Source organism: Afipia sp. GW821-FHT14H12, from assembly GCF_058803465.1.
In genome coordinates, this window is record NZ_JBXAOZ010000001.1 from 2,211,407 (window position 1) to 2,266,616 (window position 55,210).

54 protein-coding genes, 2 tRNA genes and 1 pseudogene (1 of these 57 only partly in view) are annotated in these 55,210 nt (G+C 62.4%); 36 read left to right on the forward strand and 21 right to left on the reverse strand.

Annotation, left to right across the window (positions count from 1 at the left end):
- From plsY to AC1RNA_RS11195, 4 genes are all read right to left on the reverse strand, one after another.
- A protein-coding gene (plsY, locus tag AC1RNA_RS11180) for a glycerol-3-phosphate 1-O-acyltransferase PlsY (RefSeq protein WP_048755890.1) crosses the window boundary here: on the reverse strand, positions 1-9 show its beginning. It extends 594 nt beyond the left edge of the window; the window shows 9 of its 603 coding nt (coding positions 1-9); it begins with the start codon at positions 7-9; its stop codon lies off the left edge, out of view.
- A gap of 4 nt (positions 10-13) precedes the next feature.
- On the reverse strand, positions 14-1,315 hold the full coding sequence (locus AC1RNA_RS11185; protein WP_009340930.1) for a dihydroorotase: 1,302 nt from the start codon (positions 1,313-1,315) through the stop codon (positions 14-16).
- A 3-nt stretch (positions 1,316-1,318) separates the two neighbouring features.
- Positions 1,319-2,272, reverse strand: coding sequence for an aspartate carbamoyltransferase catalytic subunit (locus AC1RNA_RS11190; RefSeq protein WP_009340929.1), 954 nt, complete (start codon positions 2,270-2,272; stop codon positions 1,319-1,321).
- A gap of 180 nt (positions 2,273-2,452) precedes the next feature.
- On the reverse strand, positions 2,453-2,737 hold the full coding sequence (locus tag AC1RNA_RS11195) for a hypothetical protein (protein WP_009340928.1): 285 nt from the start codon (positions 2,735-2,737) through the stop codon (positions 2,453-2,455).
- A gap of 167 nt (positions 2,738-2,904) precedes the next feature.
- Here AC1RNA_RS11195 and AC1RNA_RS11200 point away from each other — a divergent pair, with 167 nt between their 5' ends.
- Positions 2,905-4,536 carry an acyl-CoA dehydrogenase family protein gene (locus AC1RNA_RS11200; RefSeq protein ID WP_492951102.1) on the forward strand — a complete coding sequence of 544 codons (1,632 nt, stop codon included), beginning with the start codon at positions 2,905-2,907 and terminating at the stop codon, positions 4,534-4,536.
- Between the two features lie 27 nt (positions 4,537-4,563).
- Entirely contained in the window at positions 4,564-5,349 is a 786-nt protein-coding gene (locus AC1RNA_RS11205) for a CPBP family intramembrane glutamic endopeptidase (RefSeq protein WP_492951103.1), read from the forward strand.
- A 6-nt stretch (positions 5,350-5,355) separates the two neighbouring features.
- On the opposite strand, the gene ruvX is transcribed toward AC1RNA_RS11205, so the two are convergent.
- Together ruvX and AC1RNA_RS11215 are read right to left on the reverse strand one after the other, a co-directional pair.
- Positions 5,356-5,838 carry a Holliday junction resolvase RuvX gene (gene ruvX / locus AC1RNA_RS11210; RefSeq protein ID WP_492951104.1) on the reverse strand — a complete coding sequence of 161 codons (483 nt, stop codon included), beginning with the start codon at positions 5,836-5,838 and terminating at the stop codon, positions 5,356-5,358.
- A gap of 38 nt (positions 5,839-5,876) precedes the next feature.
- Positions 5,877-6,797 (reverse strand): LysR substrate-binding domain-containing protein, encoded by a 921-nt coding sequence (locus AC1RNA_RS11215; RefSeq protein WP_492951105.1) that lies wholly within the window; start codon positions 6,795-6,797, stop codon positions 5,877-5,879.
- Positions 6,798-6,910: 113 nt separating this feature from the next.
- Between AC1RNA_RS11215 and AC1RNA_RS11220 the strand changes: the two genes are divergently transcribed.
- From AC1RNA_RS11220 to AC1RNA_RS11270, 11 genes are all read left to right on the forward strand, one after another.
- On the forward strand, positions 6,911-8,086 hold the full coding sequence (locus AC1RNA_RS11220) for a YbfB/YjiJ family MFS transporter (protein ID WP_492951106.1): 1,176 nt from the start codon (positions 6,911-6,913) through the stop codon (positions 8,084-8,086).
- A 17-nt stretch (positions 8,087-8,103) separates the two neighbouring features.
- Positions 8,104-8,679 (forward strand): carboxymuconolactone decarboxylase family protein, encoded by a 576-nt coding sequence (locus tag AC1RNA_RS11225; RefSeq protein ID WP_492951107.1) that lies wholly within the window; start codon positions 8,104-8,106, stop codon positions 8,677-8,679.
- A 71-nt stretch (positions 8,680-8,750) separates the two neighbouring features.
- Complete coding sequence (locus AC1RNA_RS11230; protein WP_492951108.1) at positions 8,751-8,930, forward strand: hypothetical protein; 180 nt, start codon at positions 8,751-8,753, stop codon at positions 8,928-8,930.
- Between the two features lie 171 nt (positions 8,931-9,101).
- Positions 9,102-9,389 (forward strand): Asp-tRNA(Asn)/Glu-tRNA(Gln) amidotransferase subunit GatC, encoded by a 288-nt coding sequence (gene gatC, locus AC1RNA_RS11235; protein WP_009340920.1) that lies wholly within the window; start codon positions 9,102-9,104, stop codon positions 9,387-9,389.
- Positions 9,390-9,406: 17 nt separating this feature from the next.
- On the forward strand, positions 9,407-9,592 hold the full coding sequence (locus AC1RNA_RS11240) for a hypothetical protein (RefSeq protein ID WP_009340919.1): 186 nt from the start codon (positions 9,407-9,409) through the stop codon (positions 9,590-9,592).
- Positions 9,585-11,060 carry an Asp-tRNA(Asn)/Glu-tRNA(Gln) amidotransferase subunit GatA gene (gene gatA / locus AC1RNA_RS11245; protein ID WP_009340918.1) on the forward strand — a complete coding sequence of 492 codons (1,476 nt, stop codon included), beginning with the start codon at positions 9,585-9,587 and terminating at the stop codon, positions 11,058-11,060. The genes AC1RNA_RS11240 and gatA overlap by 8 nt, the downstream gene beginning before the upstream one ends.
- Positions 11,060-11,356, forward strand: a complete 297-nt coding sequence (locus AC1RNA_RS11250) for a hypothetical protein (protein WP_048755900.1) — start codon at positions 11,060-11,062, stop codon at positions 11,354-11,356. Before gatA ends, AC1RNA_RS11250 begins: the two co-directional genes overlap by 1 nt.
- Positions 11,356-11,652, forward strand: a complete 297-nt coding sequence (locus tag AC1RNA_RS11255; RefSeq protein WP_009340916.1) for a chorismate mutase — start codon at positions 11,356-11,358, stop codon at positions 11,650-11,652. The genes AC1RNA_RS11250 and AC1RNA_RS11255 overlap by 1 nt, the downstream gene beginning before the upstream one ends.
- A gap of 98 nt (positions 11,653-11,750) precedes the next feature.
- Positions 11,751-13,142, forward strand: a complete 1,392-nt coding sequence (locus tag AC1RNA_RS11260; protein WP_492951109.1) for a patatin-like phospholipase family protein — start codon at positions 11,751-11,753, stop codon at positions 13,140-13,142.
- A gap of 52 nt (positions 13,143-13,194) precedes the next feature.
- On the forward strand, positions 13,195-14,679 hold the full coding sequence (gene gatB / locus AC1RNA_RS11265) for an Asp-tRNA(Asn)/Glu-tRNA(Gln) amidotransferase subunit GatB (RefSeq protein ID WP_009340914.1): 1,485 nt from the start codon (positions 13,195-13,197) through the stop codon (positions 14,677-14,679).
- 1,294 nt (positions 14,680-15,973) lie between these two features.
- Positions 15,974-16,240 (forward strand): hypothetical protein, encoded by a 267-nt coding sequence (locus AC1RNA_RS11270; RefSeq protein ID WP_009340912.1) that lies wholly within the window; start codon positions 15,974-15,976, stop codon positions 16,238-16,240.
- 12 nt (positions 16,241-16,252) lie between these two features.
- Here AC1RNA_RS11270 and AC1RNA_RS11275 read toward each other — a convergent pair whose 3' ends face one another.
- Positions 16,253-16,465, reverse strand: a complete 213-nt coding sequence (locus AC1RNA_RS11275) for a hypothetical protein (protein ID WP_009340911.1) — start codon at positions 16,463-16,465, stop codon at positions 16,253-16,255.
- Positions 16,466-16,681: 216 nt separating this feature from the next.
- Here AC1RNA_RS11275 and AC1RNA_RS11280 point away from each other — a divergent pair.
- Both AC1RNA_RS11280 and selB read left to right on the forward strand, forming a co-directional pair.
- Positions 16,682-16,777 (forward strand) — tRNA-OTHER (locus tag AC1RNA_RS11280).
- A gap of 52 nt (positions 16,778-16,829) precedes the next feature.
- Positions 16,830-18,629, forward strand: coding sequence for a selenocysteine-specific translation elongation factor (gene selB / locus AC1RNA_RS11285; protein WP_492951110.1), 1,800 nt, complete (start codon positions 16,830-16,832; stop codon positions 18,627-18,629).
- A gap of 86 nt (positions 18,630-18,715) precedes the next feature.
- Here the strand turns inward: selB and AC1RNA_RS11290 are convergent, their stop codons facing one another.
- The 5 genes and pseudogenes from AC1RNA_RS11290 to AC1RNA_RS11310 all read right to left on the reverse strand — a co-directional run bounded on the left by AC1RNA_RS11290 (position 18,716) and on the right by AC1RNA_RS11310 (position 26,099).
- Positions 18,716-19,642 carry a 2Fe-2S iron-sulfur cluster-binding protein gene (locus AC1RNA_RS11290; RefSeq protein WP_009340909.1) on the reverse strand — a complete coding sequence of 309 codons (927 nt, stop codon included), beginning with the start codon at positions 19,640-19,642 and terminating at the stop codon, positions 18,716-18,718.
- Positions 19,639-21,489: an NAD(P)H-dependent oxidoreductase subunit E gene (locus AC1RNA_RS11295; RefSeq protein ID WP_492951111.1), complete on the reverse strand. Its 1,851-nt coding sequence runs from the start codon at positions 21,487-21,489 to the stop codon at positions 19,639-19,641. Before AC1RNA_RS11295 ends, AC1RNA_RS11290 begins: the two co-directional genes overlap by 4 nt.
- Before the next feature lie 16 nt (positions 21,490-21,505).
- A pseudogene (locus tag AC1RNA_RS11300) lies at positions 21,506-23,562 on the reverse strand (molybdopterin oxidoreductase family protein).
- A gap of 191 nt (positions 23,563-23,753) precedes the next feature.
- On the reverse strand, positions 23,754-25,952 hold the full coding sequence (locus AC1RNA_RS11305) for a tetratricopeptide repeat protein (protein ID WP_492951112.1): 2,199 nt from the start codon (positions 25,950-25,952) through the stop codon (positions 23,754-23,756).
- A 55-nt stretch (positions 25,953-26,007) separates the two neighbouring features.
- Positions 26,008-26,099: transfer RNA gene (locus tag AC1RNA_RS11310), tRNA-Ser, on the reverse strand.
- A gap of 607 nt (positions 26,100-26,706) precedes the next feature.
- Here AC1RNA_RS11310 and AC1RNA_RS11315 point away from each other — a divergent pair.
- The gene (locus AC1RNA_RS11315) at positions 26,707-28,128 is read left to right on the forward strand and encodes a porin (RefSeq protein ID WP_492951113.1); all 1,422 of its coding nucleotides are present in this window, start codon (positions 26,707-26,709) and stop codon (positions 28,126-28,128) included.
- 155 nt (positions 28,129-28,283) lie between these two features.
- On the opposite strand, the gene AC1RNA_RS11320 is transcribed toward AC1RNA_RS11315, so the two are convergent.
- Together AC1RNA_RS11320 and AC1RNA_RS11325 are read right to left on the reverse strand one after the other, a co-directional pair.
- Entirely contained in the window at positions 28,284-29,174 is an 891-nt protein-coding gene (locus AC1RNA_RS11320; protein ID WP_492951114.1) for an alpha/beta fold hydrolase, read from the reverse strand.
- A 68-nt stretch (positions 29,175-29,242) separates the two neighbouring features.
- Positions 29,243-31,432: a lytic transglycosylase domain-containing protein gene (locus tag AC1RNA_RS11325; RefSeq protein WP_492951115.1), complete on the reverse strand. Its 2,190-nt coding sequence runs from the start codon at positions 31,430-31,432 to the stop codon at positions 29,243-29,245.
- Between the two features lie 298 nt (positions 31,433-31,730).
- Between AC1RNA_RS11325 and dapA the strand changes: the two genes are divergently transcribed.
- Genes dapA through AC1RNA_RS11345 form a run of 4 tightly spaced genes read left to right on the forward strand, consistent with a single transcriptional unit; the run spans position 31,731 to position 34,154 of the window.
- Positions 31,731-32,621 (forward strand): 4-hydroxy-tetrahydrodipicolinate synthase, encoded by an 891-nt coding sequence (dapA, locus tag AC1RNA_RS11330; RefSeq protein ID WP_009340901.1) that lies wholly within the window; start codon positions 31,731-31,733, stop codon positions 32,619-32,621.
- 40 nt (positions 32,622-32,661) lie between these two features.
- Entirely contained in the window at positions 32,662-33,075 is a 414-nt protein-coding gene (gene mscL, locus AC1RNA_RS11335) for a large conductance mechanosensitive channel protein MscL (RefSeq protein ID WP_009340900.1), read from the forward strand.
- Positions 33,076-33,099: 24 nt separating this feature from the next.
- The gene (gene smpB, locus AC1RNA_RS11340) at positions 33,100-33,573 is read left to right on the forward strand and encodes an SsrA-binding protein SmpB (protein WP_009340899.1); all 474 of its coding nucleotides are present in this window, start codon (positions 33,100-33,102) and stop codon (positions 33,571-33,573) included.
- A gap of 5 nt (positions 33,574-33,578) precedes the next feature.
- The gene (locus AC1RNA_RS11345; RefSeq protein ID WP_492951116.1) at positions 33,579-34,154 is read left to right on the forward strand and encodes a peroxiredoxin; all 576 of its coding nucleotides are present in this window, start codon (positions 33,579-33,581) and stop codon (positions 34,152-34,154) included.
- Here the strand turns inward: AC1RNA_RS11345 and AC1RNA_RS11350 are convergent.
- Together AC1RNA_RS11350 and AC1RNA_RS11355 are read right to left on the reverse strand one after the other, a co-directional pair.
- Entirely contained in the window at positions 34,151-34,855 is a 705-nt protein-coding gene (locus tag AC1RNA_RS11350; RefSeq protein ID WP_492951117.1) for a uracil-DNA glycosylase, read from the reverse strand. The genes AC1RNA_RS11345 and AC1RNA_RS11350 overlap by 4 nt on opposite strands.
- A complete protein-coding gene (locus tag AC1RNA_RS11355) occupies positions 34,833-35,471 on the reverse strand; it encodes a LabA-like NYN domain-containing protein (RefSeq protein WP_009340895.1) in 639 nt (212 codons plus the stop codon). Before AC1RNA_RS11355 ends, AC1RNA_RS11350 begins: the two co-directional genes overlap by 23 nt.
- A gap of 301 nt (positions 35,472-35,772) precedes the next feature.
- Here AC1RNA_RS11355 and rpoZ point away from each other — a divergent pair, with 301 nt between their 5' ends.
- From rpoZ to recO, 9 genes are all read left to right on the forward strand, one after another.
- Positions 35,773-36,165 (forward strand): DNA-directed RNA polymerase subunit omega, encoded by a 393-nt coding sequence (rpoZ, locus tag AC1RNA_RS11360; protein ID WP_009340892.1) that lies wholly within the window; start codon positions 35,773-35,775, stop codon positions 36,163-36,165.
- A 185-nt stretch (positions 36,166-36,350) separates the two neighbouring features.
- Positions 36,351-38,618 (forward strand): RelA/SpoT family protein, encoded by a 2,268-nt coding sequence (locus AC1RNA_RS11365; protein WP_492951118.1) that lies wholly within the window; start codon positions 36,351-36,353, stop codon positions 38,616-38,618.
- A gap of 18 nt (positions 38,619-38,636) precedes the next feature.
- Positions 38,637-39,395, forward strand: coding sequence for a pyridoxine 5'-phosphate synthase (locus AC1RNA_RS11370; RefSeq protein ID WP_492951119.1), 759 nt, complete (start codon positions 38,637-38,639; stop codon positions 39,393-39,395).
- Positions 39,392-39,805 carry a holo-ACP synthase gene (acpS, locus tag AC1RNA_RS11375; protein ID WP_492951120.1) on the forward strand — a complete coding sequence of 138 codons (414 nt, stop codon included), beginning with the start codon at positions 39,392-39,394 and terminating at the stop codon, positions 39,803-39,805. The genes AC1RNA_RS11370 and acpS overlap by 4 nt, the downstream gene beginning before the upstream one ends.
- A 192-nt stretch (positions 39,806-39,997) precedes the next feature.
- Entirely contained in the window at positions 39,998-40,759 is a 762-nt protein-coding gene (gene lepB, locus AC1RNA_RS11380; protein WP_009340886.1) for a signal peptidase I, read from the forward strand.
- The gene (gene rnc, locus AC1RNA_RS11385; RefSeq protein ID WP_009340884.1) at positions 40,756-41,604 is read left to right on the forward strand and encodes a ribonuclease III; all 849 of its coding nucleotides are present in this window, start codon (positions 40,756-40,758) and stop codon (positions 41,602-41,604) included. Before lepB ends, rnc begins: the two co-directional genes overlap by 4 nt.
- Entirely contained in the window at positions 41,597-42,517 is a 921-nt protein-coding gene (gene era, locus AC1RNA_RS11390) for a GTPase Era (RefSeq protein ID WP_492951121.1), read from the forward strand. The genes rnc and era overlap by 8 nt, the downstream gene beginning before the upstream one ends.
- On the forward strand, positions 42,514-42,903 hold the full coding sequence (locus AC1RNA_RS11395; protein WP_009340882.1) for a hypothetical protein: 390 nt from the start codon (positions 42,514-42,516) through the stop codon (positions 42,901-42,903). The genes era and AC1RNA_RS11395 overlap by 4 nt, the downstream gene beginning before the upstream one ends.
- 89 nt (positions 42,904-42,992) lie before the next feature.
- Positions 42,993-43,742: a DNA repair protein RecO gene (gene recO, locus AC1RNA_RS11400; protein ID WP_009340880.1), complete on the forward strand. Its 750-nt coding sequence runs from the start codon at positions 42,993-42,995 to the stop codon at positions 43,740-43,742.
- A 68-nt stretch (positions 43,743-43,810) separates the two neighbouring features.
- Here recO and AC1RNA_RS11405 read toward each other — a convergent pair whose 3' ends face one another.
- Entirely contained in the window at positions 43,811-44,065 is a 255-nt protein-coding gene (locus AC1RNA_RS11405) for a hypothetical protein (protein WP_009340878.1), read from the reverse strand.
- A 204-nt stretch (positions 44,066-44,269) separates the two neighbouring features.
- Between AC1RNA_RS11405 and parC the strand changes: the two genes are divergently transcribed.
- From parC to AC1RNA_RS11420, 3 genes are all read left to right on the forward strand, one after another.
- The gene (parC, locus tag AC1RNA_RS11410; protein WP_492951122.1) at positions 44,270-46,525 is read left to right on the forward strand and encodes a DNA topoisomerase IV subunit A; all 2,256 of its coding nucleotides are present in this window, start codon (positions 44,270-44,272) and stop codon (positions 46,523-46,525) included.
- Positions 46,526-46,783: 258 nt separating this feature from the next.
- The gene (gene tsaA, locus AC1RNA_RS11415; RefSeq protein ID WP_492951213.1) at positions 46,784-47,278 is read left to right on the forward strand and encodes a tRNA (N6-threonylcarbamoyladenosine(37)-N6)-methyltransferase TrmO; all 495 of its coding nucleotides are present in this window, start codon (positions 46,784-46,786) and stop codon (positions 47,276-47,278) included.
- 45 nt (positions 47,279-47,323) lie between these two features.
- Positions 47,324-48,694: an Nramp family divalent metal transporter gene (locus AC1RNA_RS11420; RefSeq protein WP_492951214.1), complete on the forward strand. Its 1,371-nt coding sequence runs from the start codon at positions 47,324-47,326 to the stop codon at positions 48,692-48,694.
- 42 nt (positions 48,695-48,736) lie between these two features.
- Here the strand turns inward: AC1RNA_RS11420 and AC1RNA_RS11425 are convergent, their stop codons facing one another.
- From AC1RNA_RS11425 to hemB, 4 genes are all read right to left on the reverse strand, one after another.
- Positions 48,737-49,729 (reverse strand): hypothetical protein, encoded by a 993-nt coding sequence (locus AC1RNA_RS11425; protein ID WP_492951123.1) that lies wholly within the window; start codon positions 49,727-49,729, stop codon positions 48,737-48,739.
- A 193-nt stretch (positions 49,730-49,922) separates the two neighbouring features.
- Positions 49,923-50,699: an arginyltransferase gene (locus AC1RNA_RS11430; protein ID WP_492951124.1), complete on the reverse strand. Its 777-nt coding sequence runs from the start codon at positions 50,697-50,699 to the stop codon at positions 49,923-49,925.
- 95 nt (positions 50,700-50,794) lie between these two features.
- The gene (locus AC1RNA_RS11435) at positions 50,795-51,334 is read right to left on the reverse strand and encodes an RDD family protein (RefSeq protein ID WP_048755918.1); all 540 of its coding nucleotides are present in this window, start codon (positions 51,332-51,334) and stop codon (positions 50,795-50,797) included.
- A gap of 107 nt (positions 51,335-51,441) precedes the next feature.
- Complete coding sequence (gene hemB / locus AC1RNA_RS11440) at positions 51,442-52,509, reverse strand: porphobilinogen synthase (RefSeq protein WP_009340865.1); 1,068 nt, start codon at positions 52,507-52,509, stop codon at positions 51,442-51,444.
- 108 nt (positions 52,510-52,617) lie between these two features.
- Here hemB and AC1RNA_RS11445 point away from each other — a divergent pair, with 108 nt between their 5' ends.
- From AC1RNA_RS11445 to AC1RNA_RS11460, 4 genes are all read left to right on the forward strand, one after another.
- Positions 52,618-53,112 carry a DUF6163 family protein gene (locus tag AC1RNA_RS11445; RefSeq protein WP_009340863.1) on the forward strand — a complete coding sequence of 165 codons (495 nt, stop codon included), beginning with the start codon at positions 52,618-52,620 and terminating at the stop codon, positions 53,110-53,112.
- Positions 53,113-53,454: 342 nt separating this feature from the next.
- Complete coding sequence (gene ldtR, locus AC1RNA_RS11450; protein WP_009340862.1) at positions 53,455-53,967, forward strand: transcriptional regulator LdtR; 513 nt, start codon at positions 53,455-53,457, stop codon at positions 53,965-53,967.
- A 197-nt stretch (positions 53,968-54,164) separates the two neighbouring features.
- Positions 54,165-54,668, forward strand: a complete 504-nt coding sequence (locus tag AC1RNA_RS11455; protein WP_009340860.1) for a hypothetical protein — start codon at positions 54,165-54,167, stop codon at positions 54,666-54,668.
- 47 nt (positions 54,669-54,715) lie between these two features.
- Positions 54,716-54,916 carry a hypothetical protein gene (locus tag AC1RNA_RS11460; RefSeq protein ID WP_009340857.1) on the forward strand — a complete coding sequence of 67 codons (201 nt, stop codon included), beginning with the start codon at positions 54,716-54,718 and terminating at the stop codon, positions 54,914-54,916.
- Positions 54,917-55,210: the final 294 nt, after the last annotated feature.

The window sequence follows — 55,210 nt, forward strand, 5'->3', positions numbered from 1 at the left end:
GAGGTCCATGCGCTCACACCTGTTCGAACACGGTGCGGCCGCCGACAATGGTGCGCACCGCGCGCCCGGTGAAGCGGGCCTCATCAAATGGCGTGTTCTTGCACTTCGATTTCAGGTCGGCGGGGTCGAGGATCCACGGCGTATCGAGATCGATCACGACGATATCGGCGGGGCGACCCCTGCGCAGTGTGCCGCCCGGAAGCCCGAGCAGTTCGGCGGGCCGCGTGGACATCGCGCGGATGAGGCGGGTTAGTTCAATCTCGCCATTGTGGACGAGACGCAGGCCGGCAGAGAGCATGGTTTCCAGCCCGATCGCGCCGGAAGCCGCTTCCGCGAACGGCAGGCGCTTCACCTCGACGTCCTGCGGATTGTGATCCGACATGATGACGTCGATGAGCCCGGATGCGACGGCGGCCACCAGTTCCTTGCGGTCGTCCTCGGTGCGCAGCGGCGGCGACAGCTTGAGGAAGGTCTTGTAGGGGCCGATATCGTTCTCGTTCAGGGTCAGATGATTGATCGAGGCGGAGGCGCTGACGGCAAGACCGGCTTCGCGCGCGCGCCGCAGGATGTCGAGCGACTCGGTGCAACTCACGGAGGCGGCGTGATAGCGCCCGCCGGTCAGCGCGACGAGGCGCATGTCACGCTCCAGCATCACCGCTTCGGCGGCGCTCGGCGCGCCGATCAAGCCGAGGCGGGAGGCCAACTCGCCTTCGTTCATCACTCCTTCGCCTGCGAGGTTGGGATCTTCGGTGTGGTGGACGATCAGCACGCCGAAATCGCGTGCGTAGGTCAGCGCGCGGCGCATCACCTGCGCGTTCGTCACGCTGCGCGCGCCGTCGGTGAAGGCGACCGCGCCCGCGGCCTTGAGAAGGCCGAACTCGGTCATCTCCTCGCCCGCAAAGCCCTTGGTCAACGCGGCCATCGGATGGATGTTGACCACGGCGGTGTCGCGGGCGCGGCGCAGCACGAAGTCGACCGTCGCCGAATTGTCGGTGACGGGCTTGGTGTCCGGCTGGCAGATGATGGTAGTGATACCGCCCGCCGCCGCCGCCTGGCTTGCGGAGGCGAATGTCTCGCGATGGCCCGCGCCGGGTTCGCCGACGAAGGCGCGCATGTCGATCAGGCCGGGGGCTATGACCTTGCCCGCGCAATCGATGATCTCAGCACCCTCGGGTGCATGGCTCTTGCCGACACCGGGCCCGGCCTCGGCGATGACGCCGTCATGGATCAGCACCCCGCCACGGCCGTCGAGATCGCATGAGGGATCGATCAGGCGGGCATTGATGAGAAGCGTGGGGCGGTTATCTTTCAGCATGGTTCACGCATTCGGCAGATTGCGGGCGAGTGCTTCGAGCACCGCCATGCGTACCGCCACTCCCATTTCGACCTGCTCGCGGATCAGCGATTGTGCGCCGTCGGCGACAATGGAGTCGATCTCGACTCCGCGATTCATCGGGCCCGGATGCATAACGAGCGCATCGGGCTTGGCATAAGACAGCTTCTTCTGGTCGAGGCCGTAGAATTGGAAGTATTCCGAACTCGACGGCACGAAAGAGCCGCTCATGCGCTCGCGCTGCAATCGCAGCATCATCACGATGTCGGCGCCGTTCAACCCCTCGCGCATGTCGTGCGCGACCTCGACACCCATTCGCTCGATGCCGGGCGGCAGCAGCGTAGAGGGGCCGACGACGCGAACTCGCGCGCCCATCAGGTTGAGCAGAATGATGTTCGAGCGGGCGACGCGCGAATGCAGTACGTCGCCGCAGATCGCGACCAGCAGACCTTCCAGCCGTCCCTTGTTGCGGCGGATGGTGAGTGCGTCGAGCAGCGCCTGCGTCGGATGTTCGTGCGCGCCATCGCCCGCGTTGACCACAGAGCCGTCCACCTTACGCGCCAGCAGCTCGACCGCGCCGGAGGCGTGATGGCGCACCACCAGAATGTCGGGGTGCATCGCGTTCAGCGTCACGGCGGTGTCCATCAGCGTCTCGCCCTTGCGCATCGAGGACGAGGAGACGGACATGTTCATGACATCCGCCCCGAGCCGCTTACCGGCAATCTCGAAGGACGACTGGGTGCGGGTGGAGTTCTCGAAGAACAAATTGACCTGGGTGCGGCCGCTCAGGACAGCGCTTTTCTTGTCCACCTGCCGGTTCAGTTCGACGTATTCGCCGGCGAGGTCTAGAAGGCCGGTGATGTCGGCCGCGGAAAGCCCTTCGATGCCCAGCAGATGCCGGTGCCCGAGGACAAAACTCGATTTTGGTGCAGGGGTCATTAAAGCCAAACCTATAGGCAGACTTGCCATTCGGAGCAAGGCGGATTTGGCGGCTGTGGACGGTTCGCGCTAGCCTGCGCAGGGCAAGGTAAATTGCGGCCGAAGGGGCTTCGCCCATAGCCAGAGAAGGCGGGGCCGATCGGCCGCCAGGTGCATGCCCCAGGTGCCTGAAAGGCGCTGTTATTTCTTGTTGCTGTCGTGGATGCCCTTGTAGTCGCCGCTCGCTGTGCCTTGGGTCTTGGCCGCGTTCGGGCCGGTTTCCGGCTGGCCGGACTGGGCATCATGGCCGGACGCCTGCGGGGACTCGGCTGGCGCGGACTGCGTTGCATCAGGCCCATCGCTGGTGGCCGGCTGGCTCGGGTTTTGAGTCGTCGGGCTTTGGGCCGGCGTGTTCTGCGCGGAGGCGCCGTATGTGCTCAGGATCATCGCCGCGATGACCGCAGCAAGAATGGCTTTCACGTGCATTTGCCGCTCCTCTCGGTAGTCCTTGCCGGGAAACCTCGTGCAGCAGGGCAGGTTCCGGAAAATTTCTCGTTGCGACGATTTTCCGCGCCATGCCGCTGGCGCTAGACTTGTACCCATCCGGCCCGAATCGGAGCGGGTGTCGCTCCGTCTTCGTCAGGAGCATCGCCATGTCGTCCGCCCGCGCCGTGCTCAACCAATCGCCGCCGTTTTTCGACATCAACCTGTTCGGCTGCGATGTCCCTCTGATGGAGGCGGTGGCGGCCTATGGCGCGCGTGACCATGCGGAGGAGTTGTCGCTGTTCGGGCGGCTCTGGGGCTCGGCTGCGATGGCCGAGCGCGGGCGGCTTGCCAACGAGAACCCGCCGAAGCTGAAGACCTACGACGCGCGCGGATTCTGCCGCGATGAGGTGGAGTTTCATCCCGCCTATCATGAGTTGATGGCGCACAGCGCCCATGCCGGGTTGCACAATTCGACATGGAGCGGGGCTGGCACGTCGGCGGGCGGAGCCGCGGAAGTCGTGCGCGCGGCTAAGTTCTTCATCGCCGCACAGGTCGAGACCGGGCACCTCTGCCCGATCACCATGACACGCGCCTCGGTCGCTGCGCTCGCGAGCGACGAGGCGCTGCGCGTGCAGATCATGCCGGTGCTGGGCACGAATGTTTACGATCCTGCCTTCATGCCGTGGTGGCAGAAACGCGGCATGACCATCGGCATGGGCATGACCGAGAAGCAGGGCGGTACCGACGTGCGCGCCAACATCACGCGCGCCGAGCGTGAGGGAGATTACTATCGCATCACCGGCCACAAATGGTTCATGTCGGCGCCGATGTCGGATGCGTTCCTCGTGCTGGCGCAGGTGGAAGGTGGGCTCACCTGCTTTGTCATGCCGCGTTTTGCGCCGGACGGCACGGTGAATGCGCTGCGCTTCCAGCGGCTCAAGGACAAACTCGGCAACCGCTCCAATGCCTCGTCCGAGGTGGAGTTCGAGGGTGCGTATGCGCTGCGGCTGGGCGAGGAGGGGCGCGGTATTGCCACCATTATTCAAATGGTGTCGCTGACGCGGCAGGATTGCGCCATCGCTTCCGCGGGGCTGATGCGCTCGGGCCTTGCGCATGCGCTTCATCATGCGCGGCATCGCAGCGTTTTCGGCAGGCATCTCGCCGACCAGCCGCTGATGCGCAGCGTGCTTGCCGACATGGCGCTCCATGTCGAGGCCACGACGGCGCTGGTGATGCGGCTGTGCCGCGCCTTCGACCATGCGCCTCATGATCCGGTTGAGAGCGCCACTATGCGGCTGATGACGCCGGTGGTGAAATACTGGGTCTGCAAGAGCGCGCCGGCCTTTTTGCACGAGGCGATGGAGTGCCTCGGCGGCAACGGCTACGTCGAGGAGGGCATTCTGGCTCGGCATTACCGGGAAGCGCCGGTCAATGCGATCTGGGAGGGCTCCGGCAATGTGATGTGCCTCGACGTGCTGCGCGTGGTGTTGCGCGAGCGTGACTCTGCGGCCGCCGTGCTGGCCCATCTCGCGCAGGAGGGCGGGGATTTGCCGGACGTAAAGGCGGCATTGTCCGCAACCGCTGCGGCACTGGGCCAGCCGGATGCGGAGGGGGCGGCCCGCAACGCCGTGGAAAGCCTGGCGGTTGCCGCTGCCGCGGTCGCGCTGAAGGCAGTCCATCCCGGCCATGCGGCCCTGTTCGCGCAAACGCGACTGGCGCAACGGCGTGGGCTGATGTATGGCGCGGTCGACCTCACCCCCGGCGAGATTCAGGGCCTGCTCGCGCGGGCGCTGCCTTAAGCCTCTTTTGCAAGCGAAAGCACATCGATGAGTCTTCCCGAAACACTCACCGACCCCGTTGTACCTGTGCCCGCGCCGGAGCCGCGCATTTGGAAATTCTGGGGCACCTCGCTGTGGGGGCTGCTGATTTTCATTGCGCTGTTCCTCGGGCAGGGCGCGACGATTGTGGTTTTGCTGCTCATGCAGAAAGAGCCGCTCACCATGTCCACCTTCGCGGATTCGCTGACGCATGTGATCACAGGCGGCAAGGCGCTCTCGCTCTCGGTCATGACTGGCCTGCCGGGCGTGTTGCTCGCGACCTGGGTGGCGACGAAGCTGGCGCGCAAGCGTTTTGCGGATTACCTCGCCCTGAACCGCCCGTCATGGAAATGGCTGCTGATCGGCGCGGTCAGCCTCGCGGTGCTGGTCGAGGGATGGGATTTGCTGTCCAAGGCCACTGGCCGCGAGGTGATGCCCGGTTTCATGATGGATACGCTGAAAGCCGCGCAGGCTGACAACACGCTATGGCTGCTCGTTCTCGCCATCGTGGTGGCCGCGCCGGTCACCGAGGAATTCTTCGTGCGTGGCTTTCTCTATCGCGGCTGGTCGGAATCCTTCCTACGGATTCCCGGTGCGATCATCCTGTCCTCGGCGGTGTGGACGCTGATGCACCTGCAATACGACTGGTTCTTCCTCGGCGAGGTGTTCTCGATCGGGTTGCTGCTCGGCTACTTGCGCTATCGAAGCAATTCGACGTGGCTCACGGTCGTGATCCACGGCCTGAACAATCTCGCTGCAACGATCCAGACCATCTGGCTCGCCACGCATTCCTGAGGGGGGCTATGACTGGCGGCTCAGCGCCGCGAGGCGGTCCAGCGCGCCTTGCAGAATGAAGATTGCGGCGTGCTCGTCAATCACCTCGGCGCGGCGCGCGCGGCTGACATCGTTGGCGATCAGTTCGCGTTCGACGGCGGCGGTCGAGAGCCGTTCGTCCCACAGGCCAATGGCGAGGTCGGTGAGCTTGGAAAAATTACGGGCGAACGCGCGGGTGGATTGCGCGCGCGGGCCTTCGCTGCCGTCCATGTTGATCGGCAGGCCGAGCACGAATCCGGAGGAGGCGCGCTCGGCTGCGATCCTGAGCAGTTCGGCGGCGTCCTTGGTGAAGGTTTTGCGCTGGATCGTCGTGACGCCAGTCGCAAGCCGCCGATCGGGGTCGGACACGGCGACACCGATGGTCTTGGTGCCGAGGTCGAGCCCGATCAGCGCGCCGCGCGGCGTCCAGTGCGTGGCAGCCTCGGTCAGGGGAAGGATGGGAGCGGGCATCGCCTCACTTACCATGGCGGCGAAACCTGATGCAAAGGCTAGACCTTGGCTGTCCGTCCGCTCCGCAGCGTTTTTAGACTTCGCTTTTTTGCGGATGTCTCTGTCGTCATGGAGTTCATCAGCGTCCGGAGAGCCATGACCGGTGCCGATATTTCGCCTTCGCGCCAGATCAGCGGCGTGACGATCTCGCTTTGGGCGCGCGGAATCGGATTACGCCGCACCCGCGCGTGTGGCATTGCGTCGAGCACGGCTTCCGGCACCAGCGCGATGCCCGCACCGGCTGCGACGCAGGCGACGATTGCATGGTAGGAGGTGAGCTCGAGAACTCTCAGAGTGGCGAGGCTTTCGCGTTTCAGCCAGCGCTGCATGACACGGCGATAGGCGCAGCCGCTCGGAAAGGCGATCAGGCTTTGGCCTGCGGCCTCGCGCGAACTGGCAATGGGCGGATGATCCAGGCTGGAGATGACCACGAGGCGTTCACGAAACACGGGCAGGTGAGCGAGCCCGCGCACGGATGGCGGCTCGGCGATAAAGGCCGCATCCAGCCGCCGTTCCGCTACTGCGTTGACCAGCGCATCGTTCGTACCGGTAGTCAATTCCAGGCGCACATCGGGATAGCGGCGGTGAAAGTCGGCCAGTACGCCGGGGAGGCGGCTCGCTGACGTGCTTTCCAGTGCCCCAAGTTTCAAGAGTCCATGGGGTGGGGCGCCCGACACAGCGTTGCGTGCTTCCTCGGACAGCCGGATCAGCCGTTCCGCATAATCGAGCAGCAATTCGCCGCTGGGCGAAAGATGCAGCCGCTGGCGGTCGCGGTGAAACAGCGGCACGCCGATCGCACTCTCAAGTTGTTTGATACGCGTTGTTACGTTCGACGGGACACGGTGCAGTTTCTGCGCCGCTTTGATGATGCCGCCTTCTTCGGCGACGGTCTTGAACATCTGCAGATCGGTGAAGTTCATTGTGCGCCTCTAGTGTTCTCATAAAGAGAATACAATGTTCTACATTATTCAATATCCGAGAATACAGCGTCAGTCTACGCTTGCGGTCGATGGACTCAACCGCTGGGCAACTCATGTCGTCTGTTTCCACCCCGACCGTATCGCCTGTCATGCGCGCTGTCGCTGTCGCATGGATTGGCCTTGCGGGGCTGGCGGTCGCGATGGGGATCGGGCGGTTCGCATTCACGCCGGTGCTGCCGCTAATGCAGCAGGAAGGGAGCGTCACGCTGGTTCAGGGCGGCTGGCTCGCAACGGCCAATTACCTTGGTTATCTGGCCGGTGCACTGATCTGCATCGGGTGGCATCCCGGTCCGGCGAGGGCCGTCCGCTGGGGACTTCTGTCGATTGCCGTCCTCACCTTCGCAATGGGTTTGACGGAGGGTTTCAGGATCTGGCTGATTCTGCGGCTACTGGCTGGTGCCGCCAGCGCCTTCGTGCTGGTGGGCGTTTCCGCTTGGGCGATGCCGCACCTTGCGCTGGCCCATAAGAAAACATGGTCAGGCTATGTCTTTTCCGGAGTTGGCGTCGGCATCTGCGCCACGGGCGTCATCTGCCTCGCCGCGGGAAGCCTCGCGTTCGGTGCGCGGTCGACATGGATCTGCCTTGGCGGCGTTGCCGCCGTCTTCGCGTTGGCGCTCTGGCTGCCGCTCAGGGGTGACGACGGACACGAGGTGCCGGTGACGAAGTCCCGCGCGGCCCCCCTGAGCGGCGAGGCGCGGCTGGCGGCGCTGTGCTATGGCGCTTTCGGTTACGGATACATCATCCCCGCGACATTCCTGCCCGCTCTGGCGCGGGAGGTCATCACCGATCCGCTCGTGTTTGGTCTGATATGGCCTGTGTTCGGTGCGGCAGGCGCGATCTCGACGCTCTGCGCCGCGGCATTCCTGCCGCATCATTCGGCGCGCCGCCTTTGGATTCGCGCGCAATGGATTCTGGCCGCCGGTGTGATCGCGCCGGTCTTCACGATCAATCTCTACGTCTTGTTGTTCTCGGCGCTGTGCGTGGGCGGCACGTTCATGGTCATCACGATGGCAGGCATCCGCGAAGCGCGGCGTCTCGGCGGCACGAGCGCGGCTCGGCTCATCGCGCTCTATACCGCTGCTTTCGCACTGGGACAGATTCTAGGGCCGCCGACAGTCAGCCTGTTTCATGGCGGGCTGGCCGCTCCGAGCGTATTAGCGGCATTCGTTCTCGTGGCGAGCAGCCTTGCGCTCGGCCGCGGCGCGAGTGCGCCGGAAACATCCGAATGATGGAGAAGGAAACCGATATGCATCAGCACCCAGACCGCATGCCGCCGCTTGGACTCGCACAGATGGATGCCGCCCAGCAAGCCGCAGCACAGATTCTCATCGCCGGGCCGCGCAAGGGCGTCAAAGGCCCGTTCATTCCGCTCCTGCGAAGTCCGCAGTTGCTCGACCGTTTGCAGCGGGTTGGACAATATATTCGTTTCGACAGCAGCTTGCCACAGCGGCTCTCGGAATTCGCCATGCTGGTGGTGTCCCGTGCCTGCACGCAGCAGTTCGAGTGGTTCACCCATGTTCCGCTGGCGTTGAAGCTCGGCACCAGTTCCGAAACGATCGAGGCGGTGCGTTGCGGACGGCGTCCCGCCGACATGAGCGCGGACGAGGCGCTGGTCTACGATTTTACGCAGGAACTGCTGATGCATCGTGGCGTTTGCGATGCGACCTATGCCGGGACGGTGGCGCAGCTCGGCGAGCGCGGTGTGGTCGATCTGACAGGGCTGATCGGATATTTCCTCACTGTCTCCTTGATACTCAACGTTGCACATACGCCCCCGGAGACGGTCGATGGGATCGCGGCGCTGCCGGCCTTGCCGCTGTAAGCGCCGCTTCAGGGCTGCGAATTGACAACCCGCAGGCCGCTTTCGCGGCTGCGGGTTTTGGAGTTCTGCTGATGTCCCTCGATGCTCTGACTCTGTTCGGGCTGTTCGCGGTCACCGCGATGCTGGTCTGCTACGCGCTGGAGGAGAAGTCGCCGCACTTTATTCTTGGCTTCGCGGCGGCCTGCGCGCTGGGCTCGATCTGCGGCTTTTTGCAGAGCGCCTGGCCGTTTGGGCTGGTCGAGGGGATATGAGCGATTGTCGCGATTGGGCGCTGGCTCAAGCGCCGCCAGCTCTGGGGGCAATTTGACCGCTGCGGGCATGCCTGCCCGGATTTCCCCTTGAGCGGAAAATGCTTTATAGGCAGGCCATTGGAACCGCTGCGGCGGTATTCCCGGAGCCATACCTTCCCGGAGCCATAATCAATGTCAGTCGATGCAGCCACGGTTCGCCGGATCGCGCAGCTTGCGCGGATTGCCGTCAAGGATGAGGAGGTGCCGCACCTCCAGGGCGAACTTAACGCGATGCTCGCCTTCATCGAGCAACTGTCCGAGGTCGATGTCGAAGGCATCGAGCCGATGACCTCCGTGATGCCGATGGAGATGAAGAAGCGCCACGACGTCGTCAATGACGGCGAAATCTCCGGGCTCGTGCTGGCGAACGCGCCGGTCACAGAGGATCACTTCTTCCTCGTGCCCAAGGTTGTCGAGTAGCGGCAGGGTGGACTGCAATGTGCGAACTCTGCAGCGATGAAGACTTCTATCAGGCGTTCATGGACTACCTCGACGACATGGAACGGCAGGGTAAGACCCCGGACCCCGATGAGGGCCATGACATCGCGCTGAAAGCCTCCCAGGCTGCGAAACGAACCAAACGATCTCCTTTTATCTGCGACCCGATTGAGACGAATGACTGATCTGACTGCACTGACGCTTGCCGAAGCCAAAGAGGGTCTTGCGGCGAAATCCTTCACGGCACTCGAACTGACCGACGCGCATCTGGCCGCGATGGAGAGCGCACGCGTTCTCAACGCCTATGTGCTGGAGACGCCGGAGCGGGCCCGTGCGATGGCGAAGGACGCCGACGCCAAGATCGCGAAAGGCGAGGGCGGCAACCTTCTCGGCATTCCGCTCGGCATCAAGGATCTGTTCGCGACCAAGGACGTGCGCCTGACCGCGTGCTCGAAGATCCTTGGCGACTTCAAGCCGCCTTATGAATCGACCATCACCGCGCAACTCTGGCGCGACGGCGCGGTGCTGCTCGGCAAACTCAACAACGACGAGTTCGCGATGGGCTCCTCGAACGAGACCTCCGCGTTTGGCAGCGTCATCAATCCGTGGCGGCGCGAGGGATCGGATACGGCGCTGGTGCCGGGCGGCTCGTCCGGCGGTTCGGCGTCGGCGGTGGCTGCGGGGCTTTGCCTCGGCGCGACCGGCACCGACACCGGCGGCTCGATCCGTCAGCCTGCGGCTTTCACCGGCATCGTCGGCATCAAGCCGACCTATGGGCGCTGCTCGCGCTGGGGGGTGGTCGCGTTCGCGTCCTCGCTCGATCAGGCAGGCCCGTTTGCGCGCACGGTGCGCGACACCGCCATTATGCTGCGCTCGATGGCGGGGCACGATCCCAAGGACACCACCTCGGTCGATCGCGCGGTGCCGGATTACGAGGCGGCGATCGGCAAGTCCGTGAAGGGCATGAAGATCGGCATTCCGAAGGAATATCGGATCGACGGCATGTCGCCGGAAATCGACAAGCTGTGGGCGCAGGGCGTGGAATGGCTGAAGGCGGCGGGTGCGGAGATCGTCGAGGTGTCGCTGCCGCATACCAAATACGCGCTGCCGGCTTATTATGTCGTCGCACCTGCCGAAGCGTCGTCGAATCTCGCGCGCTATGACGGCGTGCGTTACGGCGCGCGCGTTGACGGCAAGACCATTTCCGAGATGTACGAGAATACCCGTGCCGCTGGATTCGGGCCGGAAGTCCGCCGCCGCATCATGATCGGCACCTATGTGCTCTCGGCCGGCTATTACGATGCTTATTATCTGCGCGCGCAGAAGGTCCGCACCCTCATCAAGAAGGACTTCGAGGACGTGTTCGCGAAAGGCGTGGACGCCATCCTCACGCCCGCGACACCGTCGGCGGCGTTCGGCATCGGCGAAAAGGGCAAGGCCGATCCGGTCGAGATGTATCTCAACGACATTTTCACGGTGACGGTGAACATGGCGGGCCTGCCGGGCATCGCGGTGCCTGCTGGCAAGGATGCGCAGGGCTTGCCGCTCGCGCTACAATTGATCGGACGCCCGTTCGATGAGGAGACGCTGTTCTCGCTGGGCGAGACCATCGAGCAGGCGGCGGGGCGGTTCGAGCCAAAGAGGTGGTGGTGATGAGCATCTCGGATTTGAAGGCCAGCCTCGCGGAGGCCGCGCCACCGGCCAATTTGTCACAACCGCTGACGGCCCTGTGGTGGGTTGCGAAGGGAAACTGGGAACAGGCACACTCCCTTGCGCAGCAGACGCCGACGGCGGACGGTGCATGGGTGCACGCGCATATCCATCGGGTTGAGGGCGACCTCGACAATGCGGGATACTGGTACGGCCGTGCGGGCAAGTCTGCGTCATCCGCCGCACTCGAAACCGAATGGGACCAGATCGCGTCGGCGTTGTTGGGCAAGCAGGATTGATGTCGTTCGAACCGAAAAATCTGCCGGAGCTGCGCGAGGTCATCGATCGGATCGACCGCGATCTCGTCGCGCTGATTGCCGAACGTGTGCGCTGCCTCGATCAGGTGATCGCCGTGAAACTCCGGGAGGGGCTTCCGGCCGCGATCCCGGAGCGGGTCGAGGAGGTCGTTGCCCATGTTCGCGCCGAGGCCGAGGCCGCAGGCGTGCCGCCGGATCTTGCTGAAATGCTCTGGCGCAATCTCATCGGTTGGTCGATCGACTACGAAGAAGGACATATCAAGAGCGCGAAATCCTAGGATTGGGGCGGGCCTGTTAACCCTATTGCACGTCGGCCGCCGGTATTAGGAAAATAGCGACCCAACCTCTTAAGACTCCGCGCTTGAGGAGAGGCGGAATGTCGCGCGTGCGTTCAGTTTTGGGAAGTCTGTCGGTCTGTGCGCTGCTGATCGGCTGCGCCACGATTCAGAACGATCCGGTCAATCTTCCCGGCACGCCGTCGAACCTGGCCAATAGCCTCGGGCCCGCTTTCGAGGAAGACACCAGCGCAGATCAGACGATTATCGGCCTGTCCTTCTCTGGCGGCGGCACGCGCGCGGCCGCTTACGCCTATGGCGTGCTCTCGGAAATGGAACGGATTCCGATGCGCGGCGCGCAGGCGCCGATGATCGACCGGGTCGAATATATCTCCGGCGTCTCGGGTGGATCCGTCACGGCCGCTTATTACGGTCTGAAGAAACGAGCCGGCCTCGCCGACTTCCGCGAGAAATTCTTGCTGCGGAATGCCGAGGAAGACCTGCAAACGAACCTGAACCTGGCGACACTGGGCCGGGCTTTCGCAGGCGGCATCAACGATTCAACCGGTTTTCCGCGCTGGCTCGATGCAAACCTGTTCCACGGCGCGACGTTCGGGCAGTTCCGGGCGATCGGCAAGCCGCGCGTCTGGATCAATGCGTCCGATATCTACAACAGAACGCCGTTCGTGTTCGGTGCGGTGACATTCAACGCCATCTGCAGCGACCTGTCACAGTACCCGTTGGCGGATGCCGTTGCGGCATCCGCGGCGGTGCCGGTCGCATTTGCGCCGGTTGTGATCCAGTCCTTCCCTCAGAAATGCAATCAGCCGTTGCCGGGCTGGGTGGAACGCGTCCGCCGAGACAGAAATGCGCAACCGCTGCTCACCAGCTTCGCCAATGCACTCATTAAATACCATGACGGCGCGGTGCCTTACATCAAATTGCTGGACGGCGGACTGGTCGACAATTTCGGATTGTCCGGCTTCACCATCGCGCGTCTGTCTTCGGATACGCCTTACGGGCCGCTCTCGCCAAGGCAGGCCGTGAAATTGCGGCGGGCGCTGTTTCTGGTGGTCGATGCGTCCGCGCCCGGACCGTCTCCGCAGTGGATCAATACGGTTGAGGGACCGCGCGGCGCGGAACTCGTCAAGGCCACCGCGGACACCGCTTTGGGGGCCAGCGTGGCGGGCAGCTTTACCGCCTTCAACAGCACTATGAACGACTGGCAGGCCGCCTTGGTGCGGTGGCGCTGCGGGCTGTCGGCGGCCGACCGCGCCCGATACGGCGCTGGTCCTCGCTGGAATTGCCGGGACATCAAGTTCTTTGTCGGGCGGCTCGGATTCGATCAGCTCGATCCGGCCCGCGCGCAGCAGCTCGACAATGTTCCGACCCGGTTTCACCTGCCGCGCGAGCAGGTAGACGACGTGATCGAGGCGGGCCGGGACACGCTGCGAGGGAGCCCGGTCTTCAAGTCATTCGCGGCGAGCCTCTGACGCCACCGCGCGGGGGTTTTCTCTTGTTCGCGGGCGCGGTAAAAGCCGCCCCATGAACGCAACCGTCGATCCCAAAAAGCTCATCAAGGGCGTCACCGGCGACTGGGAAGTCGTCATCGGGCTGGAAGTCCATGCCCAGGTGACCTCGAATTCCAAACTGTTTTCCGGCGCCTCGACCGAATTCGGCGGCGCGCCCAACGAGCACGTCTCGCTGGTCGATGCGGCGATGCCCGGCATGCTGCCTGTCATCAACGAGGAGTGCGTCGCGCAGGCGATCCGCACCGGGCTCGGCCTCAAGGCGCAGATCAATCTGAAATCGACCTTCGACCGGAAGAACTATTTCTATCCGGACCTGCCGCAGGGCTATCAGATCAGCCAGTACAAGTCGCCGATCATCGGCGAAGGCACGGTGCTGATCGACACTCCGGACGGCAGCACTGCGTCGGTTGGCATCGAGCGGCTGCATCTGGAGCAGGATGCGGGCAAGTTGCTGCACGACCAGCATCCGGCGATGTCCTATGTTGATCTCAATCGCTCGGGCGTTGCCCTGATGGAGATCGTCTCCAAGCCGGACATGCGCTCCTCCGAGGAAGCCAAGGCCTATGTCGCCAAGCTGCGCAGCATCCTGCGCTATCTCGGCACCTGCGACGGCGACATGGAGAAGGGCAACCTGCGCGCCGACGTCAACGTGTCGGTGCGCCGGCCCGGCGAGCCATTCGGCACTCGCTGCGAGATCAAGAACGTCAATTCGATCCGCTTCATCGGCCAGGCCATCGAGTTTGAGGCACGCCGCCAGATCGAGATCATCGAGGACGGCGGCACGATCGAGCAGGAGACCCGGCTCTACGACCCCAACAAGGGCGAGACCCGGTCGATGCGCTCCAAGGAAGAGGCGCACGACTACCGTTACTTCCCGGATCCCGACCTTCTGCCGCTGGAATTCACCGCAGCCTATGTCGAGGAACTGAAATCGCATCTGCCGGAGCTGCCGGATGAGAAGCGCACGCGCTTCATCGAGAGCTTTGGGCTGACGCCGTATGACGCCGGTGTTCTGGTCGCCGAGCGGGAGAGCGCCGACTTCTACGAGGCAGTGCTGGCCGGTCTCGGCAATGCCGGACGCGACGGTAAGCTCGCCGCCAACTGGGTTATCAATGAACTGTTCGGCCGCCTGAACAAGGAAGGGCAGGAGATTGCCGCGTCCCCGGTCTCAACGGCGCAACTCGCCGCGATCGTCGATCTGATCGGCGAAGGGACGATTTCCGGCAAGATCGCCAAGGATTTGTTCGAAATTGTCTGGACCAAGGGGGGCGATCCGAAGGCTCTGGTGGAGAGCCTTGGACTGAAGCAGGTCACGGATCTCGGCGCGATCGAGAAGGTGGTGGACGAAATTATCGCAGCCAACCCCGACAAGGTGGAGCAGGCGCGCGCCAAGCCGCAACTGATCGGCTGGTTTGTCGGCCAGGTGATGAAATCGTCGGGCGGCAAGGTTAATCCGCAGGCCGTCAACGATCTGCTCAAGAGCAAACTCGGCATCTGAACCCGCAGAACACGATCCAAAACGGCGTCGCGCGGCATTCGCGCGGCGCCGTTTTCATGTCGGATGACGTGTGTGAGGTCTAGATCGCGATTCGCGAATCGGCGGAGTGAAGTGCCGAAATGGACGCCGATGCGAGCGCCGATCGCCTCAAAAGCAAAAATCCACGAAAATAATTTCGTTGCCAAAAAATCCGACTCAGAGTCCGGGCGGCGTGTTTTTTCGAGCCGATAACGCACGCGCCGGACTTTCCGCATCGCTTCGCTGCTTTTCATGCGATGCAAGAAATATCCGTATAACAGGGGCTTTTTGAATTTTTTGTTGCGAGGGGCGATCGAAGGCATCACGCGCTGCTCTCGCGCCAGCAATGCGTGGCGATGTTTTTAGAGTCAGTGCAGCTGTCGCATCGTGTACTGTGCGTCAACACTTCCTTAAGCGGGACACTGTTTTTTTTAACGCGTTGGTGTAATCCAAATGCAGTGCATTTCGATTCCCGAGTGCACGACAGCGACAAAGCCATCTCATTAATGGAGGGCAACATGGCCAAGAAAGCGAAGAAGGCGAAAGCCAAGAAGGCGAAGTCGGCAGTGAAGAAGACTGCCAAGAAGACCCGCAAGGTCGCCAAGAAGAAGAAGTAAGGCTCCGCCTTACGGATTGCCGGCAGTTTGAGGCCGGCAACGTCATTAAGGGCCGGTGTCGACTTCGGTGGATACTTTCAGCCCGGATTGACGACAGAGGGTGTCGGCGAGACATCAGGAGAGACGGTCGGACAGGCAGCGAGCTTCTTAGCCGCAGCCGACCCGGCAGAAGAGCGTCAGCGTTCTTCGTACGTTGCGGATCATGATCCGCAGTTCACCGGAGCTTCCGGTTGAATCTCAATCCTGACGTGTTCACCGACGCCCTCGTTTCTTTATCGGGCCGGTTTTCTTGACTGGCTTCCGATATTGGCCTTGAGCCAGCTTGTTCCCGACAGATTGATCGTCTCCAGAAGCTTTGCGGGTGGGATTACTCGCATCGTGTCTGTTTGGCCGATGGTTACCGGCTTCCCAAACGTCAGCCTGAATCCTCTCTGAACAATTCGCGAAGCTATTGAAGAGTCAGGGATTCCTGCGGCGCGACGGATCGTGCGCCGCCGTGCGTTGAGATTCGATTCATCTCGATACTTAAACCACCCTTCAAATTTTAGCGGTCAGATCCCCCTCACAAGCCGATCAATCGGCGAAGGGATGTCAAAGACGGAATTCGGACAGGAGCCGCGGCTGGCCAAGTGCCCACCCGGCACCATAAGGGGGGTGACATGTTTCAGATGGTGATCGACCAGACCGGCGCTTCGCCGGTGGAGGCAAGCGCGAACGGCGACGTGCTGTTCGACCTCGGGTTGATGTTCTCGACCGGCCGTGACGGCATCGTCGATTTCATTGCCGCGCACAAATGGTTCAATCTGGCAGCACTCAAGGGACGGGTGGATGCGATCCAGTTGCGCCGCGAACTCGCCGAACAGATGTCGGCGGAAGACATCGCGCTGGCCCAGCGCGAAGCCCGCGCATGGATGACGGCGCACTAAAGCCTTTCCCGATCAGATTCCGGACGGCAGGGCCTCGATCGCAAACGAGGCTGGTAGCTCGCCCGGCTGCGCGCGTTCGTGCATGGTCACGTAGGCGGCTTTCAGATGCCGGGTGAAGTGCGCGGTATCGATCCTGAAATCTGTCGCACCGGTTATTTCGGGCGGCACAATCATCGCTCGCACTATGGGTGCTAAAAAATCGCTGGGCAGCTCGAATATGCCCATCGATAGTCGCGTTCGATTGTTTGATAGAAAAAATTGCGTATTCGAGCGGTGAACGCGTGCATCTTGCACGGTTCAACTTCTTCTTGACAATCAAAGCGTTTCCCAAGCATTGCAGAACGCAATACCAACGCATTTTGTGTGCATTCGTGCACTGGTCAGGCATAGGCCTTCAAGGGAGAGTGCTCGACAAGATGAGTGTTCGATGTGAGAGCGCTCGGAGGTGTTTGGGTTTCCGGTGGTCCTCCCGGTCTTCGAAATCGGTGAGACCGGGTAACTCGGTCTGGCAGGTTCGTTTCCTGTCCGCCTTCGCCAATCGCTGCAACCTCGACGCCGCCGCGGTGGCCGACGACCCGCGCGACGAGCGATGACGACGCACGTCGTCGCGACGGCCGGTCATGTCGACCACGGCAAGAGCACCCTGGTCCGCGCGCTGACCGGGATGGAGCCGGACCGCTGGGAGGAGGAGCGCCGGCGCGGGCTCACTATCGACCTCGGGTTCGCCTGGACGACTCTACCTTCCGGCCGCGAGGTCGCCTTCGTGGACGTGCCCGGCCACGGGCGATTCATCCGCAACGCACTCGCTGGCTTGGGGACGGTGCCGGTGGTGTGCTTTGTGGTGGCTGCCGACGAGGGTTGGTCGGCGCAATCCAGCGACCATCGTGATGCCATCGCTGCACTCGGCATCAGCCACGGTCTGATCGTGGTCACCAAGGCCGACCGCGCGCCCGATCTCGTGGCGGCGACCATCGAGCGTGCCCACAGCGAACTCGCACACACAGGTCTGCGCGGCGCACCGGCGGTAGCCGTATCGGCCGTGCAGGGCACTGGATTGGATAGGTTCAGGCAAGCCCTCGATGACGTCCTGGCCAAAGCGCCCGCGCCTGACGCCACCGGCCGGCTCCGGCTGTGGATCGATCGCTCGTTCAGCGTTTCGGGGGCGGGCACGGTGGCAACCGGCACCCTTGTCTCTGGCACGCTGACCAAGGGTGACCGGCTCGTGGTGGCCGGTGATGGGCAGGAGCCGCGCGAGGTCGTCGTCCGCGCCCTGGAATCGCGGGACGCTTCTGCCGACGCTCTTTGTCCCATGACCCGGGCCGCGGTCAACCTGCGTGGCGTGTCCGCGGGGGACGTTCGTCGTGGTCAGGCACTGATCGCGCCAGACGCCTGGCTCATGGCCACGGAGGTCGATGTGCGCCGCATCGGGGGTGCCGCGCTTGATGAGGTGCCCACACAACTCACCGTGCATGTCGGAACGGCGACGGCGCCAGCCCAGTTGCGCCGATTCAATGCCGAGCATGCCCGGATCACTCTCGACTGGCCGCTGCCGCTGATCGTGGGCGATCGGCTGCTGCTCCGTGATCCGGCACGTCATCGCGTGCTCGGCGGCGTCGGTGTGCTGGACCCAGATCCACCGCAACTCGCGCGCCGTGGGGATAGTGCCCGGCGCGGGGTAGCGCTTTCCGCGATGCCACCCGAAGGCGACGTGCTGGCCAAGGTGGCGGAGCGGGGCGCTGTGGAGGTGGACTACCTGCACCGGATCGGCCTGGTTGGTCCCGATGCAGCGCCGCCCCCCGGGATCCGCGAACGAAGCGGCTGGTGGGTGCACCTTCCCACGTATGACGAGTGGCGAGGGCGGCTGCGGGCTCTGGTGGAGGATGACTCCCAGCGGGATCAGCTTACGCCCGGCGTTTCCCAAGGAGCGGTGCGCGACGCCCTTGGTCCGTCCGCAGCGCGCTTCATTGACCAACTCGTCGAGGACGCCGGCCTCGAGCAGCACCAAGGTTGCGTCCGGCTGCCGCGGGTGCGCGCCGACCTTGGCCGCGCCGAGGTCGGGGTGACGAAGCTCGAAGCGCGGTTGCTTGCGAATCCCTTCCTCGCACCGTTGGCCGGTGATCTCGCCGCCCTCGGCCTTGGTATCCGCGAACTGGCCGCGGCCGAGAGCGCCCGGCGGGTGTTGCGTTTTCCAGGAGGTGTAGTGCTGCTGCCGTCCGCGCCAGAACTTGCGAGACAGGCACTGGCGCAATTGCCGCAACCCTTCACCACCAGTCAGGCACGGCAGGCCCTGGGGACCAGCCGCCGGGTGGCGATCCCGCTGCTGGAGTATCTGGACGGACGTGGCTGGACGCGCCGGATCGACGAAGACCACCGCGAGGTGGTGCGGTGACCGGAGGCGAAAATATCAGCCCGTCAAAACGCAAAATGCCCGGCACGAGGCCGGGCATAGCTAATTCCGTTTAAAGCGGAAGCACTCTAGTCGTTGCCGTCTTCCTTGCGGCTCTGGACGTGCGTGAAGCCAAACCTGCCCTTGATGCACAGATTGCCGTGGTTGACTTCGTGATCGTGGGGCGCGGTCACCTTGACGATCTTGTTGTCCTGGACGTGCAACTCGACGTTACAACCGACGCCGCAATAGGTGCAGATCGTGGTGGTCGTGGTCTGCTGCGCTTCGTCCCAAGTGCCTGCGGCTCGCATATCGTACTCGGACTTGAACGATAGCGCTCCCGTTGGACACACCTCCACGCAGTTGCCGCAGAAGACGCACGCGGACTCCGGCAGTTCGACCGCGAACTCCGTGGAAATCTGGGAATCGAATCCGCGCCCCGCGATCTGGATCGCGAAGCTGTTCTGCCACTGGGTCCCGCAGGCATCCACGCACTTGTAGCAGAGGATGCACTTGTCATACTCACGCACATAGAGATCGTTGTCGATCTTGTCTGGCTGGGCCATTGAGGCCGCGACGCTGCCGTTTCCGGTGTGGTGCTCGCCCGGCTCATGAACATCACGGCGGAGGCTCGGACCAGCTTTCGGACCATAACGACCGGAGTCGACGCTGTAGCGTTCCTTCCACTCGGGGATCTTCGGCGTTGTGGACAGGTCGACCGAGGAATCGAGCAACTCCAGTACGAGGCGGCGGCTGTGCCGCACCCGGTCGGTGTCGGTAAAGACCTCCATGCCGGGCTGAACCTTGCGAGAGCAGGAGGGCACGAGGACGCGCGAGCCCTTGAGCTCGACCATGCAAACGCGGCAGGCGTTCTTGGGCGTGAGGGTGTCGCCGTAGCAGAGCGTCGGCGTGTCCTTGCCCGCAGCGTTACACGCGGTCAGGATGGTGCTCCCCTCAGGGACGCTGACCTCCTTGCCGTCGATGGAGATCGTAATCTGCTGGACGGGCGCGTTCATCGGCTTTTCTCCAGTACGCCGAGGCGGTCGATAGCCGACTCGACGGCATTCCAGGCAGCCTGACCAAGACCGCAGATCGAGGAATCCTTCATAACCAGGCCGACGTCGCGCAGCAGGCCGACGTCGCGTTCCTTGGCCGCGGTATCGCGGCCATTGCGCATGATGCGCAGCAGCGCTTCCTCCTGACGTACCGTGCCCACCCGGCAAGGGACGCACTGGCCGCAGGATTCGTCGCGGAAGAAGCTCGCGATGCGCAGCAGAATGGCGGGCAGATCGACGGTATCGTCGAAGGCCAGCACCACGCCCGAGCCCAGGGTGGCGTTGTTGGCGCGAGCACCCTCGAAGGTAAGCGGGATATGAAGCTCATCAGCGCGCACAAACACACCGGCCGCGCCGCCGAGCAGCACCGCCTGCAGCTTTCGGCCCTGCGGTACTCCGCCAGCCAACTTGATAACATCGCCCAAGGTCGCGCCGAACGGCACTTCGTAGACGCCGGGGCGCACGAGGTTGCCCGAAACACAGAACAGCTTGGGCCCGGTGGAGCCCTCGGTTCCGATCTTGGCGTACTCCGCGCCGCCCATCTGCATAATCAGCGGGACGTTGCACAGGGTCTCGACGTTGTTGACCACCGTCGGCTTGTTGAAGAGTCCAGCTTCGAACGGGAAGGGTGGCTTGGAGCGCGGTTCGCCGCGATAGCCCTCGATCGAGTTGAAGATCGCGGTTTCTTCGCCGCAGATGTAGGCGCCGGCACCGCGCCGGATCTCCAGCTCGAAGCTCCACCCGGTACCCATGACGTTGTCGCCTAGGAATCCGCGTCCGCGGGCCCTTGCGATGGCGTTGCTCAACAGCCGGTAGGCGCGAGGGTACTCGCCGCGCAGGTAGATGTACCCCCGCTCAGCGCTGATGGAGTAACCCGCGATGGTCATCGACTCGATCAATGCGAACGGGTCGCCCTCGAGGATGGCGCGATCCTTGAACGTACCGGGCTCGCTTTCGTCGGCGTTGCAGACAAGGTAGCGGGGCGTGGCAGGCTGTTTGGCGGTGCTCTCCCACTTGATGCCGGCGGGAAACGCCGCCCCGCCGCGGCCCATCAGCCGGGAGTCTTTGACCTCGCTGATGACCTTGCCGGGTCCCATCTCGAACGCCCGCCGCAATCCGGCATAGCCGCCGGTCGCGAGGTAGTCGTCGATGCTTTCCGGGTCGACCTTGCCGACGCGCTTGAGCAGCATCAGGCCTTCTTGGCCGGCTTGCGGCACGGCCATGCCGGGCGGCGCCTCGGCTGCGAGGGCCACGGGACCGTTATTCAGCGCAAGGACAACTTCATCGGCAGTGGCAGGCCCGATCAGGTGCTCATGGGGCGGGTCACCGGCTTCTACCGCCAGCGCGGCAGGTGCGCGTTCGCACACGCCGAGGCAGGGACTGTGCTTCCAGCCGCTCATGGCGCCGGCCGGACCCAGCCGCTTCTCGAGGTCGGCACACACCTCCTTGGATCCGCGCGCCATGCAGGCGATATCGGTGCAGACGTGCACGATGCGTTTCGGCCGCATGTTGGTGGAGAACATCGCATAGAACGTCGCGACGCTGTAGACGTCGGCTGCGGCTATGCCGAGTCGTTTTCCGATGTAGTTCAGCGCGCCGGGACTGACCCAACCGACGCGGTCATTCACAGCGTGCAGCGCCTCCATGACGAGGTGCCGTCGACTCTGCGAGCGGCCACTGTGCGCGCGCCGGTGGTCTTTCTCGTCGCGCTCGCCACCGTGCCAACCACTTTCACTGGTTCCAAGCAGCCGATCAACCGCGTCCCGTTCATCAGCGAACGGTTCGGCGTTGGAGAACTTCAGGTCCACAACTTATCCTTCCTACCTAGTTCGCGGTCGCGAGCTCGTTATCCTGGGGCTCGTGATCAGCGGTGTCGGCGCTCTCTTCGGGGAGAGGCTCGTTGGTCTTCTCTACTTTGACCGCTGTTGCCTTGAACTCGGCGGTTTTCGAGATCGGGTCGTTCGCTTCGATGGTGAGCGAGTTGGTGTCCACGTCGTCGGGGAAGTTGCAGGCCATGAAGAGCAGGCCGGGGCGCAGTCCCGGATCGATACGGGCAGGCGCCAGCACCGATCCGCGACGGGAAGTCACGCGGACCACTTCGCCCTCGTTGATACCGAGCCGAACCATATCCTCCGGAGAGATGTCGACGCAGCCGCCGACGCGGATCGGTGAGTTGAAGCCACCGGATTGCACGCCGGTGTTGTAGTCGGTCAGTCGCCGGCCGGTCGTCAGGCGCAGCGGGAACTCGTCGTTGAGCTTATCCACCGGCAGCTTGTGCTCAAGGATGCCGAATGGCGCCAAGCGTCCGCGCTTCGCGGGATCCTTTTCCCAGAGCCGGCCGTGCAGGAACGGCGACTCCGGTCCATTCTCGTCAGGGAAGGGCCACTGGACGCCACCCCGTTCTGCAAGCACCCGGTAGGACATTCCATGGTGCGCCGGCGACACCGCGCGCAGTTCATCCCAAATCTCTTCCGCGGTCTGGATCGGCCAATCGTGCCCCAGACGCTTTGCGACCAGACGGATGATCTCGATGTCGTCCTTCGCGCTTCCTGGTGGTTCCAGTGCCTTGCGCACGAGTTGCACCCGCCGTTCGCTGCTGGTGAAGGTGCCATCGCTTTCGCACCATGCCGCAGCGCAGGGGAGCACCACGTCGGCGAACGTGGCGGTCTTGGTGAGGAAGATATCCTGCACGACCAGATGGTCCAGGTTCTGTAACCGCCTGGCCACCGCCGTGGTGTCGGCGTCGGACTGCACCGGGTTCTCGCCCACGATGTAGACGCTGGTTAGGTGTCCCTCGTCCATCGCCTCCATCATCTCCGAGAGCGTCAAGCCGTACTTCGGAGGCATCGTGACGCCCCAAAGGCGTTCGAACTTCGCCCGATGCTCGGGATTCCCGACATCCTGGAAGCCGGGCAGGTTCCTGGGGATCGCCCCCATGTCGCCGCCGCCCTGGACGTTGTTCTGACCGCGCACCGGAACCAGGCCCGCGCCCCAGCGGCCGACCTGGCCGGTGAGCAGCGCGAGGTTGCACAGGGCCCGCACATTGTCGGTGCCGTTGTGATGTTCCGTAATGCCGAGCGTCCAGCACAGTTGCGCGCGTTCCGCCTTCGCATAGTCGTGCGCGAGCTCACGGATCAGATCCGCGGGCACTCCCGTCTCACGGGACGTGACTTCCAGTGTCCACGGCTCGCACGCGGCGATGTAATCTTCGAACCCAAGGGTGGCGTTCGCGATGAAGGCCTCGTTGGTCAATCCGGCGTGGATGATCTCTCGGCCGATACCATAGGCCAACGCCACGTCGGTGCCGACATCCAGCCCAAGCCAATTGTCGGCCCACTCGGCTGTCTTGCACCGGCGCGGATCGACCGAATAGACCTTGGCGCCCTTGTGGATCGCCTTCAGGGCGTGATGGAAGAAAATCGGGTGTGCTTCTCGGGCATTGGAGCCCCAGAAGATAATCAAGTCCGCGTCCTCGATCTCACGATAGGACGAGGTACCGCCGCCAGCTCCGAATACCGTCACCAGACCGGCGACGCTAGGAGCGTGTCAAGTTCTGTTACAGGAGTCGATGTTGTTGGTGCCCATCACCGCCCGGGCGAACTTCTGCGCGATGAAGTTCAGCTCGTTGGTCGAGCGGGAGCAGGCGAACATGCCGAACGAGTCGTCACCATGGAGCTCGCGGTTCCGGCGGAAGCCTTCGGCGGCGCGATCGAGCGCCTCATCCCAAGAGGCGGGCCGCAGCACACCGTTTTCGCGGACAAGCGGCTCGGTCAGTCGCGTGTAGTTCTGCTTGCCTTGTCTGCCCATAATGGCCTCCAGAGTATTGGATTTCCTCTAATATACCACCGGCCATGGATTATGGGATATGAAGGTGTCTTCACATGAGCCGTTTTAATTTGCTTATCCGATCATAAATCACGGTTCATGGTTCGGAAGTGCGCTTCATAAGGCGGCTAAGGCAGGAACAATAGTTTTTTCAAATTGAATTGATAGTCATTTCAAATTACTGCGCGTAATGCTCCTAGGGTAAAGCCCCGCGCCTCGAAGATCGGCGGGTAAAGGCTTTCCCAGATCAAATCTTGGACGGCAGAGCCTCGACCGCGAAGGAGGCGGGCGGCTCGCCCCGCTGCGCGCGTTCGTACATGGTCACATAGGCGGCTTCCAGATGCCGGGTGAAGCGTGCGGTGTCGAACAGTGGCGCCGTGAGGCGGTTCCTCGCGAGCTTGTCCTTGGTGGCGGCGAGCAAAGCGGGGTCGAGCGCCAGCTTGAGCGCCAGCGCCTCGTAATCTTCCAGCGATGTGGTGATGAGCTCCGGCATCTCGATGGCGCGGAGCAGGGAGGAGGCCACGCGGCTGGCGAAGCTGGTGCCCTGGCAGGTGATGACCGGCACACCGCAACGTAATGCATCGCTCGCGGTGGAATGACCGTTCCAATAGTTGTTGTCGAGGAACAGGTCGGCGAGCTGCGTGCGCGCGAGATAGGTCGCATAATCTGCAAGCGGAGCGAAAACGAGACGCTCGGGGGAAATTCCGCGCGCGACAGCTTCCTTGATGAGGTTTGCCTTTGCGGTGGCGTTGCCTTCGAACAGCCAAAGGACGCTACCCTCGACCTGGCCGAGCAAGCGCATCCAGATGTGGAACACTTCGGGCGTGATCTTGAAGGTGTTGTTGAAGCAGCAGAACACAAGGCCGCTCGCGGGCAGGCCCACCGCCTCGCGTGATGGGCTGTCGGCAACTTTCAGCGCGCCGTCGTTGGGTTGATAAGTGTCGGGAAGCCGAACGATCTTCTCCGAATAGAAGGGTGCGTGTTCCGCCGGAATGACTGTCGGATCAGCAAGGATGTAATCCATGAACGGCGCGCCGGTGGTGCCGGGAAAACCGAGCCATGTGACCTGAATCGGGGAGGGTTTGAACGCCATGGCGTCCAAGCCCGTGTGGACCGTGTGTCCTGCCAGATCAATCAGGATGTCGATTTCGTGGTCGCGGATGCATTGTGCAGCCTGTTCATGGGTCATCGAGCCGATTTCGATGAAATGATCGAAGGTAGATTTGATCCGGGCGCGTAGCGCTGATTCATCAGCGGCGGTGGAAAATCCATAAAGTTCGAAGTGTCTCTTATCGTGGTGCCCGAACAGGTCGGCAATGACGTGGCCGACCGCATGTTCCCTGAAATCGGGAGACACGTAGCCGATGCGGATTTTCTCATGCGCGTAGAGAGGACCCCGCCAAAAAGTCTCGATCTTCGGAAAGCCCCTTTTTGTGTGTGCGACAGCGCAAGCCAAATGTTGAGCAGGGGCCTGTGTGACGATCATGGAATCATAGGGCGTGATGTGGGCCGGATTCTCTTCGATCGCGCGCACACATGCGAGCCGGTCCTTTTCATAGCGATCCCAGTTGCAGGTCATCATCTTGGAGACGAAAAGCTGCCCTTTGATGCCGACTGTCTCGGGGTTTGACCGGATAATTCTTTCCAGGATTGGAATGGTCTCCGAGTATCGTTTGGCCGTGAATAGAATTCTGCTGCGCAGGATGTCGGCATCAACGAGGTCGGGCGCGGCAGCTAACGCTTGCTTGATTGCGATTAGTGCTTCCTCGTGGAGGAATCGCATTTCAAGAAGGCGGGCTTGCAGAAGGCAGGCTTCTGCGGATTTTGGTGCCAGCGTCAGGGCCTTTTGGGTGTGCGCAAGAGCGGCCTTGATGTCGCGATTTTTGCAGGCGATGTCGCCAAGGCCGATCCAGGCTTCCGGTGCCGAAGGGTGCAAAGTGGTGGCGCGCTCATAGTCTGCTTTGGCGTCGTCAAGCAGATTAAGGGCGAGAAGCGCATTGCCGCGATTGATAAGGGCCATCCATTCGTTCGGATCGATCCGGAGGGCTTGGTCGGCTGCGGTTTTGGCTTCCTCGTAACGCTTCATGCGTCGGTAAACGGCGGCCAGATTACCATAGGCGAGCGCATTGCTCGGATTCAATGAGATGGATTTGCGAAGGCTCTTTTCCGCATTGCTGAGATCGCCAGCCTCTCCCTGCATCCGTCCCAGATTGAGATAAGCTTCCGGTGATTTTGGATCGAGCCGGAGAGCCTTGGTGATCTGGCGAATGCCTTCCGCGAGATTCCCACGCTGGCCTTCGATCACGCCGAGCAGATGCTGAGGTGCGAACTGTTTTTTATCGTGCGTGAGAACTTCGCGGTAAAGCGAGGCGGCGATATCGAGTTGACCGGCACGGTGGGCCAACAGAGCGCGGTTGAAAATGTCATTGAGATCGGGACGCGGCACGTAATGAATGTCCCGTTTTGGAAATACGACGGGTATCGCCTTTAGATTACTGAAGTGGCGGAGACGATGGGATTCGAACCCATGATACCCTTTTCAAGGTATGCTCATTTAGCAAACGAGTGCCTTCAGCCGCTCGGCCACGTCTCCACGCGCCCGATATGCCTGACGATGCCGTGACCTGCAAGTCGGGATCGGCAGGTGGCGATCGAGAGCGGACTATTCTCACATTATAACTATGCACGGCGAAGATAATGATGAGGCCCACGGCGCATCCTGAAACAGGGCCGGACAGCGGATTCGTGACAAGAATGACGCCATGGAATCGCGTTGTTTGATTCGTGATTTCCACCGCCCGCAGCTGTAGGCAGAGCGAGGTGATGCAAAAATGCAACGCAGCACCCCAGGGCCGTCAATATTACGAATACAATTTATATTTCAAATACTTACGTGTTTATCTCACAAAACAGTGAGTGTTTTTTGTGCAACAGTTCTTTGGAAACGATCCAAAGGCGGCCCGGATGTGGCGGGTCTTTGTTGCGTGTGTGTAGGCGTTGGGTAATTCTGCCTGTGCGACGGAGGGGGGCATCCCGAGGTCGTCCCGTTTGGAAGTTTCGCTTAAGTCGCTCGCGTTTGTGCGGGAGTGTCCGAAAGCGCGAGGCGACCAGGCGGTCACGGGGATCAAGGGGACCAAACCACAGGTGTGACTTACACCGGCGGGCCGGAACCTTCCCTACACAATCATATTGGAGGTTTTATGAGCAAGATTAAGAGCCTTGTCCTCGGATCGGCAGCGGCAATCGTTGCGATCGGTGGCGCACAGGCGGCTGATCTTCCCGTCAAGGCCAAAGCGGTCGAGTACGTGAAGGTTTGTTCCCTGTACGGCGCTGGTTTCTACTACATCCCCGGCACCGACACCTGCATCCGCATCGGCGGCTACCTGCGTGCGGAAGTCACCGTCGGCGGCAACGCGTCGGACAACACCTACCAGAACGGCGATTCCGCCTTGGGTCTCCGTACCGGCAGTCAGTACCAGACGCGCGCCCGCATCATGATGAATGTGGATACCCGCACCGCGACCGAATACGGCGTTGTCCGTACCTTCGGTGCGTTCGGCCCGCAGTTCACCTCCGGCACCAGCAACACCCAAGCTGCTCCTGACACCCAGGGCAACGGTGGCATGCGCGTCGAGGCTGCGTTCGTTCAGTTCGCTGGCTTCACCTTCGGTCGTTCGGCTTCGGCTTACGCCCTTCCGTGGAACGGCGCTCCGGGCAACGTCAACTCCGGCCTCATGGGCGGCCCGAACTACGACGCCGGCGTGAACAACGCCCAGTACACCTGGCAGTTCGGCAACGGCATTTCGGCCAGCATCGGTGTTGACGGTCAGGAACAGGCCAACCGCACTGGTCTCGCTTATGGTGCTGTCACCAACTTTAACACTGGCGCTTACGTCAATGGCTATGTAGCTCCGAACTCCGTGGACATCGTCGGCAACATCCGCCTCGACCAGGCTTGGGGTTTGCTGCAGTTCTCGGCGGCGGCTCACCAGGTTGATGGCAGCTACTACAGCCTGACCACTGCGGGTGCTGCTTCCAACGCGACGCTGGGTCATCCGGGCGACAAGTGGGGCTTCGCTGTGACCGGTGCGTTGCAGCTCAAGAACCTGCCGACCGGCCCCGGCGACGACATCAAGATCAGCGGTACCTACACCGAGGGCGCGCTGCGCTACGTGCTCGGCCAGTCCGGTGCGACCCCGCTGAACTTCAACTCGGTCGATGGCTCCTCCATCGTGGCTCTGCCGGTTGCCGATGGCGTGTATAGCGCCACGCCGGGAAGCGCCATTCAGCTGACGAAGGCCTATGGCTTCAACGGCGCGTTCAACCACAACTGGAACCAGAACTGGTCGTCCAGCGTGTTTGGTTCGTACTCGCATGTTGACTACAACGGCACTGCGTCGTTCGTCCTTGGTGGTGCCGGCTACAATCCGGACTTCAACGTCAGCCAGGTGGGTCTGAACACGACCTGGAAGCCGGTGAAGAACCTCGCGTTCATCGCTGAAGGCAGCTGGATCCATATCGACCAGAACCTGGTTGGTACTGCGTCGAGCGCCGGCCGTGTGTACAACTACGGTGACACGGACCGCTTCTCGGGTATCTTCCGCGTTCAGCGCAACTTCTGATCGTCTCACCTTCGGGTGAAACCATCGAACGAACCCCGGCAGGCAACTGCCGGGGTTTTGTTTTTGAGATGAGGGTTATGTGTAAAGCATGATCGCTTGCTCGTGGCCTTCATGAGTTGCCCCAGCGCAGGCGGGGGCGACACCGAATATGTCGCTTAAAATCTGCCCGCGTTGTCGCATCTTCGACAGAACGCCTTGATCTGCTTCACCGTCGGCATATCCGCGAGCAGCGGGGCGTGTCCTTGGAGAGGTACGTCGCACGTTTCCATGCCGGGCCGCCGCCGCTTCATTTCAGCGACGCATTCGCGCGATAAGAGGTCCGACAACTCCCCACGGATCGACAACAGCGGCACTTGCGCCATCTGGTCGAACAATTCCCATAGCGGTGCGGGCGGCGTTTCAAGCGAAATGGCATCGAACGTCCGCGCTAGCGCGGGGTCGTAAGTGCGCGTCAGGCGGCCATCGGCATCCTGCCGGAATGCACGGTGCGCCCAGGCCAGCCAATCCTCTTCAGCGAGGGCAGGGAAGACGCTACCGAACAGCCGTTGCAGCCCGCGCGCTGCCTCGCTCCACGTCTGCGGCGTGACCGGCGGGGCCAGATAGCCCCTGATCTTCATCAGCCCTTTGATGTCCAACTCGGGACCGACGTCATTGAGGATGATGCCTGCGACAAGCTCCGGGCGCGTGGCCGCGGTCACCATCGAGATCAGCCCGCCGCGCGATGTTCCGAGCCAGATCGCACGGGAGATTCCCGCCGCTGCTGCCAGCGTCAGCACGTCAGTTGCCTCGATCGGCACGGTGTAGTTGGCCGGGTTCGGATCGAAATCGGACCTGCCACGGCCACGATAATCGATCGCGACCACGCGCCGTGGATTTTGCGGATTGCTCACCAGCGCCTGCGCGACGATATCGAAATCCTCCGCCGTTCGCGTCAGGCCAGGCAGGCCAAGAACGGGCAGAGCAGCGGCATCGGCAGGGCCGGTGGCGCGCGCGCGCAGCCGTAATCCGTCGGCGGACGTAGCGAAGATGTCGTGGAAGGCAGACATTGCAGGTGTACTTTCTTTCACCTCTCCCGAGTGGAGGGGCAGTACATCATGCCAGAAAGACGATGCTTTTACTGCATCGCGCCGCGGCGCAGGTCGGCTTCGATCATCAATTGGTGGCTGCCGCCGAAGCGGGCGCGATAGACCTGCAGGTTTTCCATCACGCGCTGGACGTAATTGCGCGTCTCCGAGAACGGGATCAGTTCGACCCAGTCCACCGCGTCCACGGTCGAGTCGCGCGGATCGCCGTAGCGCTCGATCCATTTCCGCACGCTGCCGCGCCCGGCATTGTAGCCCGCGAACGTCATGATGTAGGAACCGCGATAATCCTCGATCAATCCGCCGAGTTCAGCCGAACCGAGCGTGGCGTTGTAGGAGGGATCGCCTTTCAGGCGGGCGAGGTCATAGGTGCCGCCATATTTCTTGGTAACGTATTTGGCGGCGTCCGGTGTCACCTGCATCAGGCCGTAGGCGTTGGCGGGTGACACGATCGAAGGATTGAAGGCGCTTTCCTGCCGCGCGATAGCGAACACGATGGCCTTCTCCACCGCCGGTCCCATGTTGCGATAGGAGGGGATGCCGTTGACCGGATAGGCGTAGTGGTCGAACGGCAGGCCGCGATTGAGCGCCGCCTTTCCGGCCACCAGCATGCCGCGCGGATCGTTGTTGCGCTCTGCTACCTCGCAAAGTGCTGCCAGCGCGTCGCGGTCGGCATTGTCGCCCATGTCGGCCATGATCGGGATGATGTAGTCTTCCTCATCCAGCGCGTAGAGAATCTCGACCGCGCGCACGATCTCCAGCCGTTCCGCGCCTCGTGGCGTGACAGGCTTGCCGCTCAGGCCCAGTTGCGGCAAGTGCAGTTTCGCCCGCGCCAGCTGGCCATAATAGCTTGTCGAATGGATGGCAGCGGCCTGATAGGCGGCGTGGGCTTCCTGATGCCGGCCTGCGGCTTCCGCGGCGCGGCCCTGCCAGTATCCGGCCCGCGCCTTTGCGGTCGGGTTCGTGGTGTTGATCCCGATGTGGGCAAAATGCTGGGCGGCGGTGGCGGGATCGTTGAGGAAACGCAATGCGATCCAGCCTGCGGTGAATTCTCGCTCCGTTTTGTAGATGCCGCGCTCGGGCACCGCCGCGTCGCGCGCGACACGATAGGCGGTGCGCTTCTCGCCGATGTCGATGAGCTTGCGCGCGAGCAGCCGTCGTTCGATCCACCATTCGTTGGTGTTGATGATGCGTGACGGCTCGCGCGGGGCGTCCAGCATCAGCCGCGCGGCGTCCATGATCTTGTCTTCGCGCCGCAGGTACTGGATCCGGCTCAGGATATAGAGCGGGTCGCTGTGCAGGTTCGCAGGCACGGCCGCGAGCAGGGCCTTTGAATTAGATGCCTTGCGATTGAGGCCGATCCGCGCCTTGACCAGCGCGACATAACCACCGCCGAGGTGCTTGGCTGCGCGCAGCGCTCCGTCGGAGTCGCTGCTATAGGCCAGCGTGTCCATTCGCCGCTTGAAATCGCCGCCGCTAAGGAAGGCCGAGAATTGCGAAAGGGCTGCCTCTTCGACGGCGGAGGAGAACGAATCCTCATGCCATGCCTCGCGCACCAGCCGTTCGGCGCGTGCGCGGTCGCCGCGATCGAGCAGCGCCCGCGCCAGGGCGAAGCGGCCCTTGGCCGTGATCGGCTGGTCATTGCCGAAGAACGACAGGATGGTGTTGTCGTCGCGCCGATCCTCCCAAAGAGCTGCTTCCCCGCGCTTGCGGAAAAAGGTCTGGCTCGGCCAGCTCGGATTTTCCGTGATGAAGGCGAGGTAGCGCTCGGAGGATGCGCCGTTATCCTCGCTGCGCAGGATGATCCATTCCGAAAGCTTGCGCGCCAGCGGATCGCTGATCGAGCCTTGCAGTTGTGTGGCATCCGACTGGCGCTTGGCGCGGACGAGCTCGATGATCTGTTCGAGCGTCTGCAGATCGGCCTTCGATGTCGTCGAGGTGGCGGCGACCGCGAGAGGCGCCCGGGATTTTTTGGGTGTCAGCGCCTGCGGGGGCGGTGTTGCTTGCACCGGTGGCTTTGCCGCCAGCGGTGTGGGTTGCGTTCCGGAGAGCTTCGGCGCGGCTGGAAGCTGCGACAGCGACTTGGCAGTCTTGGGAATCACGCTGCGCGGGACGGGGCGCGGCTTCGGCAAGGGGACTGCAAGAAGGGCGGCAGGCGCAAGTGCCGCGAGGACCAGCGCACCACTCGCAAAGGCTGTGATTTTCAAGAGAGCAGAAGCCACGGCCGTCCTTCGCTGCGAATCACATCGTCGCCGTCAGCGACAGGTCTAATCTATTGGATTCAGACGCCAAACAGGAATTTGATCGGAACGGCCCAGTGTCCCGAACCACCACACTAGATACCGCGAAAGGGCGGCAAATTCGGGGCTAGCAGGGCCACAATCGCCGATAAAGAAAGCCGGAATTGTCGCCGCGCTCTTTCATCGCAGCGCGGGAGCCGGTATTTAATCAGGCTTGCCCGCGATATTCGCAGTGTTTCGGGCTCGGTGAGTTCGCATAGGAATTGTTTGGAGAAAGATGATGGCGGCCAATGGCAAGTTTCGGGGGTCCTTTACAGCCTTGGTCACCCCTTTCAAAAACGGCAGCCTGGACGAGGGCGCATTTCGCAACCTCGTGAGCTGGCAGATCGCCGAAGGCTCGAACGGTATGGTTCCCGTCGGTACCACGGGCGAAAGCCCGACCCTTACGCATGACGAACACAACAAGGTCGTCGAATGGTGCGTGAAGGAGGCGAGCGGCCGCGTGCCGGTGATCGCCGGTGCGGGCTCGAACTCGACCACGGAAGCGGTCGCTCTCGCAAAGCACGCCGAGAAGGCCGGCGCCGACGCCGTGCTGGTAGTGACGCCGTATTACAACAAGCCCACGCAGGATGGGATGTATCACCACTTCAAGGCGGTGAACGATGCGGTCGGGATTCCGATCATCATCTACAATATCCCGCCGCGCTCGGTCGTGGATATGTCGGTCGAGACGATGACGCGGCTGTTCGAGTTGAAGAACATCGCGGGCGTGAAGGATGCCACCGCCAATCTCGCGCGCGTCTCGCAGCAGCGGCACGCCATGGGGCCAGACTTTATCCAGATGTCGGGCGAGGACATGACCGCACTCGCTTACATGGCGGCGGGCGGGCATGGTTGCATTTCGGTCACCGCCAACATCGCGCCGAAGCCGTGCGCCGATCTCATGGCGGCCGTTTTCAAGGGGGACTACGCGGGTGCCCTGAAAATTCAGGACAGGCTGGTGCCGTTGCACGATGCCATCTTCAAGGAGCCGGGCGTTGCCGGAGCGAAGCACGGCCTCAAGCTGCTGGGCCGGCTGGAGGAGGAGGTTCGTCCGCCGCTGATGCCGGTGACGCCACTCGTTGGCAGAGCCATTCGCGATGCGATGGTTCACGCCGGGGTGCTGAATTAAGCAATGTTGGCCACCTTGTTTGGATAAGGAGAGGTTTTCGATGCTCAAGGAATTCCGCGACTTCGCCATGAAGGGCAATGTCGTCGACCTGGCGGTCGGCGTCATCATCGGTGCTGCGTTTGGCGCTATCGTCTCCTCTCTGGTCGGCGATATCATCATGCCGGTGATCGGTGCGATCACGGGCGGCCTCGACTTCTCGAACTACTTCACCGGCATGTCGAAAGCCGTGACCGCGACCAATCTGGTGGACGCCAAGAAGCAGGGCGCGGTGCTGGCCTGGGGCAGCTTCCTGACCGTGACGCTGAACTTCTTGATCGTCGCTTTCGTGCTGTTCGTGGTGATTCGTTTCATCAACAAGTTCAAGCGCGAGGAGGCGAAGCCTGCGGAGCCGCCGGCGCCGACCAAGGATCAGGAACTGCTCACCGAAATCCGCGACCTCTTGAAGGCGAAGTGACGCCTGTGACCAGAAATCGCTGCGATGGCTGAGAAAAAGGAGCGCCCGATCAAGGTCGTTGCGGAAAACCGCAAGGCGCGATTCAACTATTCCATCGAGGACACTATCGAGGCCGGTGTGATGCTCACCGGCACCGAGGTGAAGTCCGCGCGCAACGGCAAGAGCACCATCGCGGAGTCCTATGCTGACTCGAAGGGCGGCGAGATTTGGCTCGTCAACGCCAACATCCCCGAATATTTGCAGGCCAACCGCTTCAATCACGAGCCGCGCCGGCCGCGCAAATTATTGCTGCACAAGCGCCAGATCAACAAACTGATCGGCGCAATCGAGCGCGAGGGGATGACGCTCATTCCGCTGAAGATGTACTTCAACGAGCAGGGCAGGCTGAAGCTCGAGCTGGCGCTCGCCAAGGGCAAGAAGTTGCACGACAAGCGTGAAACGGAAAAGAAGCGGGACTGGTCACGCGAAAAGAGCCGGTTGCTGCGGGCGAGAGGATAGTCAAAATGAATCAGCCGAGTTTGGAAGCTCCCGATTGGTCGAAGATTCCAGCCCCCGAGGATGACGGCGCGGCAGCGCACCTCAACGGCCAGCGTTTTCCCGATGTGGCGCTGACGGATACGAACGACGAGGGCGTTGTACTGTCACGAGAGCCCGGCCGGATCGTCGTCTTTGCCTATCCGCGCACCGGTGAGCCCGGCAAGATCGGCCTGACCGAGGATTGGGACATGATCCCCGGGGCGCGCGGCTGCACGCCGCAGACCTGTTCGTTCCGCGATCTCGCCGGCGAGCTGAAAGCCGCCGGTGCCGCCCGTGTGTTCGGCCTGTCCACCCAGAGCACGGATTATCAGCGCGAAATGGTGACGCGGCTGCACATTCCGTTTCCGGTACTGTCGGATGCCAAACTCGAACTGACCAAGGCTTTGAAGCTGCCGACGATGGAGGTCGCGGGGCAGACGCTGTTGAAACGCCTCGCGCTGGTCGCGGATGCGGGTGTCATCACCCACGTTTTCTATCCGGTGTTTCCTCCGGACCGTAACGCCGCCGATGTCTTGGCGTGGCTGAAGGCCAATCCGGTCTAATCTTTCAGATAATCCCGCACGCTGGCGAACACCGCGTGAAACATCTTCGGCGTCAGCACGCCGGTGTTGGTGTTGTAGCGCGAGCAGTGATAGCTGCTGAAGATGCGAATCCTGTCGTGCTGGAATTCGCCGCCGTGCTTGAAAGGCGCGGCGCGCAAGGGCAGGCCCAGCGCCTTTAATGTCGAATCGTGCGAGATGCGCCCGAGCGAGACGATGGCGCGCAGGCGCGGCATCTCGGCAATCGTGCCAACAAGAAATTGGCGACAGGTGTTGATCTCGGCGGGCGTCGGCTTGTTCTGCGGTGGCACGCAATGCACCGCGTTGCCGATCCGGCAGTTCACCAGCTTCAGGCCGTCATTCGGGCGTGCCTCGTAATGCCCGGAGGCGAAGCCGTAATCGAGCAGGGTCTGGTACAGGAGATCGCCGGCATAGTCGCCGGTGAAGGGCCGCCCGGTGCGGTTGGCGCCCTGCAAACCGGGCGCAAGGCCGACGATTAGCAGCGCCGCATCGACCCCGCCGAACTGCGGCACGGGCGCGTTGAACCAGTCGGGGTGCGCAGCGCGGTTGTCCTCGCGGAAGGACGCCAGACGAAGGCAGAGGGGACAGTCGCGGTCGGGGTGGGATATCTTGGAAGAAGAGGGGCCCGAGGCCGCTTTGGGCCTCGAGCCTGATTTGGATTTAGTCGTCGTACTCTTCTTCATTGGCCCGCGGTGCAATCGTACTCGTGCTCCGCTGCAGGAATTGCGGCGTATGCTGGCGCTCCCGGGGCTCGCGCGGTGTGGTGCGCTCGCCCGGATCGCGGCCGAGCTTGGATTGGAGCTGGACCAGATCAGTAAAGACATCCGCCTGGCGGCGCAACTCGTCCGCGATCATCGGCGGCTGGCTGGAGATGGTGGAGACCACGGTGACGCGCACGCCACGCCGCTGCACCGCTTCGACCAGCGAGCGGAAATCGCCGTCGCCGGAGAACAGCACCATATGGTCGATGTGCTCGGCCAGCTCCATGGCATCGACGGCGAGCTCGATGTCCATATTGCCCTTCACCTTGCGGCGGCCGCTGGCGTCGATGAATTCCTTCGTCGCCTTGGTGACGACGGTGTAGCCGTTGTAGTCCAGCCAGTCGATCAACGGACGAATCGAGGAGTATTCCTGATCCTCGATAATGGCGGTGTAGTAGAAGGCGCGAACCAGCGTGCCCCGGTTCTGAAATTCAAGCAGAAGGCGTTTGTAGTCGATATCAAAGCCGAGAGTTTTGGCGGTGGCGTAGAGATTGGCTCCATCTATGAAAAGCGCAATTTTATGAGAAGGCGATGTCATCAAAAGATTTCTCGTCCGTTTGTTATGAGGTTATTGGCGCGTTGATCTCGCGCAGGTGCTTCATAACGATATAGTGGTGAGGCAATGAAGCAAAACCTTGGCCACCAGCGTAAAACCGGCCGATAACTACCCTGGGTAGATAAAGCATTCCGATAAGCTGAACAGAACGTCAATGCGGTGTGGTTCCCCCCGCAAAAAGCCTGCAAATCCGGGCAAAATTGGCGGTTGCGATCCTCGCGTATTCCTTGTATTTACTTCGGCACCGCAACAAACTTTTCAACCTGTTTTACGGAGCGGCTTTATGGCGCGCGTTACCGTCGAGGATTGCATCGACAAGGTCGATAACCGGTTTGATCTCGTGCTGCTTGCCGCGCATCGCGCGCGCATGATCTCGTCGGGTTCGCCGATCACGGTCGATCGCGACAACGACAAGAATCCGGTGGTGTCGCTGCGTGAAATCGCGGACCAGACCATTGCCCCGGAAGACCTCAGGGAAGAACTCGTGCACTCGCTGCAGAAGTTCGTCGAGGTGGACGAACCGGAGCCGGATACGATCCCGCTGATCGGCTCGGCTGGCGCGAGCGTCGATGCCGACGATACCGAGGTCGCCGTCGAGCGCATGACCGAAGAAGAGTTGCTCAAGGGTCTGGAAGGCCTCGCGCCGCCGGAAGAGCAGCCTGAGGAAGACGAATAAGCCGGACGAGCGCCGGACACGATAGGTAGATCACAGGGCCCGGGGAAACTCGGGCCTTTTGTTTTTCGGCCTTTTGCTTTTGATCCTGTTCAACATTTCACGATAACCTTTCTTGCGATTGGAACCGGGGACGGCGATATTCTCATCCAGGGGATAAGCCCCGAATCCGGAAGGACGGTTTCGAAATGCCGGCTGGACGCCGCAGCGCAGGTCAGATGCAGGCAAGCGTCACCACGGCGGAGGCCGCGGCTGCGCCCAAGCGTCCGGCGCGCGCGCGGCCGAAGATGATGCGGCAGTACGATCTGGTGGATCGGGTCCGGGCCTACAATCCGCACACCGACGAGGATCTGCTCAACCGCGCCTACGTCTATGCCATGAAGGCCCATGGCGAGCAGAAGCGCGCTTCGGGCGATCCATATTTCTCTCATCCGCTTGAGGTCGCCGCGATCCTGACCGACCTCAAGCTCGACGACGCCACCATTGTCGCCGCGCTGCTGCACGACACCATCGAAGACACCGAGTCCACGCGCGCCGAAATCGACCAGTTGTTCGGCACCGAGATCGGCGCGCTGGTCGAAGGCCTCACCAAACTGAAGCGGCTCGAACTCGTCTCGCGCGAGGCCAAGCAGGCGGAAAACCTGCGCAAGCTCTTGCTCGCGATCTCGAACGACGTGCGCGTACTGCTGGTCAAGCTCGCCGATCGCCTGCACAATATGCGCACGATGGAATTCATGCCGCCGGCCTCGCGCCAGCGCATCGCCGAGGAGACGCTCGACATCTATGCGCCGCTTGCCGGCCGCATGGGTATGCAGGAAATGCGTGAGGAGCTGGAGGACCTGTCTTTCAAGGTACTCGATCCGGAGGCGCGCGCGGTGGTCACGCAGCGGCTCGATGCTCTGACCGAACTCAACCGCAACCTGATCGGCGAGATCGAGACGCAATTGTCCGCGAGTCTGGAATCGCACGGCCTCAAGGCGGTGGTGAAGGGGCGGCGCAAGCAGCCGTTCTCGATCTGGGTGAAGATGGAGCGCAAGTCGGTCAATTTCGAGCAATTGTCCGACATCTTCGGTTTTCGCGTGATTCTGGAGACGCCGGAGGAGTGCTACCGGGCGCTCGGCGTGGTGCACACCACATGGCCGGTCGTGCCGGGACGCTTCAAGGATTACATCTCGACGCCGAAGCAGAACGACTATCGCTCGATCCACACCACGGTGATCGGCCCCGGCAATCAGCGCGTCGAGTTGCAGATCCGCACCGAGGAGATGGATCGCATTAACGAGTATGGCATCGCTGCGCACTCCTTCTACAAGGAGGGCGTCGATTCTCCGACCGAGATGCTGAAGCGGGAATCCAATGCCTTCGCCTGGCTGCGCCACACCATCGAGATGCTGGCGGAAAGCGCCAATCCGGAGGAATTCCTCGAACACACCAAGATGGAGCTGTTCCACGATCAGGTGTTCTGCTTCACGCCGAAGGGAAAGCTGATCGCGCTGCCACGCCACGCCAATGTGATCGACTTTGCCTATGCGGTGCATACCGACGTCGGCAACAGTGCGGTGGGCTGCAAGATCAATGGCCAGTTCTCGCCGCTGTCCTCGGAGTTGCACAATGGCGACGAGGTCGTGGTGTTGACCTCGCGCGCGCAACTGGCGCCGCCCTCGGCATGGGAGGCGCTGGCCGTCACCGGCAAGGCGAAGGCTGCGATCCGCCGCGCCACCCGCGCGGCGGTGCGCGATCAGTATGCGGGGTTGGGGCGACGCATCGTCGAGCGCCTGTTCATGCGCGCAAAGATCGTCTACGCCGACGACAAGCTCAAGGGCGCGCTGCCGCGGCTCGCACGCACCTCGATTGATGACGTGATGGCGGCGGTTGGGCGCGGCGAAATGAAGGCCGCCGATGTCGCCCGCGCGATGTATCCCGATTACAAGGAAGAGGCGCGTCTCAGCGGCATCAAGGGCGCAGCGGCGAAGGGCAAGACGCCGGATTCTGCCACGAGCAGCACGGCGATTCCGATCCACGGCATCAATTCCGATCTGCCGATCAAGTTCGCGCCGAATGGCGGTGCTGTGCCGGGGGATCGCATCGTCGGCATCGTCACGCCGGGCGAGGGCATCACCATTTATCCGATCCAGGCGCCTGCCTTGAAGGATTTCGAGGAAGAACCGGAGCGCTGGGTCGATGTGCGTTGGGACATCGACGAAGCCGCGCCGCGGCGCTTTCCGGCACGGCTGCATGTGCAGAACGTCAACGAGCCGGGCAGCCTCGCACAGGTCGCGGGCGTGATTGCCGAGCATGACGGCAATATCGACAACATCGGCATGAGCCGCCGCTCGCCCGATTTCACCGATCTCATCATCGATCTCGAGGTCTACGACCTCAAGCACCTGAACGGGATCATCAACCAGTTGCGCGCGAAAGCCGTGGTCGCGAGCGTCGAACGAGTCAACGGCTAGCCTCCTGGAAATCCATCAATGCCTTCCTTGCCCATCCGCCTTGGGGTCAACGTCGATCACGTCGCCACGCTGCGCAATGCGCGCGGCGGATTGCTGCCCGATCCTGTCCGTGCCGCCTTGCTGGCGATCGAAGCGGGAGCGGACGGCATCACCGCGCATCTGCGCGAGGACCGCCGTCACATCCGCGACACCGACATGGCGCGGCTGAAGCGCGAGATTTCAAAGCCTCTGAATTTCGAGATGGCGGTGACCGACGAGATGGTCGGCATCGCGCTTGCAACCAAACCGCACGCGGTGTGCCTTGTGCCGGAGCGGCGGATGGAACTGACCACCGAAGGCGGGCTCGATGTCGTGGGGCAGCAGGCGACGCTTGCGCCGGCCATTGCAAAGTTCAATGAGGCCGGCATCCGCGCCTCGCTGTTCATTTCGCCGGACCCCGCGCAGATCGAAATGGCCGCGCGGCTGAAGGCGCCGGTGATCGAAATTCACACCGGAACCTGGTGCGACGCGCTGGCGGAGCGAAACAGCAGGGCGGACGCCGAGTGGCTGCGCGTTGTCGAGGGAGCCAAGCTTGCGCATTCGCTCGGCCTCGAAGTCCATGCGGGCCACGGCCTCGATTATGCGACCGCCGAGACGATCGCGGCGCTGCCGCAGATCATGGAGTTGAACATCGGTCATTTCCTGATGGGCGAGGCGCTGTTCGTCGGGCTGGCGCAGGCCATAGGCACCATGCGCGCGGCGATGGCGCGTGGCCGGGCGAAAGCGGGGCCGGCATGATTCTCGGAATCGGCTCCGACACCATCGATATCCGCCGGGTCGAACAGGTGATGGAGCGCCATGGCGCGCGGTTCATCGACCGCATTTTCACCGAGGCCGAGCAGGCCAAGGCGGCGCGCCGGGAGAAGGCCCCGCGTGCGTTTGTCGCGACCTATGCCAAGCGCTTCGCGGCCAAGGAGGCCTGCGCCAAGGCTCTGGGCACCGGTATCCGGGAAGGGGTGTGGTGGCGGGACATGGGGGTGGTCAACCTCCCCGGCGGGCGGCCCACCATGCAACTGACGGGTGGGGCGCTGACGCAGCTTCAGTCGCTCCTCCCCCCCGGTCATGAGGCCCGGATTGACCTGACGATTACCGATGACTGGCCCCTGGCGCAGGCCTTTGTCATCATTTCCGCGGTCCCCAAGTCCTGAGCCAGGGTTTGAGCCGGAAAAGCCGGGCTGGCGCGCCGGCCGACCATCCCGCTGCCTTAATTTCCAAAGAAATATCAATCGTTTGGTGGATTGCCGCGCCGCCGTTGATTGCGCCAGATGCGGCAAGCGTTTAAAACTCGCGCAGGTGCTTCGGTCCATGCCGCGCCCGCCGTTTCAAGGAATTCAGACGACATGAGCACGACATCCGGCACCAAATCCGAAGGCGGGATTGGCGAAGCAATCCGCGTCGTCGTTCATGCGCTGATCATCGCGGCGATCATCCGCACGTTCCTGTTCCAGCCGTTCAACATTCCATCGGGCTCGATGGAGTCGACGCTGCTGGTCGGCGACTATCTGTTCGTCTCGAAATACTCCTACGGCTACAGCCACTATTCGCTGCCGTTTTCGCCGCCGCTGTTTTCTGGCCGCGTCTTTGGTTCCGCGCCCGCGCGCGGCGATGTCGTCGTGTTCCGCTTTCCGCGCGAGGACAACATCGATTACATCAAGCGCGTGATCGGCCTGCCGGGCGATCATATCCAGATGAAAGAGGGGCTGCTCTACATCAACGACGTGCCGGTGAAGCGTGAGCGCGTCGCCGATTTTGTCGGCGAGGATCCGTGCGGCTCGGGAGACGCGACCGCACGCGTCAAGCAGTGGCAGGAAACGCTGCCGAATGGCGTCACCTACAAGACTCTCGATTGCGTCGATAACGGCTATTATGACAACACCGCCGTCTATGTCGTGCCGGAAGGCCATTACTTCATGATGGGCGACAACCGCGACAATTCGAGCGACAGCCGCGTGGCGTCGGGCGTGGGCTATGTGCCGGAAGAAAACCTGATCGGCCGTGCCCAGATTATTTTCTTCTCCGTCGATAGGGGCGAGCAGGCGTGGCAGTTCTGGCGCTGGCCGGTCAGCGTGCGCTGGAGCCGCCTGTTCTCGGTTATCAGATGATCGGCGACGTCTTGAGTGCAGCGCCGGTGCAGGAGGGCGATTCTCCCGACGCGAAGCCTGCGGCGGCGAAAGCGTCCGAACGCAAGGCAGCGGCAGACACGCCTGCGGCAGAAGGCAAGCCGAAGAAGCCGCGCCGGCCGAGTGCGAAGGAACTGGTGCGCGAGATTGAACAGCGCATCGGTCATACTTTCAAGAATCCGGCGCTACTGAAAACAGCGCTCACACATGTGTCGGCGCTGAAGTCCTCGCAGAGCCGCACCGACAGCTATCAGCGGCTGGAATTCCTCGGCGACCATGTGCTCGGCCTGATCGTCTCGGACATGCTGTATGGCGCCTTCCCGAAGGCGGACGAGGGCGAGATGTCCAAGCGCCTCGCCGATCTGGTGCGCAAGGAAGCCTGCGTCGATGTCGCCAAGTCGCTCGGGCTGCATGAGAATATCAAGCTCGGTACGGTCGGCGCGGGCGTCGGCGCGCGGCTTCGCAACAGCATCGTCGGCGATATCTGCGAAGCGGTGATCGGCGCGATCTTCCTTGATGGCGGCTATGGCGCTGCCGAACAGTTCGTTCTTCGCAACTGGACCGAGCGCATGCGCCGTCCAGTGCGGCCGCTGCGCGATCCGAAAACCGTGCTGCAGGAATGGGCGCAGGGCAAGGGATTGCCGACGCCGGTCTATCGCGAGGTGGAGCGCACCGGGCCGCATCACGATCCGCGTTTCCGTGTCGCGGTCGATCTGCCGGGGCTCGCCTCGGCGGAGGGCATCGGCTCAAGCAAGCGCGCGGCGGAGAAGGCGGCGGCATCGGCTTTGTTGAGCCGTGAAGGCGTGTCTGGCGGCAAGGATGCCTGAAGTGTCGGAACAGAATTCGCCGACCCGATGCGGCTTCGTTGCATTGATCGGTGCGCCCAACGTCGGCAAGTCAACGCTCGTCAACGCGCTGGTCGGCTCGAAGGTCACCATCGTCTCGCGCAAGGTGCAGACCACGCGCGCGCTGATCCGCGGTATCGTCATCGAAGACAACGCGCAGATCGTGCTGGTCGATACGCCCGGGATCTTCACGCCGAAGCGGCGTCTCGACCGTGCCATGGTTTCGACCGCGTGGAGCGGGGCGCATGATGCCGACATGGTCTGCGTGCTGCTCGATGCGCGCGCCGGGCTCGACGAGGAGGCCGACGCGATCTTCGCCAAGCTCGAATCCGTCAAGCATCCGAAGTTTCTCGTCATTAACAAGATCGATCTCGTCGCGCGCGAGAAGCTGCTCGCGTTGGCGCAAAAGGCCAACGAGCGGATTGCGTTCAAGCAGACGTTCATGATCGCGGCGATTTCCGGCGACGGCGTTGACGACCTGCGCCGCGCGCTGGCGGAGGCGATGCCGGAGGGGCCTTATCATTACCCCGAAGACCAGATGTCGGATGCGCCGCTGCGTCATCTCGCCGCGGAAATCACCCGCGAAAAAATCTACCGGAATCTGCACCAGGAACTACCGTACCAATCGACGGTGGAAACCGACAGTTGGAAAGAACTGAAGGACAGATCCGTTCGTATCGAGCAGACCATCTTCGTCGAGCGCGACAGCCAACGAAAAATCGTGCTCGGTAAGAGCGGTGCCACCATCAAGGCGATCGGTGCGGATGCCCGCAAGGAGATCGCCGACATTCTCGGACAGAAAGTGCACCTGTTCCTGTTCGTGAAGGTACGCGACAATTGGGGCGACGATCCCGAGCGTTACCGGGAGATGGGACTGGAGTTTCCGAAGGAATGAAAGGCTTTGAGCCTGTCGTACCGGAGAATGTGCGGCGTTTTGAAATTTGTCTTTATGCCTCGCTGCTGCTGGATACGCTTTCGTTTCCCTTGCGTCCGATCCCCGAAGACGTGCCACAGATTAACGTGGCGGCCTCCGCGATCTTCAGCGCGGGCCTGATTCTGTTGTTTTGCCATCTGGTGTGGGTCGCAGCCCATCAGCGGCGCAACTGGGCGCGCCTGGTGCTGATGGTCTCGCTCGGCCTGTCGATACTCACGCTCACGAGCGTCCTGCGCCATGACGGCTGGTCGCTTGCGAGCATGATCGATATCTGCTCGGCGGTGCTGACGGCTCTCGGGATCTACCAGTCCTTTACCGGCGACGCGGAAGGCTGGTTTCAGTCCTGACAACGCGCCGGTGTTTTGCGGATAATATTCTGGTCTGAGAGGCGATCCCGGCAACGCGGTTTTGTGCCGGATCGTGTAAGATTCGACTCATGGAGTGGACCGACGAAGGCATCATCCTCGGCACGCGGCGACATGGCGAATCGAGTGCCATTGTCGAGTTGCTGACGCGCAGCCATGGCCGCCATCTCGGGCTGGTGCGTGGCGGCGCGGGGACGCGGATGCGGCCGCTGCTGCAGCCGGGCAATTCGGTCAGCGCGGTCTGGCGCGCCCGGCTCGACGAACATCTCGGCTATTACGCGATCGAGGGGACGCAATTGCGCGCGGCCACCATGCTGGCGTGCCCTCACGCCGCCTATGGCATTACGCATCTCGCGGCGCTGGCGCGGCTGTTGCCGGAGCGTGCCCCGCATGACGGCATTTACGAATTGCTCGAGGCGATTCTCGATGACTTCGATGAGCCTGTCGTCGCGGCCACGCATGTCGTCCGTTTCGAGATGGCGATGCTGGACGAGCTCGGCTTCGGCCTCGATCTGTCCAGTTGCGCCGCGACGGGTGCGCAAGCCGACCTGATCTATGTGTCGCCCAAGTCGGGCTGCGCGGTGTCCCGTGCCGCCGGGGAGCCTTGGCGCGAACGGTTACTGCCGCTGCCGCCGTTCCTGCGCGCGGGTCATGAGGACAGCGGCGCCGAAACCGAGCGGGACATGATGGAGGGCTTTCGGCTGACCGGCCTGTTCCTGCTGCGCAACGTGCTGGAGCCGCGCGGGCAGGGCCACTCCGATGCGCGGGACGGGTTTATCGCGGCGGTGGCGCGGTCCTGGGTGCAGTTGGCCGCCGGATAAGGGTCAATCGGCCGCAATAAAAAACGGGCCGGAAATCCGGCCCGTTTTGCAAATCGGTCAGCCGCTGGTCACCAACGGCGGTAGTAGCGGCGCGGACCATAATAGGGACGCGGGCCATAATAGCGCGGGCCGGTGCGGTAGCAGCTACGTACCCACTGCCAGCCGTTCCAGACACGGCGGCAGACCAGAGCGACGTTTTCGGTTTGGGTCGATGGCGCGCCGGTGATGCCGGGCAGCGTCATGGCTTCAGCACGCGGGCTGGCCAAGGTGGCCGCACCCGCGAGGGTGACTGCGGCAAGGGCGGTCAGAACGACACGTTTCATTTTTCTCCTCCTGTGGGTCCTTTCAATGCGGCAACCCATCCGATCCGCTCTGGTTCCATGGAACTGGAACTCTTTGACAATATCAGGGCATCGGGCTTTGTCATGAGGTCTGCGGCCCGGAGCAGAGAAAATTGGCCGTCCGGCTGATTCGGCGGTTTCATTCCCTCCTTGTCCCGCCCAGCGGCAGGCGTTAACCCCTGCGGCATGGGCAAGACACTGATTCCCCCCGAACCGCAGGACATTCAGGAAGTCGCGCTGCGTGAGGCGCTCGAGGAGCGCTACCTCGCTTACGCGCTCTCCACCATCATGCACCGGGCGCTGCCGGACGCGCGTGACGGGCTGAAGCCGGTTCACCGGCGCATCCTCTACGGTATGCGGTTGCTGCGGCTTGATCCAAGTTCGCCGTTCAAGAAATCCGCCAAGATCGTCGGCGACGTGATGGGCGGATTCCACCCGCACGGCGACCAGGCGATCTACGACGCGCTGGTGCGCCTCGCCCAGGACTTTTCCTCGCGCTATCCGCTTGTCGACGGGCAGGGCAATTTCGGCAACGTCGACGGCGATAACCCGGCGGCGATGCGCTACACCGAATCGCGCCTGACCGACGTCGCCCGCCTGCTGCTGGATGGGCTCGACGAGGACGCGGTCGAGTTTCGCCCGACCTATGACGGCAGCGATAAGGAACCGGTCGTCTTGCCGGGCGGTTTTCCGAATCTCCTCGCCAACGGCGCGCAGGGCATCGCGGTCGGCATGGCGACCTCGATCCCGCCGCACAATGCCGCCGAGTTGTGCGACGCTGCGTTGCATCTCATCGACAAGCCCGCGACCAAGACGCGCGGCCTGTTACGTTACGTCAAGGGCCCGGACTTTCCGACCGGTGGCATCGTGGTGGATTCGCAGGACTCGATCGCCGAGGCCTACGTCACCGGGCGCGGCGGTTTTCGTGTGCGCGCCAAATGGCATCAGGAAGATGGCGCGCGGGGCACCTGGAACATCGTCGTCACTGAAATTCCATGGCTGGTGCAGAAGTCTCGGCTGATCGAGCGCATCGCCGAGCTTCTCAACGAGAAGAAGCTGCACCTCGTCGGCGATATTCGCGATGAATCGGCCGAGGACATCCGCATCGTCATCGAGCCGAAGTCGAAGAACGTCGATCCCGAAGTCCTGATGGAGACGCTGTTCAAGCAGACCGATCTTGAGAGCCGGATTCCGCTGAACCTCAACGTGCTGGTGAAGGGCCGCATCCCCAAGGTGCTGGGCCTCGCCGAGTGCCTGCGCGAGTGGCTCGATCATCTGCGCGACGTGCTGGTGCGCCGCTCCAACCATCGCAAGAGCCAGATCGAGCACCGTCTCGAAGTGCTCGGCGGCTACCTGATCGCGTATCTCAACCTCGACAAGGTCATCAAGATCATCCGCACCGAGGACGAGCCGAAGCCCGTCCTCATCAAGACCTTCAAGCTAACCGACATCCAGGCCGATTCCATCCTCAACATGCGACTGCGCAATTTGCGCAAGCTGGAGGAAATGGAGATCCGCGGCGAGGACAAGAAGCTGCGCGCCGAGTTGAAAGACCTCAAGGCTGTGCTCGCTTCCGAGGACGAGCAGTGGAAGAAGGTCGGCGAGCAGGTCAAGAAGGTTCGCGAACTGTTCGGGCCGAAGACAGCGCTCGGCAAACGCCGCACCCAGTTCGCTGACGCGCCGGAGCATGACCTTGCCGCCATCGAGGAGGCCCTGATCGAGCGCGAGCCGATCACGGTCGTCGTCTCCGACAAGGGCTGGGTTCGCACACTCAAGGGACACGTCGAAGATCTGTCAAACCTCACGTTCAAGACAGACGACCGCTTGGGCATTTCGTTCTTCGCTGAAACCACCTCGAAGCTGCTGCTACTCGGCACCCATGGCCGCTTTTACACGCTGGATGCGCAGAAGCTGCCCGGCGGTCGTGGCCATGGCGATCCGATCCGCAGCTTCATCGATCTCGAAGGCGATGCGAATATCGTGTCGCTGTTCGTCAACACCGGCGGCCGCAAGTTCCTGATCGCGAGCCATGACGGGCAGGGCTTCGTCGTCAACGAGGATGATTGCGTCGGCAACACCCGCAAGGGCAAGCAGGTGCTCAACGTCACCGCGCCGAACGAGGCGGCCGCGATCTGCACCGTGGCGGGCGACACCGTTGCGGTGATCGGCGAGAACCGCAAGATGCTGATCTTCCCGCTCGATCAGGTGCCGGAAATGGCGCGCGGGCGCGGTGTACGCCTGCAACGCTACAAGGACGGCGGCCTGTCGGACATCACCACCTTCACCGCCAAGGAAGGTCTGACGTGGAAGGATTCTGCCGGCCGCGAATTCTCCGCGACATGGAAGGAATTGTCCGACTGGCGCGGCAACCGCGCCGACGCCGGCCGCCTGCCGCCGAAGGGCTTTCCGAAGTCGAACAAGTTCGGCAAGGGGATTGGCTAGCAGCTTTACCTCTCCCCGTTTACGGGGAGAGGTCGGATTGCCGTAAGCGCGTTTGCGACGCGCGGTGGCGATCCGCGTGAGGAGCGTTGCGCTCACTCAATATCTCTATCTGCGTTTCCCTTTATGATTGCCGCTCTTCCCGCAAGCGGGGGCGAAAGGGTCATGATCCGGTTTGACAAAGTGCTTACTCATGTCGAGATTCCGGGCTCATTCGCGGTGCTCGCGCCCCGGAATGACGGGATGTCTCAGGAGAGCGCGATGGTCCGCCGCAATGAAATCCGTGAAGGTGAAGTCGCCGTCACGCCACCAGCGCCGACCGATGCCGGGCTGACCTATATCGGCCGCATCCACACGCCCTGGAGCGATCGCATGATGACGCCACGGCAGGGGCGGCATGACGGCCCCGAATGCCGCATTGAGATCTTCGAGCCCTGGGTGCCCGCGCTGAAGGGGCTGGAGAAATATTCCACCGTCGAGGTCCTGTACTGGCTGGATCAGTCGCGGCGCGATCTTGTGCTGCAGAGTCCGGCCAGCAATGGCGAGGTCCACGGCACTTTCTCGCTGCGCTCGCCGGTGCGGCCGAATCCGATCGGCACGTCGGTCGCCAAGCTCATACGGGTTGAGGGGAACATGGTGACGGTGCAGGGGCTGGATTGCCTTGATGACACGCCGCTGATCGATCTCAAGCCTGACCGGTGCCTTTTCACCCCGATTGCCCCGAAGCAGCCCGGCGACGACGAAACCATCAGCTAACGCTTCTGCAAATCACTTGCATCTAGATGCGTGGTCATGCATTCTATGGAAATGGATGCACAGGTTAACCCCACGGCGAGACCCGTCGTCGCGGCCGAGAGCGGCTGGCGCGCGCCCAATCGCGAGCCTTCGCTGGCCGATGTGTTCGGCTCGATCAGGGTAAAGCAGGGCGGCTCGTTCTGGGCCAAGCTGGTGGCCTTCCTCGGGCCGGGCTACCTCGTCGCCGTCGGCTACATGGACCCCGGCAACTGGGCGACCTCGCTCGCGGGCGGCTCGAAGTTCGGCTATGCGCTGCTCTCGGTCGCGTTGATCTCCAACATCATGGCGATCATCCTGCAATCGCTGTGCGCGCGCCTCGGCGTCGGCGCAGGGCGCGACCTCGCGCAGGCCTGCCGCGATGCCTACCCGCGATGGGTGGCGTGGCCGCTGTGGCTGTTCGCGGAAATCGCCATCAGCGCCACTGACCTCGCCGAGATTATCGGCACTGCTATCGGCCTCAATCTCCTGTTCGGCATTCCGCTTGAGATCGGCGTGCTGATCACCGCGCTCGATGTGTTCCTGATCCTCGCTTTGCAGGCGCTGGGCTTTCGCTGGGTGGAGGCGTTCGTCGTCGCGTTGCTCGGCGTGATCGCGGCGTGCTTTGCGATCCAGATCGCGCTGGCGAATCCCGACTGGGGCGCGGTCATCAAGGGCTTCGCGCCAACCGTCGAGATCGTGCGTAATCCCGACATGCTCTACCTCGCGCTCGGCATTCTCGGCGCGACAGTGATGCCGCATAACCTCTATCTGCATTCAGGCCTGGTGCAGACGCGCGGCTACGGGCCGACCGAGGCGGACAAGCGCGAGGCGATCAAGCTCTCGACCATCGATTCGACCTTCGCGCTCTGCCTTGCGCTGACCATCAACGCATCGATCCTGATTCTGGCGGCGGCGACTTTCAACGCCGCAGGCAATCACGAGGTCGCTGAGCTCGATCGCGCCCATGCGCTGCTCGCGCCGATGCTGGGCTCGAGCTGGGCGCCGACGCTGTTCGGCGTAGCGTTGTTGTGCTGCGGGTTGAATTCGACGGTGACAGCGACGCTGTCCGGTCAGATCGTGATGGAGGGCTTCATCAACATCCGCATCGCGCCGTGGCTGCGCCGTCTCATCACCCGCGCCATCGCCATCGTGCCGGCGGCGCTGGTGACGATCTGGTATGGCGCGAAAGGCTCAGGCGAGCTTCTGATTTTGAGTCAGGTGGTGCTGAGCCTGCAATTGCCGTTCGCCATCGTGCCGCTGGTGATGTTCACCGGGAGCCGCGCCAAGATGGGCGTGTTCGTGGCGCCCCGCTGGCTGACCGCGGCAGCCGCGGTGACGGCGGTCGTGGTCATCGTGTTGAACGCCAAGCTGGTGTTCGATTTCGTCACGGGGGCGTAGCGAAACCGAACACGACTTGTGCCATGAAGCGCGAGGGCAGCGTCAGCTTGCGAACACCGAAGGCACACCGAGAATCTTGATCGGGTCGTCGCCTTCCTTCAATCCCATCAGCTTGATGAGGGCAGGGGCGATCTCGTTCCAGCGTTCGCGGGCCATTTCCTTGCCCGAGGGAGTCTTGGCCTCGTCGAACAGGCGCTGGAAAACGTAATAGACGATGTGGCCTTCCTCCTGAGGCGTCTTGGCGCCCCAGCGCTTCTGGGCAAGTCCGCGCCATTTGCTGCCATCCGGCACGACCGATTCCGGTACGAATTGCGAGATCAGGTCGGCGTCGTGCGTGAACTTGGCGATGTCGTTTTCCGGCTCGGGGTAGACGCTTTCCCATGCGCCTTTCTTGCCGGCTGCCTTGTCGATCGAGTCGCGGAAATACCAATAGCCGGTCGAATGTTCGACGACGGCAGCCTCGATGGTTGCGATTTCCTTGTCCGAATAACCGCCGACCTGCCGCAGCAAGTCGCCTGCCATGACTGCGCCGGTGATGTTGTGGATCAGCGCGTGGTTGTTGCCGATTTTAGGATTTGTCAGAACGCTCTCGTCGTTCCAGAAATTCGGTGAATTTTTCAGGAAGCCTGCCTTGCGTAAGCGGGCGACCATGTCGCGGGCCTTGGAGAGCTGTTCTGGGTTGGTCAGCACCGATTCTTTCTCTTCCTTGGCGATGTTGTGCAGGATATCGCCGGCCAGAGCCAATCGCTTGTCGGCGGCGGGCATCTTCTGATCGTTTGCCATTTTGTAAACGAACGCGGCGCAGAGCCGGTTGTGGAGGATGTCCTGCGTTGGGTCCTTCACCTGGCGCTCCTCGGTGGCGATCATGACGTCCATCACCTTCTGAAGGTCCGGCGTTTCCTTCAGATAGTTTTTCTCCATGCTCAAAAACGGCTCAGGTAGATCGTACTTATCCTGTGAAGCCGCAAATGCCGGCTGAATGGCGATCAGGCTGAAGGCGACTGTTGCGATCATGCCGGAATGTCGGTTGAACATGTATTGCCCCTTCTTGATGCATCGCCCGATGAAGGCGATGGAATTCCTCAGGGCAGCATTGAACGCCGATGCGATATAAAAAAACAATAGTTCGCACGCGACGAATGGACGCTCGCCGTGAGGCTGCAAGCATCGTAGTTCATTATGTGAGACGCGAGAGTATTTGATTTACCGCGACTGACCGCGAAGCGGTTTAATCCTGCGGCTCGGATGCGGTCGCGCCGTTGACATCGACGCGCACCCATCCATTCGGCGCAAGCCGCTGCTGCGGCAGGAAGCGGCCCTTGTAACTCATCTTGCTCGATCCATCGATCCAGTAGCCGAGATAGACGTAGGGCAAGCCCATGTTACGGGCGCGGGCGATGTGATCGAGGATCATGAACGTGCCGAGCGAGCGGTCGTGCTCGCCGGGTTCGAAGAACGAATAGACCATCGACAGGCCGTCGCCGAGAATATCGGTCAGCGCGACCGCGACCAGATCTCCGCCCTTGCCAGTGATGCCGGTGTCCGCTGTGCGGCGGCGATATTCGATGATGCTCGTGCTGACGTGGCTGTCTTCCACCATCATCGCATAGTCGAGTACGGTCATGTCTGCCATGCCGCCATCATGGTGGCGCGCATCGAGATAGGCGCGGAACACCGAATATTGTTCGGAGGTCGGAATCGCCTCGCGCATCTCGCCGACGAGATCGGCATTGCGGTGGATCACCTTGCGCAGGTTACGCGACGGCTGGAACTCATCGGCAATGACGCGGACCGAAACGCAGGCGCGACAGAGATCGCACGCGGGGCGATAGGCGATCGACTGGCTACGGCGAAACCCGCCATGGGTGAGCAGGTCGTTCAGCTCGCCTGCCTTGTCGCCGACCAGATGGGTGAAAACCTTGCGCTCCTGGAACCCTTCGAGATACGGGCAGGGAGTGGGCGCCGTCAGATAGAATTGCGGCGTATTGCGCGAATGTTGCGTCACGTCAGGCCGTCAACCCCGGATCGTGAGCGGCGGCGGGTTCCGCCGCTCGGTTCGATTCACTGCACAAGCATCGCTCGCATGACCTGACCCGTCAATCAGAACGAACGGCTGGGAGGCATGGTGGCGGCCGTATTCACCAGCACTGTGCCGAGCACGAGATCGTGCAGCAACTGGCCCCGCCGGTTGAAGAAACCAACCAGCACAATCAGTGGCGTGAGGAACGACACGGAAACCCAGTAGGCCACCGCGTGGGCGACGCCCAGCAGGAAGTAGGGCCGCCCGCCATTCAGCATCTCCATATGGATGCCGAGGGTGCGCATGCCGATGGTGGCGGCATGCGGGCCGCCGAGTGACAGCCCGTAATAGAACAGCGCCCAGATAATGGAGAAAGGCGACACCAGCCAGAACAGCGCCCAGCCAAGGCCGAGCGTCACCACGCCGAACAGCAGGATGAAGATCGACACCAGCACGATCGGCACCGACAGCACGAACAGGTCGATCAGGAAGGCGACGAAGCGCCTGGTGAGCACCCCGCTGTAGAGCGCAAGGTTGCTCTGCGCATCGGTAGTGTAGGGGCCGGAATAGGGATTGTTCCGCCAGGCTGCACCGCCGCCCGACCCTTGCGTGTCCGACATTATCGCCTCCGCGCCCCGGAAGCGGGGCTTCCTGCGACATGGCGATACATGTTCCCCGCCGCAAGACGGCGGGTACCCGGATAAACAAAAAGAAATGGAACGGAAAGCTAGCGTGCCGCGCGCAGCTTTTCCGCGGCGAGGGGCGCGAAATAAGTCAGCACGCCGTCGGCGCCGGCGCGCTTGAAGGCGGTGAGGCTTTCCATGATCGCGCGGTCGCCGTCGAGCCAGCCGTTGTTCGCCGCTGCCATGAGCATCGCGTACTCGCCCGACACCTGATAGGCGAATGTCGGCATCGCGAAGGCGTCCTTCACGCGGCGCAGGATATCGAGATAGGGCAGGCCGGGCTTCACCATCACCATGTCGGCGCCTTCGGCGATGTCGAGTTCGACTTCGCGCAGCGCCTCGTCGGAATTGGCAGGGTCCATCTGATAGGTGCGCTTGTCGCCGGTCAGCGCCTTGGCGGAACCAACCGCGTCGCGGAATGGGCCGTAGAAGGCGGAAGCGTATTTCGCGGCATAGGCCATGATCTGTACGTCGAGGTGGCCTGCGGCGTCGAGCGCCTCGCGGATGGCACCGACACGGCCATCCATCATGTCGGAAGGAGCGATGATGTCGCAGCCGGCTTCCGCCTGCACCAGCGCCTGACGCACCAGCACCGCGACGGTCTCGTCGTTCATGATGACGCCATCGTCACGCAGCAGGCCGTCATGGCCGTGGCTGGTGAACGGATCGAGCGCCACGTCGCACAGCACGCCAAGATCGGGAAATTCCTTCTTGATGGCGCGCACGGTGCGGCACACCAGATTGTCGATGTTCAGCGCCTCGGAGCCGCTCGGATCGCGCAGCGCGGCTTCGGTGTAGGGAAACAGCGCGATGCAGGGGATATCGAGCTTCATGGCGCGCTCGGCGTCGCGCACGCATTGATCGACGGAAAGGCGTTCGACGCCCGGCATCGAGGCGACCGCCTCACGCTTGTTATGACCATCGGCGACGAACAGGGGCCAGATCAGGTCGTTGGTGGTCAGCGTGTTCTCGCGGACGAGGCGGCGCGCCCATTCGGTCTTGCGGTTGCGGCGCAGGCGCGTGGTGAGATGCAGCGCCGTTGCGGGGGCGCTTACGTCGGCGCGGGGCGGGGTGTCGCGGGATTCGATCGGTCGTCCGAATTTGATCGCCATATAGAAGTCTCCTGCGGCCAGATTTAGCATTCCCGCTCGGCTACGTCATCGTGAAGCCTGCGAATATCTGGATTGATTTTATCGCGGCGAACGACCAAAGCTGTCGCGATGAACGACGATTTCGAGCAGCCCTCGCGGAAAATCCATATGGTGCGGGTCAGCGATCCCGCCCGGCAGGATCAGCATGGCGGTCTGACCTCGCTCGCGAGTGAGGTCGAAACCGGCGAAACCACATGGACCGCGCGCCTCATCATGTTCCTGCGCGCGATGGCCGTGATCGCGATGGTGATGGGCCTTTACAACTGGGCGCAGATCACCGGGTTCCTCGGCGGGCAGGACGGCGCGTTCGAAGTGCAGACAATGCAGTGGCAGGCGGCCACCGTTTATTTTGCGGTAATCGAACTCGTCGCGGCGGTCGGGCTGTGGCTTGCGACGCCGTGGGGCGCGGTGGTGTGGCTCACCACCGTTGTATCGCTCGCGGTGGTCGAGATCATGTTTCCATCGATCTATGGCGGGCACTTTCTCGTTGTGCTGTTCGCGGCGGTGCTGCTCGCGGCCTATCTCGCATTGGCGTGGATGGCGGCGCGCGAGCGGCCGCCATAGGCGCAGAGCATTTTCGATGTTTTCTTTTCGAGGCCGCATTTTCCGATGCGGCCTTTTTTCGATCCCGGTTTCGATGATTGACGAAACCTTTCCGGTTTCCGGCGCCTTCGCTTCAGAATGCGACAGATTGTGGAGCGAAGCGTGAACAGGGGGCCCCATTCCTGAATCAAATATTACAAAAGCGGCTGAAAACACTGGCTAAATCAAACGTTTACTCAATCAAATAAACCTTCTCTTTATTGTGTTTTTTAGGCTCATCTTCAAACGCGGCCCCTAAGTTGCGGTCATCAGGCGGGACAAAAGTTTCGTCGAATAAGTCGTAAAAACGACAGGGGAAGTGTCATGATGAAATCCGCAGCCAAGGCGGTCACGCCTGCCGCGAACGAAACGTCGGCGCCGGTTCAGCCGCTGTATCTCGAAGCTCTCACGCTCGTCGAACGTCTGCATCGTCGTTTGCTCGACGTCATCAAGGACGAATTCGATCGTCGTGGCCGCTCCGACATCAATTCGGTGCAGGCGCTGCTGCTCTACAATATCGGCGACAAGGAATTGACCGCCGGTGAGCTGCGTACGCGTGGCTATTACCTTGGCTCGAACGTCTCGTACAATCTGAAGAAGCTCGTCGAGATGGGCTTCCTCGATCACCAGCGTTCGCGCGTTGATCGCCGCTCGGTCCGCATCAGCCTGACCGAACAGGGCCAGGAAATCCGCCACATCGTCGACGCGCTGTATCAGAAGCACGTCAAGACGGTGGAGCAGGTCGGCGGCATCTCGAACGATGAGTTCGCGACGCTGAACAAGTCCCTGCATCGCCTCGAGCGCTTCTGGACCGACCAGATCCTGTATCGGCTTTGATCTGAATCAATTTCAGGGTGGCGTGAAGGCGCACGGAAGGGCTCACGTTCTTCAAGTGCTCCGGCGGCAAGCCGGTCACGCGCTACCTGACCTTTGCTCGTAAAGCCGGATTGCCCTCCGGTTGGAACGGCCTTCTCGCGAGAGGAGGCCGTTTTCTTTTTGATCTCGCCGGTGTAGCCCTGTGCGCCGGAGGGATCATGAACAGAATCCAGATCGGCGTCATCGCCACGGCCATATTCCTGGGCGTTTTGATCTTCGGATTGACGCGGCAGTCTTACGACAAGCACGACCTGCTTGGCGTTATTCCGGGCATGACGCACAAGCAGGCGGAGTCGGTTGGCAAGGCGCGAAAATGGGGCTGTCAGGATCAGCCGGCGACGCGCGAGTTCGTTTGCGCGACGGGGCGCGGCAGGCTGTCCATGGAATATCTGCCGGACGGCGATCAGAAGGTGGCGCGTGCCACGCTTCGGCTGTCGGATGCGAAGGGGTCCGCGCAGTCGCTGGCGGACGACATATCGGAGCAATACAGGAAGAAGCCGGTCAGTGTCGAAGGGCAGGAGCCCGCCATGACATTCACATGGGACCTGGACGACGGCCTCAAACTGCAAATGCGCAAGAGCGCGGAGGCGACCGATATCTCCATCAGCAGTGACGATCTGCAAAAGCGGCGGGACAACGAGAAGCCGGATAACGCGAAGTGACCACCTTTTCCTTGGTCATGCCCGCGAGACGCTGTTAAAGGTGGCAGATGTCAAAGCAACGATTAGAAATCAAGATCGACGGCCGCGGTGAGTCCAGCACGGTCCAGGAGTGGCAATGGTCGCTGATGCTCGGCGCCACACGGCTTGACGGCGGCACCGTGTTCGGTGCCCGCGCACAAGCGATGGAGGCTGGCGAACGCGCCAAGCGTCGCTATCTCGTCAGCGGCAAGGCGGCGAAGCCTTCCTGAGCCGGGGCTGCCGGACAGGCTCTGGGGCGAGAATCGGTTCGTAAACGAGTCCTGAATCGACCGGCCGCACTTTCAAAAATAAAGCCCGGGACTCTTGTCCGGACTCTTTCCATCATCGGCTCATGAAACAGCCGATTCTGAAAACCGACCGTGATCGCGTGGGCGTCCTCCTGACGCTGATCCTGCTTGTGGCGTGTTCGCTGAACCTGATCGTGTTCTGCACCCGCCTGTAGGCGGGAAGTCTCTCGGCGGTATTTCCGTCCGGTACCTGCCTCGAAATGATGTTCCAGTTCA

What these genes read in the sequence shown, in the direction of transcription:
- dapA (WP_009340901.1), top strand. Translation starts at nt 31,731, where the DNA reads ATGGCGGCCAATGGCAAGTTTCGGGGGTCCTTTACAGCCTTGGTCACC.
- AC1RNA_RS11365 (WP_492951118.1), top strand. Translation starts at nt 36,351, where the DNA reads ATGCCGGCTGGACGCCGCAGCGCAGGTCAGATGCAGGCAAGCGTCACC.
- rnc (WP_009340884.1), top strand. Translation starts at nt 40,756, where the DNA reads ATGATCGGCGACGTCTTGAGTGCAGCGCCGGTGCAGGAGGGCGATTCT.
- AC1RNA_RS11230 (WP_492951108.1), top strand. Translation starts at nt 8,751, where the DNA reads ATGTCCCTCGATGCTCTGACTCTGTTCGGGCTGTTCGCGGTCACCGCG.
- AC1RNA_RS11405 (WP_009340878.1), bottom strand. Translation starts at nt 44,065, where the DNA reads ATGAAACGTGTCGTTCTGACCGCCCTTGCCGCAGTCACCCTCGCGGGT.
- AC1RNA_RS11320 (WP_492951114.1), bottom strand. Translation starts at nt 29,174, where the DNA reads ATGTCTGCCTTCCACGACATCTTCGCTACGTCCGCCGACGGATTACGG.
- AC1RNA_RS11270 (WP_009340912.1), top strand. Translation starts at nt 15,974, where the DNA reads ATGTTTCAGATGGTGATCGACCAGACCGGCGCTTCGCCGGTGGAGGCA.
- AC1RNA_RS11395 (WP_009340882.1), top strand. Translation starts at nt 42,514, where the DNA reads ATGAAAGGCTTTGAGCCTGTCGTACCGGAGAATGTGCGGCGTTTTGAA.
- smpB (WP_009340899.1), top strand. Translation starts at nt 33,100, where the DNA reads ATGGCTGAGAAAAAGGAGCGCCCGATCAAGGTCGTTGCGGAAAACCGC.
- AC1RNA_RS11345 (WP_492951116.1), top strand. Translation starts at nt 33,579, where the DNA reads ATGAATCAGCCGAGTTTGGAAGCTCCCGATTGGTCGAAGATTCCAGCC.
- lepB (WP_009340886.1), top strand. Translation starts at nt 39,998, where the DNA reads ATGAGCACGACATCCGGCACCAAATCCGAAGGCGGGATTGGCGAAGCA.
- AC1RNA_RS11290 (WP_009340909.1), bottom strand. Translation starts at nt 19,642, where the DNA reads ATGAACGCGCCCGTCCAGCAGATTACGATCTCCATCGACGGCAAGGAG.
- selB (WP_492951110.1), top strand. Translation starts at nt 16,830, where the DNA reads ATGACGACGCACGTCGTCGCGACGGCCGGTCATGTCGACCACGGCAAG.
- AC1RNA_RS11460 (WP_009340857.1), top strand. Translation starts at nt 54,716, where the DNA reads ATGTCAAAGCAACGATTAGAAATCAAGATCGACGGCCGCGGTGAGTCC.
- gatA (WP_009340918.1), top strand. Translation starts at nt 9,585, where the DNA reads ATGACTGATCTGACTGCACTGACGCTTGCCGAAGCCAAAGAGGGTCTT.
- AC1RNA_RS11185 (WP_009340930.1), bottom strand. Translation starts at nt 1,315, where the DNA reads ATGCTGAAAGATAACCGCCCCACGCTTCTCATCAATGCCCGCCTGATC.
- era (WP_492951121.1), top strand. Translation starts at nt 41,597, where the DNA reads ATGCCTGAAGTGTCGGAACAGAATTCGCCGACCCGATGCGGCTTCGTT.
- hemB (WP_009340865.1), bottom strand. Translation starts at nt 52,509, where the DNA reads ATGGCGATCAAATTCGGACGACCGATCGAATCCCGCGACACCCCGCCC.
- mscL (WP_009340900.1), top strand. Translation starts at nt 32,662, where the DNA reads ATGCTCAAGGAATTCCGCGACTTCGCCATGAAGGGCAATGTCGTCGAC.
- gatC (WP_009340920.1), top strand. Translation starts at nt 9,102, where the DNA reads ATGTCAGTCGATGCAGCCACGGTTCGCCGGATCGCGCAGCTTGCGCGG.
- AC1RNA_RS11255 (WP_009340916.1), top strand. Translation starts at nt 11,356, where the DNA reads ATGTCGTTCGAACCGAAAAATCTGCCGGAGCTGCGCGAGGTCATCGAT.
- AC1RNA_RS11445 (WP_009340863.1), top strand. Translation starts at nt 52,618, where the DNA reads ATGAACGACGATTTCGAGCAGCCCTCGCGGAAAATCCATATGGTGCGG.
- AC1RNA_RS11250 (WP_048755900.1), top strand. Translation starts at nt 11,060, where the DNA reads ATGAGCATCTCGGATTTGAAGGCCAGCCTCGCGGAGGCCGCGCCACCG.
- ldtR (WP_009340862.1), top strand. Translation starts at nt 53,455, where the DNA reads ATGATGAAATCCGCAGCCAAGGCGGTCACGCCTGCCGCGAACGAAACG.
- AC1RNA_RS11225 (WP_492951107.1), top strand. Translation starts at nt 8,104, where the DNA reads ATGCATCAGCACCCAGACCGCATGCCGCCGCTTGGACTCGCACAGATG.
- gatB (WP_009340914.1), top strand. Translation starts at nt 13,195, where the DNA reads ATGAACGCAACCGTCGATCCCAAAAAGCTCATCAAGGGCGTCACCGGC.
- AC1RNA_RS11195 (WP_009340928.1), bottom strand. Translation starts at nt 2,737, where the DNA reads ATGCACGTGAAAGCCATTCTTGCTGCGGTCATCGCGGCGATGATCCTG.
- AC1RNA_RS11355 (WP_009340895.1), bottom strand. Translation starts at nt 35,471, where the DNA reads ATGACATCGCCTTCTCATAAAATTGCGCTTTTCATAGATGGAGCCAAT.
- tsaA (WP_492951213.1), top strand. Translation starts at nt 46,784, where the DNA reads ATGGTCCGCCGCAATGAAATCCGTGAAGGTGAAGTCGCCGTCACGCCA.
- AC1RNA_RS11200 (WP_492951102.1), top strand. Translation starts at nt 2,905, where the DNA reads ATGTCGTCCGCCCGCGCCGTGCTCAACCAATCGCCGCCGTTTTTCGAC.
- AC1RNA_RS11350 (WP_492951117.1), bottom strand. Translation starts at nt 34,855, where the DNA reads ATGAAGAAGAGTACGACGACTAAATCCAAATCAGGCTCGAGGCCCAAA.
- acpS (WP_492951120.1), top strand. Translation starts at nt 39,392, where the DNA reads ATGATTCTCGGAATCGGCTCCGACACCATCGATATCCGCCGGGTCGAA.
- parC (WP_492951122.1), top strand. Translation starts at nt 44,270, where the DNA reads ATGGGCAAGACACTGATTCCCCCCGAACCGCAGGACATTCAGGAAGTC.
- recO (WP_009340880.1), top strand. Translation starts at nt 42,993, where the DNA reads ATGGAGTGGACCGACGAAGGCATCATCCTCGGCACGCGGCGACATGGC.
- AC1RNA_RS11370 (WP_492951119.1), top strand. Translation starts at nt 38,637, where the DNA reads ATGCCTTCCTTGCCCATCCGCCTTGGGGTCAACGTCGATCACGTCGCC.
- AC1RNA_RS11420 (WP_492951214.1), top strand. Translation starts at nt 47,324, where the DNA reads ATGGAAATGGATGCACAGGTTAACCCCACGGCGAGACCCGTCGTCGCG.
- ruvX (WP_492951104.1), bottom strand. Translation starts at nt 5,838, where the DNA reads ATGCCCGCTCCCATCCTTCCCCTGACCGAGGCTGCCACGCACTGGACG.
- AC1RNA_RS11240 (WP_009340919.1), top strand. Translation starts at nt 9,407, where the DNA reads ATGTGCGAACTCTGCAGCGATGAAGACTTCTATCAGGCGTTCATGGAC.
- AC1RNA_RS11220 (WP_492951106.1), top strand. Translation starts at nt 6,911, where the DNA reads ATGTCGTCTGTTTCCACCCCGACCGTATCGCCTGTCATGCGCGCTGTC.
- AC1RNA_RS11215 (WP_492951105.1), bottom strand. Translation starts at nt 6,797, where the DNA reads ATGAACTTCACCGATCTGCAGATGTTCAAGACCGTCGCCGAAGAAGGC.
- AC1RNA_RS11455 (WP_009340860.1), top strand. Translation starts at nt 54,165, where the DNA reads ATGAACAGAATCCAGATCGGCGTCATCGCCACGGCCATATTCCTGGGC.
- AC1RNA_RS11260 (WP_492951109.1), top strand. Translation starts at nt 11,751, where the DNA reads ATGTCGCGCGTGCGTTCAGTTTTGGGAAGTCTGTCGGTCTGTGCGCTG.
- AC1RNA_RS11275 (WP_009340911.1), bottom strand. Translation starts at nt 16,465, where the DNA reads ATGGGCATATTCGAGCTGCCCAGCGATTTTTTAGCACCCATAGTGCGA.
- AC1RNA_RS11205 (WP_492951103.1), top strand. Translation starts at nt 4,564, where the DNA reads ATGAGTCTTCCCGAAACACTCACCGACCCCGTTGTACCTGTGCCCGCG.
- AC1RNA_RS11315 (WP_492951113.1), top strand. Translation starts at nt 26,707, where the DNA reads ATGAGCAAGATTAAGAGCCTTGTCCTCGGATCGGCAGCGGCAATCGTT.
- AC1RNA_RS11435 (WP_048755918.1), bottom strand. Translation starts at nt 51,334, where the DNA reads ATGTCGGACACGCAAGGGTCGGGCGGCGGTGCAGCCTGGCGGAACAAT.
- AC1RNA_RS11190 (WP_009340929.1), bottom strand. Translation starts at nt 2,272, where the DNA reads ATGACCCCTGCACCAAAATCGAGTTTTGTCCTCGGGCACCGGCATCTG.
- rpoZ (WP_009340892.1), top strand. Translation starts at nt 35,773, where the DNA reads ATGGCGCGCGTTACCGTCGAGGATTGCATCGACAAGGTCGATAACCGG.
- AC1RNA_RS11425 (WP_492951123.1), bottom strand. Translation starts at nt 49,729, where the DNA reads ATGTTCAACCGACATTCCGGCATGATCGCAACAGTCGCCTTCAGCCTG.